Source organism: Comamonas aquatilis (genome assembly GCF_965139575.1).
Classification (GTDB): domain Bacteria; phylum Pseudomonadota; class Gammaproteobacteria; order Burkholderiales; family Burkholderiaceae_C; genus Comamonas; species Comamonas aquatilis.
The window spans coordinates 56,256-111,969 of the sequence record NZ_CBCSIW010000009.1 but is presented as its reverse complement, the minus strand read 5'-3'; the positions used below and the strand labels follow the sequence as shown (position 1 = coordinate 111,969).

The 55,714-nt window shown below is 61.7% G+C and carries 53 protein-coding genes (2 of these 53 only partly in view); 31 read left to right on the top strand and 22 right to left on the bottom strand.

The annotated features are described in order from the left end of the window. The 3 genes in view from ACNAZA_RS12905 to ACNAZA_RS12895 are tightly spaced (at most 59 nt apart) and all read left to right on the top strand, a layout consistent with a single transcriptional unit that may run on beyond the window. Nucleotides 1-235 carry the final stretch of a LysR family transcriptional regulator gene (locus ACNAZA_RS12905; protein ID WP_415796969.1) on the top strand. It extends 749 nt beyond the left edge of the window, so the window shows 235 of its 984 coding nt (coding positions 750-984); its start codon lies beyond the left edge, outside the window; the stop codon is at nucleotides 233-235. Between the two features lie 14 nt (nucleotides 236-249). After that, nucleotides 250-1,098: a metallophosphoesterase gene (locus tag ACNAZA_RS12900; RefSeq protein WP_415797005.1), complete on the top strand. Its 849-nt coding sequence runs from the start codon at nucleotides 250-252 to the stop codon at nucleotides 1,096-1,098. A 59-nt stretch (nucleotides 1,099-1,157) separates the two neighbouring features. After that, a complete protein-coding gene (locus ACNAZA_RS12895; protein ID WP_415796968.1) occupies nucleotides 1,158-1,580 on the top strand; it encodes a universal stress protein in 423 nt (140 codons plus the stop codon). A 161-nt stretch (nucleotides 1,581-1,741) separates the two neighbouring features. Here ACNAZA_RS12895 and ACNAZA_RS12890 read toward each other — a convergent pair whose 3' ends face one another. Then, nucleotides 1,742-2,656: a LysR family transcriptional regulator ArgP gene (locus ACNAZA_RS12890; RefSeq protein WP_415796967.1), complete on the bottom strand. Its 915-nt coding sequence runs from the start codon at nucleotides 2,654-2,656 to the stop codon at nucleotides 1,742-1,744. 84 nt (nucleotides 2,657-2,740) lie between these two features. On the opposite strand from ACNAZA_RS12890, the gene ACNAZA_RS12885 reads away from it, so the two are divergent. The 15 genes from ACNAZA_RS12885 to gorA all read left to right on the top strand — a co-directional run bounded on the left by ACNAZA_RS12885 (nucleotide 2,741) and on the right by gorA (nucleotide 17,506). Beyond that, a complete protein-coding gene (locus ACNAZA_RS12885) occupies nucleotides 2,741-4,075 on the top strand; it encodes a D-amino acid dehydrogenase (RefSeq protein ID WP_415796966.1) in 1,335 nt (444 codons plus the stop codon). An 89-nt stretch (nucleotides 4,076-4,164) separates the two neighbouring features. Beyond that, on the top strand, nucleotides 4,165-4,842 hold the full coding sequence (locus tag ACNAZA_RS12880) for a fumarylacetoacetate hydrolase family protein (protein ID WP_415796965.1): 678 nt from the start codon (nucleotides 4,165-4,167) through the stop codon (nucleotides 4,840-4,842). Then, entirely contained in the window at nucleotides 4,839-5,603 is a 765-nt protein-coding gene (locus ACNAZA_RS12875; RefSeq protein ID WP_415796964.1) for a fumarylacetoacetate hydrolase family protein, read from the top strand. The genes ACNAZA_RS12880 and ACNAZA_RS12875 overlap by 4 nt, the downstream gene beginning before the upstream one ends. 25 nt (nucleotides 5,604-5,628) lie before the next feature. Beyond that, a complete protein-coding gene (hpaE, locus tag ACNAZA_RS12870) occupies nucleotides 5,629-7,086 on the top strand; it encodes a 5-carboxymethyl-2-hydroxymuconate semialdehyde dehydrogenase (protein ID WP_415796963.1) in 1,458 nt (485 codons plus the stop codon). 102 nt (nucleotides 7,087-7,188) lie between these two features. Continuing rightward, nucleotides 7,189-8,163: a tripartite tricarboxylate transporter substrate binding protein gene (locus tag ACNAZA_RS12865; protein WP_415796962.1), complete on the top strand. Its 975-nt coding sequence runs from the start codon at nucleotides 7,189-7,191 to the stop codon at nucleotides 8,161-8,163. A gap of 89 nt (nucleotides 8,164-8,252) precedes the next feature. Beyond that, nucleotides 8,253-9,179, top strand: coding sequence for a 3,4-dihydroxyphenylacetate 2,3-dioxygenase (gene hpaD / locus ACNAZA_RS12860; RefSeq protein WP_415796961.1), 927 nt, complete (start codon nucleotides 8,253-8,255; stop codon nucleotides 9,177-9,179). A 15-nt stretch (nucleotides 9,180-9,194) separates the two neighbouring features. After that, complete coding sequence (locus ACNAZA_RS12855; protein ID WP_415796960.1) at nucleotides 9,195-9,629, top strand: 5-carboxymethyl-2-hydroxymuconate isomerase; 435 nt, start codon at nucleotides 9,195-9,197, stop codon at nucleotides 9,627-9,629. Nucleotides 9,630-9,631: 2 nt separating this feature from the next. After that, nucleotides 9,632-10,465, top strand: coding sequence for a 2-oxo-hept-4-ene-1,7-dioate hydratase (hpaH, locus tag ACNAZA_RS12850; RefSeq protein ID WP_415796959.1), 834 nt, complete (start codon nucleotides 9,632-9,634; stop codon nucleotides 10,463-10,465). A 41-nt stretch (nucleotides 10,466-10,506) separates the two neighbouring features. Then, nucleotides 10,507-11,961, top strand: coding sequence for an NAD-dependent succinate-semialdehyde dehydrogenase (locus ACNAZA_RS12845; RefSeq protein WP_415796958.1), 1,455 nt, complete (start codon nucleotides 10,507-10,509; stop codon nucleotides 11,959-11,961). Nucleotides 11,962-11,968: 7 nt separating this feature from the next. Beyond that, nucleotides 11,969-12,787 carry an aldolase/citrate lyase family protein gene (locus ACNAZA_RS12840; RefSeq protein ID WP_415796957.1) on the top strand — a complete coding sequence of 273 codons (819 nt, stop codon included), beginning with the start codon at nucleotides 11,969-11,971 and terminating at the stop codon, nucleotides 12,785-12,787. Nucleotides 12,788-12,911: 124 nt separating this feature from the next. Continuing rightward, complete coding sequence (gene hpaR / locus ACNAZA_RS12835; RefSeq protein ID WP_415796956.1) at nucleotides 12,912-13,403, top strand: homoprotocatechuate degradation operon regulator HpaR; 492 nt, start codon at nucleotides 12,912-12,914, stop codon at nucleotides 13,401-13,403. A gap of 92 nt (nucleotides 13,404-13,495) precedes the next feature. Beyond that, entirely contained in the window at nucleotides 13,496-14,131 is a 636-nt protein-coding gene (locus ACNAZA_RS12830) for a 3'-5' exonuclease (protein ID WP_415796955.1), read from the top strand. Nucleotides 14,132-14,409: 278 nt separating this feature from the next. Beyond that, nucleotides 14,410-14,934: a flavin reductase family protein gene (locus tag ACNAZA_RS12825; protein ID WP_415796954.1), complete on the top strand. Its 525-nt coding sequence runs from the start codon at nucleotides 14,410-14,412 to the stop codon at nucleotides 14,932-14,934. Between the two features lie 203 nt (nucleotides 14,935-15,137). Further along, nucleotides 15,138-16,049: a TauD/TfdA dioxygenase family protein gene (locus tag ACNAZA_RS12820; protein ID WP_415796953.1), complete on the top strand. Its 912-nt coding sequence runs from the start codon at nucleotides 15,138-15,140 to the stop codon at nucleotides 16,047-16,049. Nucleotides 16,050-16,138: 89 nt separating this feature from the next. Continuing rightward, on the top strand, nucleotides 16,139-17,506 hold the full coding sequence (gene gorA, locus ACNAZA_RS12815) for a glutathione-disulfide reductase (RefSeq protein ID WP_415796952.1): 1,368 nt from the start codon (nucleotides 16,139-16,141) through the stop codon (nucleotides 17,504-17,506). A 76-nt stretch (nucleotides 17,507-17,582) separates the two neighbouring features. On the opposite strand, the gene minE is transcribed toward gorA, so the two are convergent. The 3 genes from minE to minC form a co-directional block, all read right to left on the bottom strand. Beyond that, nucleotides 17,583-17,855, bottom strand: coding sequence for a cell division topological specificity factor MinE (minE, locus tag ACNAZA_RS12810; protein ID WP_120965550.1), 273 nt, complete (start codon nucleotides 17,853-17,855; stop codon nucleotides 17,583-17,585). A gap of 5 nt (nucleotides 17,856-17,860) precedes the next feature. Next, nucleotides 17,861-18,673 carry a septum site-determining protein MinD gene (minD, locus tag ACNAZA_RS12805; protein ID WP_415796951.1) on the bottom strand — a complete coding sequence of 271 codons (813 nt, stop codon included), beginning with the start codon at nucleotides 18,671-18,673 and terminating at the stop codon, nucleotides 17,861-17,863. A 61-nt stretch (nucleotides 18,674-18,734) separates the two neighbouring features. Next, nucleotides 18,735-19,475, bottom strand: a complete 741-nt coding sequence (minC, locus tag ACNAZA_RS12800; protein ID WP_415796950.1) for a septum site-determining protein MinC — start codon at nucleotides 19,473-19,475, stop codon at nucleotides 18,735-18,737. 160 nt (nucleotides 19,476-19,635) lie between these two features. Between minC and ACNAZA_RS12795 the strand changes: the two genes are divergently transcribed. Continuing rightward, nucleotides 19,636-20,385, top strand: coding sequence for an enoyl-CoA hydratase/isomerase family protein (locus ACNAZA_RS12795; RefSeq protein ID WP_415796949.1), 750 nt, complete (start codon nucleotides 19,636-19,638; stop codon nucleotides 20,383-20,385). Between the two features lie 115 nt (nucleotides 20,386-20,500). On the opposite strand, the gene ACNAZA_RS12790 is transcribed toward ACNAZA_RS12795, so the two are convergent. Beyond that, nucleotides 20,501-22,627 (bottom strand): acetoacetate--CoA ligase, encoded by a 2,127-nt coding sequence (locus tag ACNAZA_RS12790; RefSeq protein WP_415796948.1) that lies wholly within the window; start codon nucleotides 22,625-22,627, stop codon nucleotides 20,501-20,503. Nucleotides 22,628-22,769: 142 nt separating this feature from the next. Here ACNAZA_RS12790 and ACNAZA_RS12785 point away from each other — a divergent pair, with 142 nt between their 5' ends. Then, nucleotides 22,770-24,677, top strand: a complete 1,908-nt coding sequence (locus tag ACNAZA_RS12785; RefSeq protein WP_415796947.1) for a B12-binding domain-containing radical SAM protein — start codon at nucleotides 22,770-22,772, stop codon at nucleotides 24,675-24,677. On the opposite strand, the gene ACNAZA_RS12780 is transcribed toward ACNAZA_RS12785, so the two are convergent. Next, the gene (locus ACNAZA_RS12780; protein ID WP_415796946.1) at nucleotides 24,663-24,851 is read right to left on the bottom strand and encodes a hypothetical protein; all 189 of its coding nucleotides are present in this window, start codon (nucleotides 24,849-24,851) and stop codon (nucleotides 24,663-24,665) included. The two genes, ACNAZA_RS12785 and ACNAZA_RS12780, sit on opposite strands and share 15 nt — an antisense overlap. Before the next feature lie 35 nt (nucleotides 24,852-24,886). Here ACNAZA_RS12780 and ACNAZA_RS12775 point away from each other — a divergent pair, with 35 nt between their 5' ends. From ACNAZA_RS12775 to ACNAZA_RS12765, 3 genes are all read left to right on the top strand, one after another. After that, entirely contained in the window at nucleotides 24,887-26,185 is a 1,299-nt protein-coding gene (locus tag ACNAZA_RS12775) for a solute carrier family 23 protein (protein ID WP_415796945.1), read from the top strand. Nucleotides 26,186-26,438: 253 nt separating this feature from the next. Further along, nucleotides 26,439-27,959, top strand: a complete 1,521-nt coding sequence (locus tag ACNAZA_RS12770) for an acetyl-CoA hydrolase/transferase family protein (protein ID WP_415796944.1) — start codon at nucleotides 26,439-26,441, stop codon at nucleotides 27,957-27,959. 95 nt (nucleotides 27,960-28,054) lie between these two features. Next, on the top strand, nucleotides 28,055-28,522 hold the full coding sequence (locus tag ACNAZA_RS12765; protein ID WP_415796943.1) for a PaaI family thioesterase: 468 nt from the start codon (nucleotides 28,055-28,057) through the stop codon (nucleotides 28,520-28,522). Between the two features lie 44 nt (nucleotides 28,523-28,566). Here ACNAZA_RS12765 and ACNAZA_RS12760 read toward each other — a convergent pair whose 3' ends face one another. The 7 genes from ACNAZA_RS12760 to ACNAZA_RS12730 all read right to left on the bottom strand — a co-directional run bounded on the left by ACNAZA_RS12760 (nucleotide 28,567) and on the right by ACNAZA_RS12730 (nucleotide 36,795). Further along, a complete protein-coding gene (locus ACNAZA_RS12760; protein ID WP_415797004.1) occupies nucleotides 28,567-29,268 on the bottom strand; it encodes an ABC transporter ATP-binding protein in 702 nt (233 codons plus the stop codon). A gap of 40 nt (nucleotides 29,269-29,308) precedes the next feature. After that, on the bottom strand, nucleotides 29,309-30,082 hold the full coding sequence (locus tag ACNAZA_RS12755) for an ABC transporter ATP-binding protein (RefSeq protein ID WP_415796942.1): 774 nt from the start codon (nucleotides 30,080-30,082) through the stop codon (nucleotides 29,309-29,311). After that, on the bottom strand, nucleotides 30,075-31,169 hold the full coding sequence (locus ACNAZA_RS12750) for a branched-chain amino acid ABC transporter permease (protein WP_415796941.1): 1,095 nt from the start codon (nucleotides 31,167-31,169) through the stop codon (nucleotides 30,075-30,077). The genes ACNAZA_RS12755 and ACNAZA_RS12750 overlap by 8 nt, the downstream gene beginning before the upstream one ends. A 145-nt stretch (nucleotides 31,170-31,314) precedes the next feature. Then, nucleotides 31,315-32,184, bottom strand: a complete 870-nt coding sequence (locus ACNAZA_RS12745) for a branched-chain amino acid ABC transporter permease (RefSeq protein WP_120965572.1) — start codon at nucleotides 32,182-32,184, stop codon at nucleotides 31,315-31,317. 82 nt (nucleotides 32,185-32,266) lie between these two features. Next, nucleotides 32,267-33,436: an ABC transporter substrate-binding protein gene (locus ACNAZA_RS12740; protein WP_120965574.1), complete on the bottom strand. Its 1,170-nt coding sequence runs from the start codon at nucleotides 33,434-33,436 to the stop codon at nucleotides 32,267-32,269. Between the two features lie 211 nt (nucleotides 33,437-33,647). Then, nucleotides 33,648-35,210, bottom strand: coding sequence for a benzoate-CoA ligase family protein (locus ACNAZA_RS12735; protein WP_415796940.1), 1,563 nt, complete (start codon nucleotides 35,208-35,210; stop codon nucleotides 33,648-33,650). Nucleotides 35,211-35,244: 34 nt separating this feature from the next. After that, a complete protein-coding gene (locus ACNAZA_RS12730) occupies nucleotides 35,245-36,795 on the bottom strand; it encodes a 3,4-dehydroadipyl-CoA semialdehyde dehydrogenase (protein WP_415796939.1) in 1,551 nt (516 codons plus the stop codon). Nucleotides 36,796-37,103: 308 nt separating this feature from the next. On the opposite strand from ACNAZA_RS12730, the gene ACNAZA_RS12725 reads away from it, so the two are divergent. Continuing rightward, nucleotides 37,104-38,006, top strand: a complete 903-nt coding sequence (locus ACNAZA_RS12725) for a helix-turn-helix transcriptional regulator (protein ID WP_120965580.1) — start codon at nucleotides 37,104-37,106, stop codon at nucleotides 38,004-38,006. A 25-nt stretch (nucleotides 38,007-38,031) separates the two neighbouring features. Here ACNAZA_RS12725 and ACNAZA_RS12720 read toward each other — a convergent pair whose 3' ends face one another. From ACNAZA_RS12720 to ACNAZA_RS12705, 4 genes are all read right to left on the bottom strand, one after another. Next, a complete protein-coding gene (locus ACNAZA_RS12720; RefSeq protein ID WP_415796938.1) occupies nucleotides 38,032-39,708 on the bottom strand; it encodes an acyl-CoA dehydrogenase family protein in 1,677 nt (558 codons plus the stop codon). 78 nt (nucleotides 39,709-39,786) lie between these two features. Further along, the gene (locus tag ACNAZA_RS12715; protein ID WP_415796937.1) at nucleotides 39,787-40,638 is read right to left on the bottom strand and encodes a M48 family metallopeptidase; all 852 of its coding nucleotides are present in this window, start codon (nucleotides 40,636-40,638) and stop codon (nucleotides 39,787-39,789) included. 43 nt (nucleotides 40,639-40,681) lie between these two features. After that, entirely contained in the window at nucleotides 40,682-41,599 is a 918-nt protein-coding gene (locus tag ACNAZA_RS12710) for a DMT family transporter (protein WP_415796936.1), read from the bottom strand. A 73-nt stretch (nucleotides 41,600-41,672) separates the two neighbouring features. Beyond that, entirely contained in the window at nucleotides 41,673-42,368 is a 696-nt protein-coding gene (locus tag ACNAZA_RS12705; RefSeq protein WP_415796935.1) for a helix-turn-helix domain-containing protein, read from the bottom strand. 103 nt (nucleotides 42,369-42,471) lie between these two features. Between ACNAZA_RS12705 and ACNAZA_RS12700 the strand changes: the two genes are divergently transcribed. The 3 genes from ACNAZA_RS12700 (at nucleotide 42,472) to ACNAZA_RS12690 (ending at nucleotide 45,932) form a co-directional block, all read left to right on the top strand. After that, a complete protein-coding gene (locus ACNAZA_RS12700) occupies nucleotides 42,472-43,833 on the top strand; it encodes an AmpG family muropeptide MFS transporter (protein WP_415796934.1) in 1,362 nt (453 codons plus the stop codon). A 126-nt stretch (nucleotides 43,834-43,959) separates the two neighbouring features. Beyond that, entirely contained in the window at nucleotides 43,960-44,706 is a 747-nt protein-coding gene (locus ACNAZA_RS12695) for a response regulator (RefSeq protein WP_415796933.1), read from the top strand. Then, complete coding sequence (locus ACNAZA_RS12690) at nucleotides 44,706-45,932, top strand: ATP-binding protein (RefSeq protein ID WP_415796932.1); 1,227 nt, start codon at nucleotides 44,706-44,708, stop codon at nucleotides 45,930-45,932. The genes ACNAZA_RS12695 and ACNAZA_RS12690 overlap by 1 nt, the downstream gene beginning before the upstream one ends. A 46-nt stretch (nucleotides 45,933-45,978) precedes the next feature. On the opposite strand, the gene ACNAZA_RS12685 is transcribed toward ACNAZA_RS12690, so the two are convergent. From ACNAZA_RS12685 to ACNAZA_RS12675, 3 genes are read right to left on the bottom strand one after another with little or no spacing between them, the layout of a single operon-like run. Next, on the bottom strand, nucleotides 45,979-47,316 hold the full coding sequence (locus ACNAZA_RS12685; protein ID WP_415796931.1) for a UDP-glucose dehydrogenase family protein: 1,338 nt from the start codon (nucleotides 47,314-47,316) through the stop codon (nucleotides 45,979-45,981). Beyond that, nucleotides 47,313-48,323 carry an NAD-dependent epimerase gene (locus ACNAZA_RS12680; RefSeq protein WP_415796930.1) on the bottom strand — a complete coding sequence of 337 codons (1,011 nt, stop codon included), beginning with the start codon at nucleotides 48,321-48,323 and terminating at the stop codon, nucleotides 47,313-47,315. The genes ACNAZA_RS12685 and ACNAZA_RS12680 overlap by 4 nt, the downstream gene beginning before the upstream one ends. After that, nucleotides 48,320-49,849 carry an ArnT family glycosyltransferase gene (locus tag ACNAZA_RS12675; RefSeq protein ID WP_415796929.1) on the bottom strand — a complete coding sequence of 510 codons (1,530 nt, stop codon included), beginning with the start codon at nucleotides 49,847-49,849 and terminating at the stop codon, nucleotides 48,320-48,322. The genes ACNAZA_RS12680 and ACNAZA_RS12675 overlap by 4 nt, the downstream gene beginning before the upstream one ends. Before the next feature lie 138 nt (nucleotides 49,850-49,987). Between ACNAZA_RS12675 and ACNAZA_RS12670 the strand changes: the two genes are divergently transcribed. Continuing rightward, a complete protein-coding gene (locus ACNAZA_RS12670; RefSeq protein WP_415797003.1) occupies nucleotides 49,988-50,986 on the top strand; it encodes a glycosyltransferase family 2 protein in 999 nt (332 codons plus the stop codon). A gap of 37 nt (nucleotides 50,987-51,023) precedes the next feature. Then, the gene (locus ACNAZA_RS12665; protein ID WP_415796928.1) at nucleotides 51,024-51,962 is read left to right on the top strand and encodes a lysylphosphatidylglycerol synthase transmembrane domain-containing protein; all 939 of its coding nucleotides are present in this window, start codon (nucleotides 51,024-51,026) and stop codon (nucleotides 51,960-51,962) included. Here the strand turns inward: ACNAZA_RS12665 and ACNAZA_RS12660 are convergent. Further along, a complete protein-coding gene (locus ACNAZA_RS12660; RefSeq protein ID WP_415796927.1) occupies nucleotides 51,953-53,074 on the bottom strand; it encodes an O-antigen ligase family protein in 1,122 nt (373 codons plus the stop codon). The genes ACNAZA_RS12665 and ACNAZA_RS12660 overlap by 10 nt on opposite strands. Before the next feature lie 273 nt (nucleotides 53,075-53,347). Between ACNAZA_RS12660 and ACNAZA_RS12655 the strand changes: the two genes are divergently transcribed. Next, a complete protein-coding gene (locus tag ACNAZA_RS12655; RefSeq protein ID WP_415796926.1) occupies nucleotides 53,348-54,118 on the top strand; it encodes a glycosyltransferase family 25 protein in 771 nt (256 codons plus the stop codon). On the opposite strand, the gene ACNAZA_RS12650 is transcribed toward ACNAZA_RS12655, so the two are convergent. Then, nucleotides 54,108-55,235 carry a glycosyltransferase gene (locus ACNAZA_RS12650; RefSeq protein WP_415796925.1) on the bottom strand — a complete coding sequence of 376 codons (1,128 nt, stop codon included), beginning with the start codon at nucleotides 55,233-55,235 and terminating at the stop codon, nucleotides 54,108-54,110. The two genes, ACNAZA_RS12655 and ACNAZA_RS12650, sit on opposite strands and share 11 nt — an antisense overlap. Before the next feature lie 73 nt (nucleotides 55,236-55,308). On the opposite strand from ACNAZA_RS12650, the gene ACNAZA_RS12645 reads away from it, so the two are divergent. Beyond that, nucleotides 55,309-55,714 carry the 5' portion of a glycosyltransferase family 32 protein gene (locus ACNAZA_RS12645; RefSeq protein ID WP_415796924.1) on the top strand. The gene runs 551 nt beyond the window's last position, so 406 of the gene's 957 nt are visible here — the first part of the coding sequence; its start codon is at nucleotides 55,309-55,311; its stop codon lies off the right edge, out of view.

Genomic DNA, 55,714 nt, shown 5'->3' with positions numbered 1-55,714 from the left:
CATGCATTCGGACCTGCTCACCATCTTGCCGCGCCACTTTGTGCCGGTGACGGGCATGGAGGAGCAACTGGTGCTGCGCGAGCTGCCTTTTGACGTGACGCCCGTGCATGTGGATGCGCTGTGGCGCCGTCGCGGCCCCCATCCCCAGGCCTATGACTGGTTGCTCAGGACGCTGGCACGCGCGGCGGCAGTCACTTTTTCCAACCACCATGTGCCGGTGCCGCCGCACGCTTGAATACACTGACAGCCATGAAGATCCAGCTGTTGTCCGACCTGCACCTTGAAGTCCATCCCCAATTCGAAGCCCAGCCGGCTGCTGGCGCCGATGTGCTGGTGCTGGCGGGCGATATCGGCTCCTACCAAAGCTCCACCCAGGTGAATGGAGAGAATTTCGGGCTGGAGCGCTTTTCGCCGCTGCCGCAGTACGCGGGCTGGCCCGCCCCCGTGCTGTTTGTGCCCGGCAACCACGAATACGATTCCCAGGACTTTGACGAGGCGCGTCTGCGTCTGCGCCAAACCTGCGATCGCCTGGGCCTGATCTGGCTGGATCGCGAAACCGTGGTCATGGACGGCGTGCGCTTCATAGGCACCACACTGTGGAGCGACTTTGACGCCATCGCCATGAACGAGGGCGTGAGCGACACCACCCGCCTGCACCGGCTGCGCGACAAGGCGTTTCGCGCCGCCAACTTCTATCTGCGCAAAACCGGCGGCAGCCGCCATGGGGAGCCGTTTCTGGCCGAACCCATGCGCGAGGAGTGTCTGGTCTGTCAGGACTGGTTGCGGGCTGCCCTGCGTCAGCCGTTCGACGGGCCGACGGTGGCCGTCACCCACTTTGCGCCCAGCCTCAAAAGTGCCGATCCGCGCTACGGCCTGGTGCCAGGCACGGCCGGTTTTTGCAATGTGATGGATGACTGTCTGCCCTATGCCGATCTGTGGCTGCACGGCCATCTGCATTGCCCTAGCGATTATGTGGTCAGCGGCCAGCATGACGACGGCCGGGCCTGGCGTTGCCGGGTGGTGGCCAATCCCCTGGGCTATGCGCGCAAAGGCGAGCAGATCGGATTTTTGCCGACAGCAACAATTGACTTGAGTTAAGTCAAGACTGTCATACTGCCAACAGCTTAGGCTTGAATCATCAACATGGAGGACCCGGTATGAAGATCTTGCTCGCAGTCGACGGTAGCAACTACACGCAGAAAATTCTGGCCTATCTGAGCTCCCATCAGGAGATGCTGAGCGCCAGCCGTGAATACACCGTCATCACCGTCCAACCTCTGCTGCCCCCGCGTGCACGTGCGGCCTTGGGCAAGGAGGTGGTGGAGCAGTACTACGACGAAGAAGGCCAGAAGATTCTGGAGCCCGTGCTCGCGACTTTGCAGACCCATGGCGTGAACGCGAAAAGCGTGAGCAAGGTCGGTCCGATTGCGGAAACCATCGTCAAGTACGCGCAAGAAGGTCAGTACGACCTGATCGTCATGGGCACCCACGGCCACAGCGCGCTGGGCCGTCTGGTCATGGGTTCGGTCAGCTCGCAAGTGCTGGCGGGCTGCACCATTCCTGTGCTGCTGATCCGCTGATGGCCTGACGATCTTCAGATTTCATAGCTGCTGGCGCTTATGCTCAATGTATCTCAAGCATATAGCGCGATGAAATCAAGCAAGAGCAGACGGCAATAGCTACAAAAACCAAAGCACCTCTGTTGAAATCTGAAAAGCCGCGCCGTTAGGCACGGCTTTTTTCATGGCTGAACCAGCAGCGTGCGGGCGCTGTCCAGCAGCGCGTCGCTGACACGGGAGAGCACGCGCGACTCCAGATTCCAGCAGTGCCAGAACAGCGCAATCGCCAGCGCATGGCCGGGTGCCACTTCCACCAGAGCGCCGCTGTCGAGATCGGCCCGCACCAGCAGCTGCGGTAGTACGGCCATGCCCCAGCCGGCGCGCACGGCACGTACCTGGGCCTCGCAGCTGGGCAGCAGAATCTGATGGCGCAGCGAGACGTTTTTCAGACCCAGGCTACGTGCCACGAACTCGGTCTGCATATCGTCCTTGCGGTTGAAGGAGAGAAACGGCAACGTGTTGAAGTTCTTGCGCGTCAGTCCCTGCGGCAGCTTGTCCTGCGCAAAGGCCGAGGCTGCCACGGCCACATAGCGCATGGCGCCCAGCGGCCGCACCGTGCAGCCGCGCAAGGCCTGCTTGAGGGTGGTCACGCAGCCCATGACCTGGCCGGAGCGCAGCAGCTCCTGGGTGAAGTCCTGGTCATCCACCAGCACCTCCAGCGGCAGCCCGTCCTTGACCAGGGCGTCCAGCGCCGTCATGGCCCAGGTGGCAATGCTGTCGGCGTTGATGGCAATAGAGATGGTCTCGCCCGCCAGACTTTGTCCGGTCTGTGGTGCCAGCTCCTGCAGTTCGCGCGCCACATCGGCCCGCAACAGGCGCAGCTGCTTGGCATGCTTGAGCAGCAGCCGCCCGGCACTGGTGGCCTTGGCGGGGCGGGTGCGTTGCACCAGCACCGAGCCCACCTGCATCTCCAGTGCACGCAGGCGCTGCGACACGGCCGATTGCGTGATGTGCAGCTTTTGCGCAGCGCGCTCAAAGCCGCCTTCTTCCACGATGGCGGCCAGGCATTCGAGTGCCGCCGGGTCCCAGGAGGTCATGGCAATCCCATAAGTGAAACTGATGAATCTGCTGAAAATTTAATAGTGCTTTTGATTGACGGCAAGAGTGCTGACACTGGCCGCATGAACATCATTGTCTTGGGCGCCGGCATCATCGGCATCAGTACCGCCTGGCATCTGCGCGAGCGCGGACATGAAGTCACCGTGGTGGACCGCCAAAGCGGCCCGGCGCTGGAGACCAGTTTTGCCAATGCGGGGCAAATCTCCGTCAGCTACTGCGAGCCCTGGGCCAACCGCCAGGCGCCGTGGAAGGCGCTCAAATGGATGTTCGACAAACAGGCGCCGCTGCTGTTCAGGCCCCAGCTGGACATGGCCCAGTGGCGCTGGTGCCTGCAGTTTCTAGCCCATTGCAATGACGGCGCGTTTGCGCGCAATGTGCAGCAGATCGTGGCCCTGGGTGCCTACAGCCATGTGGCGCTTAAGGACGTGGTGCAAAAGACCGGCATTGAATTCAACCGCCTGGAACGCGGCATTGCCCATTTCTACAGCAGCCAGCAGGCTTTTGACGAGGCCGCGGAAGCGGTGGAGCTGATGCGCCGCCACGGCGTGCAGCGCCGCCTGGTCAGCCGCGATGAGCTGCTGAAGATCGAGCCGGCCTTCAGTGCTTATGGCGAGCAGATTGCCGGCGGCACGTTCACCGACAGCGACGAGAGCGGCGACGCGCGCGGGTTCACCGAAAAGCTGGCTCAGCTGTGCGCTGCGCGCGGCGTGAATTTTCTCTACGACACCCAGATCGAGCAGTTGCAAGCCGCACAGCCGGGCAAGCCGGCCAGCGTGCGCATTCGGGCTCATCACAGTGCGGCCAGCCGTTTGTTGACGGCGGATGCCATCGTCGTGGCCTGCGGCAGCTACACGCCGCAGTTGCTCAGGCCGCTGGGCGTCAAGGCTCCCATCTACCCTGGCAAAGGCTATAGCGCCACGCTGAACATTCTGCAGCCCGAAAAAGCGCCCTGGGTCTCCACCATCGACGACAGCCGCAAGATCGCCATGAGCCGCCTAGGCAATCAGCTGCGCGTTGCGGGAACGATAGAAATTGGCGGTTACGACCTCGCGCTGGACAGCGCCACGGCCCGCGCGCGCTGCCATATGCTGGTGCAGCGCATCGAGGAAATCCTGCCCGGCGTATGCGACACCCGCTTGCCCGAGCAAGGTGGCGACCCGCAGTTCTGGTGCGGTCTGCGACCTGCCACGCCGACAAATATTCCCTGCATCGGTGCTACCGCGGCCCCAGGCATCTGGATCAACGCCGGCCACGGCACGCTGGGCTGGACGCATGGTGCAGGCTCGGGCAAGGCCTTGGCGGCGCTGATCAGCGGCGAGCGGCCCGCATTGGACTTTGGCTTCTGGGGCCAGGCCGACAGACCTCAGCGTCAGCAGCAGGCGGTGCTGACGGCCTGAGGCTTCAAGTCGCGGGAAAACCCCGATCTGCATTGGTTGACGTGTGATTTATTCGCGAGAATAATTACCGTGTTAACTAAATATCAACCATGCAGACTCAGCCCATTCTTCTGAACGACGGATTGCCGCTGGCCACCGTGTACGGTGTGCTGCTCAATGACCGTGCCACCGTGGAGCGCCTGACGCCCGAGTTCGACAGCGCGCCCTACAAGGCTGCGCCGCAGGCACCCGTGCTCTACATCAAGCCGCGCAACACCTTCGCGCTGGACGGTGCTGCCGTGGCCGTGCCCGCCGATCCAGGTGTGGTGCGCATCGATGCCACGATAGGCCTGGTGATAGGCAAAACCGCTACGCGCGTGTCGGTAGATCAGGCACTTGGCCATGTCGCCGGTTTCGTGCTGGTCAGCGATGTGACGCTGCCCCACGAAAACTACTACCGCCCCGCCATACGCCAGCGCGACCGTGATGGTTTTTGTCCTCTAAGCCCCATGTTTCATGACGAAGCCGGTTTCGATCTCGATGCAGCCACGCTCAGCATTGTCATCAACGGCGAGCGCGCTTACGAGCGCAGCTTTGCCACGCTGGTGCGCCCGGCCGCGCAGCTGATTGCCGATGTGACGGAATTCATGACGCTGGCCGCAGGCGATGTGCTGCTGCTGGGGCCTGGCGAAGGCTCGCCGCTGGCGCATCCAGGCGATGTCGTGCAGATCAAAGTGCCCGGTCTGGGCGAGTTGACGCATACGGTGATTCAGGAGGTGCAGGCATGAGGTACGGACGCATTGTGTTGGATGGCAAAGTGCTTCAGGTCATCGAATCTTCTGACGGCCAGGTGCTGTTGCCCGACGGCCGCTCCGTGGCTGAAACCGAGCTGCAATGGCTGCCGCCCATGGAGTTCGGCACCATTTTTGCGCTGGGTCTGAACTACGCCGATCACGCCAAGGAAATTGCCTTCAACAAGGCGCCCGAAGAGCCGCTGGTCTTTCTCAAAGGCCCGAATGCCCTGAACGGCCACCGCGGCCATACACGCCGGCCGGCGGACGTGACATACATGCACTTCGAGTGCGAGCTGGGCGTGGTGATTGGCAAGACTTGCCGCCATGTCAAAAAAGAAGACGCTTACAGCGTGGTGGCCGGTTACGTGACCGCCAATGACTACGCAATACGCGACTATCTGGAGAACTTTTACCGCCCCAATCTGCGCGTCAAAAACCGCGATGGCGCAACGCCCGTGGGCCCGTGGTTTGTGGATGCGGCCGACATTGCCGACCCCATGAATCTGCGCCTCAGAAGCTGGGTTAATGGCGAGCTGAAACAGGACGGAAACACCGCCGACATGGTGCACAGCATTCCCGCGCTGATTGCCCATTTGTCCAGCTTCATGACGCTCAATCCCGGCGATCTGATTCTGACCGGCACCCCCGATGGCGTGGCTGATTCCAGAGTCGGTGACGAGATCGTGACCGAGATCGAGGGCGTGGGCCGGCTGGTGAATTTCATTGGCGGCGACGAGCTGCTGGCTCAGGCTTAACTAGCAAGAATTCAGGAGAAAACCCATGCGCATCGATCATCTGATCAACGGCCAATCCGTGGCGGGCAAAGACTATTTCGAAACCGTGAACCCCGCCACGCAGGAGGTGCTGGCCGAGGTGGCTTCGGGTGGCGAAGCGGAAGTGAACGCCGCGGTGGCGGCGGCCAAGGAGGCGTTTCCCAAATGGGCCAATACGCCGGCCACCGAGCGCGCCAAGCTGGTGCGCAAACTGGGCGACTTGATCGCCCAGCATGTGCCCGAAATCGCCCAGACCGAGACCAATGATTGCGGCCAGGTGATTGCGCAAACCGGCAAGCAATTGATTCCGCGCGCCGCCGACAACTTCTACTACTTTGCCGAGATGTGCACGCGGGTGGACGGCCATACTTATCCCACGCCTACGCACCTGAACTACACGCTGTTCCACCCCGTGGGCGTGTGCGCGCTGATCTCGCCGTGGAATGTGCCCTTCATGACAGCGACCTGGAAAGTTGCGCCCTGTCTGGCTTTCGGCAACACCGCCGTGCTCAAGATGAGCGAGCTGTCGCCCATGACGGCGGCCCGCCTCGGCGAGCTGGCACTGGAGGCCGGCATCCCCCCGGGCGTGCTGAATCTGGTGCACGGCTATGGTAAGGAGGCCGGCGAGCCGCTGGTGGCGCATCGTGATGTGCGCGCCGTGTCATTCACCGGCTCCACGGCCACGGGCAATCGCATCGTGCAATCTGCCGGACTCAAGAAGTTCAGCATGGAGCTGGGCGGCAAAAGTCCGTTCGTGATTTTTGACGATGCCGACTTCGAGCGAGCGCTGGATGCGGCCGTGTTCATGATATTTTCCAACAATGGCGAACGCTGCACGGCAGGCAGCCGCATCCTGGTGCAAAAAGGCATTTACGCGAAGTTCGTCGAGCGCTTTGTGGAGCGTGCCAAACGCATCACCGTGGGCGACCCTCTGGATGAAAAAACCATAGTCGGCCCCATGATCAGCCAGGGCCATCTGGCCAAGGTACGCCACTACATAGAACTCGGTCAGAAGGAAGGTGCCAACATGCTGTGCGGCGGCCTGGAGGCACCCGTGGTGGCCGACCGCGTGAAGAAGGGCAACTATGTGCTGCCCACGGTGTTTGCCGATGTGGACAACCGCATGCGGATTGCGCAGGAAGAAATCTTCGGCCCCGTGGCTTGCATCATCCCGTTCAGCGACGAGGCCGAGGCCATCCGTTTGGCCAACGATATTCAGTACGGGCTGTCCAGCTATGTATGGACCGAGAACATCGGCAAGGCCCACCGCGTGGCTGCGGCCGTGGAAGCCGGTATGTGCTTTGTGAACAGCCAGAACGTACGTGATCTGCGTCAGCCTTTTGGCGGCACCAAGGCATCGGGCACGGGTCGCGAAGGCGGCAGCTGGAGCTATGAAGTGTTCTGCGAACCCAAGAACATTGCCGTGTCCATGGGCAGCCATCACATCCCACACTGGGGCGTGTAAGCGCAGCAGCAAAATTTGATGCATGGTGCACTGTTTTGATAGCGGTTCGCGCTTATTCATCAAGCGGTTGAGGCATAGAAAATCCAAAACTAGGAGACAAGAATGCAACGTCGTGATTTTCTGCACGCAGGTACTGCGGCCGCGCTGGCATCGGCAGCAGGCCTGTCGCTGGCCCAGACCGGTGCTTGGCCCGGCAAGCCTGTGCGCATCGTCGTCCCCTTCACGCCCGGCGGCACCACGGATATGGTGGCGCGTCTGGTCGGTACCGAGCTGAGCAAGCAACTGGGGCAGTCCGTGATTGTGGAAAACAAGCCCGGTGCCGGCACGGTGATCGGCGTGGACTATGTGGCCAAGCAGCCTGCCGACGGTTACACCCTGGTGTGCGTGGCCAACAGCTTTACGGCCAACAAGACACTGGTCAAAAGCCTGCCCTATGACACGACGCGGGATCTGAAACCGGTGGCGCTGATGGGCCTGTCGGAACATGTGCTGGCCACCCATCCTTCGAGCGGCATCAAGACCCTGGCGGACCTGAAGCAAGCCGCGCTGGCCAAGCCCGATGCTCTGACCTATGCCTCGTTCGGCAACGGCACCTCGGCCCACTTGTCGGGGGCCTTGCTATGCCAGATGCTGGGTGTGGACATGGTGCATGTGCCTTACAAGGGTCAGGGGCCGGCGCTCACGGATTTGCTGGGCGGGCAGGTCATGGTGATGTTCGGCAACTGGTCTGAATTCCGGGGGCACATCGAAAGCGGCAAGCTCACGGCCATAGGCATGGCAACGGCCAAGCGTTCGCGCTTTGCGCCCCAGGTGCCCACGCTGGCCGAGCAGGGCGTGGCGCTGGAATCCAACTCCTGGCAGGGGCTGCTGGCACCGACCGCCACGCCGGATGCGATTGTGCAGCGCCTGAATGCCGAGGTGAACAAGGCGCTGGCCAGCCCCAATGTGGTGGAAGTTTTTGCCAAGAGCGGCGTGGTGGCGCAGCCGGGAAGCGCGGCGCAGTTCAGTGGTTTTGTGAACAGCGAAATCGGCAAATATGCCGAAATCATTCGCCGCGCCAACATCACCATGGGTTGAAGCAGCTTGCGTGAGGCGCTGGCATTGAAATTCAATGCCAGCCTTCACGCAATAAGCGCTGACAGCTATTGTTTTGATAAGGAGACATCATGGGGACGCTTGCATTGGCCGCCAAGATCACGCATGTGCCGTCGATCTACCTCAGTGAGATTGACGGTCCGCGCAAAGGCACGCGCCAGGATGCGATTGACGGCCTGAAGGAAATCGGCCGCCGCTGCCGCGCGCTGGGGGTGGACACGCTGGTGGTGTTCGATACGCACTGGCTGGTCAACGCCGGCTATCACGTGCTTTGCGGCCCGCACTTTCAGGGCTCATACACCAGCAACGAGTTGCCGCATTTCATCAGCCATATGCCGTTCGAGTTTCCCGGCAACCCGGAACTGGGCAAGCTGCTGGCAGCCGAGGCGAATGCCCTGGGCGTGGAAACACTGGCCCACGATGCCACCACGCTGGAGCCCGAATACGGCACGCTGGTGCCCATGCGTTACATGAATGCGGATCAGCAGTTCAAGGTGGTGTCGGTCTCGGCCATGTGCATGGCCCATTACCTCAACGACAGCGCGCGTCTGGGCTGGGCGATTCGCCGTGCCATCGAAGAAAAATACGATGGCACGGTGGCTATTCTGGCCAGCGGTTCCATGTCGCACCGCTTTGCGCAAAACGGCCTGGCGCCCGAGTTCGCCTTCAAGATCTGGAGCCCTTTTCTGGAGCAGCTGGACAGGGAGGTGGTGCGCATGTGGCAGGCGGGCGAATGGCAGGCTTTTTGCGGCATGTTGCCCGAGTACGCAGCCAAGGGCCATGGCGAAGGTTTCATGCACGACACGGCCATGCTGATGGGCGCTCTGGGGTGGTCGGATTACGACGCTGCGGCCGAGATCATCACTCCGTATTTCGGTGCCTCCGGTACGGGCCAGCTCAATGCCGTTTTTCCCATCACGCCGCAAAGCGGCGACGCCATTCCTGCGGCCCAGGCCAGCCATGCCAGCATGGCAGCCGCCATGGGCGGCAGACTCTGACAAGGATTTGATTTCATGCCCCATGTCGTCATTCTCTATACCGCCAATCTGGACGCGCACACCGATATGGGCGCTCTGTGTCGCAAGTTGGCCGACACCATGCAGACCGTGCGTGCCGAAGACGGCAGCCAGGTCTTTCCCTTCGGCGGTATACGCGTGTTTGCCTACCCGGCGCCGCACTCGGCCGTGGCCGATGGCGGAGCGGCGGGCCAAGCTGCGGGCGGTGACGGCGACTACGGCTTTGTCTACCTCAATCTGCGCATGGGCAGAGGGCGTTCCGAGCCTGTGAAAAAAAGCGCCGGAGATGCACTTCTGGATTGCGCAAAAGCGCATCTGAAGCCCTTGTTTGAGCAGCGTCATCTGGGTCTGACCGTGCAGGTGGATGAATCGCCAGGCCAGGTCTACGACGGCAAGCACAGCACGCTGCATCCCTTGTTTGCAAAGCTTTGAATATGTTTAGCGCTGAACTGATTTCACAACTGGCCCAGGAGCTCGATGCAAGCGAGAAATCGCGCGTGCAGATCGAGCATTTTTCCAAACGTTTTCCCGGCATGAGCATAGAGGACGGCTACCGCGTCTCGCGCGAATGGGTGGGTATGCAGCTGGCTGCCGGACGCAAGGTGATAGGTCACAAGATCGGCCTGACCTCGCGGGCCATGCAGATCTCCAGCCAGATCGACGAACCCGATTTCGGTACGCTGCTCGACTCCATGCTCTACATGGCGACGCCGGGTCAGGTGCTGGAGATTCCGCTGCACAACTTCATCGCCCCGCGCGTGGAGGTGGAGCTGGCCTTTGTGCTCAAAGCGCCGCTGCTGGGCCCGGGCTTGCCCGGTGGCAAGGAAATCACGCTGCAGGATGTTTTGGCCGCCACCGAGTACGTGACGCCGGCCATAGAGATCATTGACTCGCGCATTGAGCAGCTGGACCGCCACACCCAGAAGATGCGCAAGGTGTTCGACACCATCAGCGACAACGCCGCCAACGCCGGCATTGTGCTGGGCGCCAAGCGCGTAGCTCCGGCGGCGGTGGACCTGCCCTGGTGCGGAGCCATCCTACGTCAGAACGGCGTGGTGGAAGAGACGGGGCTGGCCGCTGGAGTGCAGGGGCATCCGGCGATCGGCGTGGCCTGGCTGGCCAATAAATTGGCCCCCTGGGGCGAGTCGCTGCAAGCCGGGCAGATCGTGCTGGCGGGGTCCTTCACCCGCCCGGTTGCCGCACGCCAGGGTGATGCATTCGAGGCCGACTATGGCGCACTGGGCAAGCTGCAGTTTTGCTTTGTCTGACTTGGAAATTAGCTGCGGCCAGCGGTCGTGAGGAGAGAGAAATGTTGTTGAAATTGCGTGATCCCAGCCTGCTCAAAAACCTGTGCCTGATCGACGGTCAGTGGCAGACCGCCGATGCGGGCGCCACTCTGGATGTGCACAACCCCGCCACGGGCGAGTTGCTGGCCCAGGTGCCCAAAATGGGCGAGGTTGAAACCCGGCGCGCCATTGATGCGGCGCAGCAGGCCTTTGTGCTGTGGAAAGCGAAAACCGCCGACCAGCGTTCCGCCGTCTTGCAGCAGTGGTTTGCGTTGCTGATGCAGCACCAGGAAGACCTGGCCCAGATCATGACGGCCGAGCAGGGCAAGCCGCTGGCCGAGTCGCGTGGCGAGATCGCCTACGCAGCGTCCTATGTGCAATGGTTTGCCGAAGAGGCGCGCCGTGTTTACGGCTCCACCGTGCCTTCGCCCTGGGGCAATAAAAAGATTGTGGTGACCAAGGAAGCGGTGGGCGTGTGTGCTGCCATCACGCCCTGGAATTTTCCGGCCGCCATGATCACGCGCAAGGTGGCACCGGCCCTGGCCGCCGGCTGCACCATCATCGTCAAGCCTGCGCAGCAAACACCGCTGTCGGCACTGGCCCTGGCCGAGCTGGCCCAGCGCGCCGGCGTGCCTGCCGGTGTCTTCAGCGTGCTTACCGGCTCGGCGCGGGCCATTGGCGGCGTGCTGACGGCCAGCCCGGTGGTGCGCAAGCTCACGTTTACCGGCTCTACCGAAGTCGGGCGTGTGCTGGCCGCGCAATGCGCGCCCACGCTCAAGAAAATGTCGCTGGAGCTGGGCGGCAACGCTCCGTTCATCGTGTTCGACGATGCCGATCTGGACGCCGCCGTGGAAGGTGCCATGGCTTCCAAATACCGCAATACCGGACAGACCTGTGTGTGCGCCAACCGCCTGCTGGTGCAGGACGGCGTGTACGAGGCCTTCATGCAAAAGCTCAAGACTGCGGTGCAGGCGCTGAAGGTCGGCAATGGTGCCGAAGACGGCATCACCCAAGGCCCGCTGATCGACGATGCGGCGGTGGAAAAAGTCGAAGAGCTGGTGGGAGAGGCGCTGGCCAAGGGCGCGCAAGTCATCACCGGCGGCAAGCGCAGCGCGCTGGGCCGCAGCTTCTATGAACCCACCATTTTGGGCAATGTCCAGAGCGGCATGCGCATCGCCAAAGAGGAGGTGTTTGGCCCCGTGGCACCGGTGTTTCGCTTCACGAGCGAGCAAGAGGCGATTCGCATGGCCAACGACACGGAGTTCGGTCTGGCAGCTTACTTCTATGCCCGCGATGTGGGCCGCGTGTGGCGTGTGAGTGAGGCGCTGGAATACGGCATGGTGGGCATCAACAGCGGCATCATCAGCACGGCTGTGGCGCCGTTTGGCGGCGTCAAGCAATCGGGCCTGGGGCGCGAAGGTGGTGCCGCCGGGATCGAGGAGTACGTCAGCACCAAGTATCTGTGCATGGGGTATTGAAATGACAATGCAAACACCGATCAACGCCTTCAAGCGCGCGATTGCACAAGGCCAGCCGCAGATCGGCCTTTGGCTGGGGCTGGGCAGCCCGTACACGGCGGAAATCTGTGCCGGTGCGGGTTTTGACTGGCTGCTGATCGACGGCGAACACGGCCCCAATGACACGCTGACCTTGCTGAGCCAGTTGCAGGCGGTTGCGGCTCATCCGGCCAGCCATCCGATTGCGCGCATTCCCATGGGCCATGGAGAAATCGGCGAGATGCTGATCAAGCAGTATCTGGATCTGGGCGTGCAGACGCTGCTGGTGCCCATGGTCGATAACGGCGAGCAGGCCGCGCGCATTGTGCGGGCTTCGCACTATCCGCAAGACGATGGCAAGGGCGGCATACGCGGCATGGCCGGCGCGCGCGCATCGGCCTGGGGACGCCGCGCCGACTACTACCACGAGGCCAATGCGCAGGTGTGCATGCTGCTGCAGGTGGAGTCGGTGCAGGGGCTGAAGAATCTGGATGCGATTGCCGCCACCGAGGGCGTGGATGGCGTGTTCATAGGCCCGGCCGATCTGTCGGCCGCCATGGGCCATGTGGGCGATCCCGGACATCCCGAGGTGCAGGCCGCCATTGCCGATGCGATTGCGCGCATACGCCGCGCAGGCAAGGCCGCCGGCATTCTGACGCCTAACGAGGCACTGGCGCGCAAGTACCTGCAACTGGGCTGCAGCTTTGTGGCCGTGGGCCTGGATACCGGCCTGCTGGTGCGGGCCACTACGGCTTTGGCGGCCCAGTTCAAGGATGTGAAGCCCCTGGCGGCCAGCAGCACCTATTGAGCGCAGCACACGAGGCTCCGGATGGAGCACCTGGGTCGCTTTGCGCCGGAACGCAATAGTGACCTTGAGTTGCGGAGTACGTCAAACTACTTACATACAATCGGGTGAGTTTTCTATCCCTGTCATGACCCAGCACAACACCATCCACGCCGTTGAACCCATGCGCTCTTTTGCGCGCTCCCTGCCCATGGCCTTGCTCAAGGCCCGTGAGTCGGTCATGGTGCGCTTTCGCCCCTCGCTGCGCGCCCATGGACTGACCGAGCAGCAGTGGCGCGTGATCCGGGCCATGTCGGCGTCCGATCGCCGCTTGCGCCCCATGGATCTGTCGCAGATGACCTTCATCAGCATGCCCAGCCTCTCGCGCCTGCTCAAGACGCTGGAAGGCCGTCAGCTGATCAAGCGCGGCCGCCATGTGGGTGATCTGCGCGGTTCGGAGTTTGGTTTGACGCCTGCGGGCCATGCCATGGTGGCCGAGATTGCACCGCACTCCGAAGAGATCTATGCCGAGATCGAGCGTCTGGTCGGCAGCGAGGAAGTGGCGCAGCTCTATCAGCTGCTGGAGCTGGTGGTGCAGCGCCTGGGCGTGCCCACCGAGGAAGAGTTGGGCGCGGACTAAGAACTCATCCCGATTGCGTCTCAACGCGGCTGCGTAGAGATCGTCAACACGTTCTAAGGGCGTTGGGCTTCGCGCCACGGCACAATGCCGCCATGAGTTCTGCGATTGCCGTCATCGACTTTGAAACCACGGGCATGAGCCCGGCCCAGGGCGCGCGGGCCACGGAAGTGGCCATCGTGCTGCTGGCGCAGGGCCGCGTGGTGGACCGCTTTCAAAGCCTGATGCAGACCGAGGCCTGGATATCGCCCTTCATCACCGATCTGACCGGCATCACCAACGCCATGGTGCGCAGTGCACCGCCTGCGGCCCAGGTCATGCGCGAGGCCGCGCGGTTTGTCGGCAGGGCGCCCATGGTGGCGCACAACGCTTCGTTTGACAGCAAGTTCTGGCAGGCCGAACTGGCGCTGGCCGGGGTGGCCGCCGTCCAGCCTTTTGCCTGCACGGTTTTGCTCTCGCGCCGCATCTACCCTGAGGCGCCCAGCCACAGCCTGGGCAATCTGGCCCGCCATCTGCACCTGCCGTCAACCGGGCGTGCCCACCGGGCCCTGGCCGACGCCGAAATGGCTGCTGCCCTGCTGGCCCGCATGCAAGAGGATTTGAGCCAGCGCTATGCCTTGCCCCGGGCAGAGCACGAGTTGCTGATGCAGCTGCAGCGCTGCACCCGCGCCAAGATGGGCGGCTGGCTGCAGCAATATGCGGCGGCGCTGGCCCAGACCCGCTTGGGCTAACGATGGCGTGGTGCTCACTTTATGAGAGCTTGTTACGCTTTCATAAATTGATTTTCAGATGAATTTTCTTCTGAAATTAACTGTTAGTAAGCGGTATCAGCTATCAAATCCACTAGCTTTGAGAGTTGGCTGCGCGCATGCGCTGCCGGCTAAGCCCTTTTCATCAGCGCCATGCCGGCATCGCACCGATAATCGAGGTGTTTGACGGAGCTCAAGCTCCGTTGTCTTTTTGGATTCGCCGCACCTTTGCCGGGTTGCGGTTCTTGCATCAGGCTCTTGTGAATTCCGCTCTGACCACTTCTGGCCTGCGTTCGGCCCCTGCTTTCTCGCAGCGCGAGTTTCGCGATGCGCTAGGCCAGTTTGCCACCGGCGTGACCATCATCACGGCGCGTGGGCCCGAGGGCCAACCGGTGGGCACCACCGTCAGCTCGTTCAACGCGCTCTCGCTCCACCCCTCGCTGGTGCTGTGGAGCCTGGGCCTGGGGGCCAAGTCCCTGCCCATCTTCAAGAACTGCTCGCACTACGCCATCCATGTGCTGGCCGCATCGCAAAAGCCGCTGGCCGAGCTGTTTGCGCTCAAGGGCGCGGATCGTTTCAGCCACACGGCACACCATGACTCCGTGCATGGCGTGCCCTTGCTGGACGAGTGCACCGCGGTCTTTGAATGCCGCAACCGCAACCATCATGAAGAGGGCGATCACCTCATCTTCATCGGCGAGGTCGAGCACTGCGAGCACCACCGCGAACGTCCGCCGTTGCTCTACCACGCAGGGCATATGCATACCGGCGGCCTGATGGGCTGAGAACTTTCAAAGGCTTCGCAAGAAGCCTTTTTGCTATGCTAAATCCTGGCCAGCCTGGGAACTGCACCTAGTCACATTGAACGATACGGTCCGTCCTGCAGCACCATAGATTGCCCGAGATCGGAAACAAGTTCTGGTGGCTGCGGTTTGTCGGCATGAACCAAAGCCTTGTTTGAATCTCTGCAATGCTTTGGAGGTAAGCCATGATCGAGTGTGAAGACCGCATCGTCCGTACCCAGGCCCAGGTGGCCACCACTGGCCAGAGCGGCATACGGCTCAAACGCATCTCGCCAGCAATTGGCGTGGAGGTGTCTGGCATCGATCTGCGCCAGCCCTTGAGTGAAGCACAGGTCGGCGAGCTACGCCAGGCGCTGGTGGCGCACAAGGTGCTGGTATTTCGCGCGCAGAACATCACCGCTGGCCAGCATGTGGCGTTTGCACGGTGTTTCGGCGAGCTGGAGCGGCACCCCGTCTTGCCCCCGCATCCCGATCATCCCGAGCTGGTCCTGCTGGGCGGCAACCACAAAATGCCAGGCACCGAGAACGTCTATCACACCGATGTTTCCTGGCGCGAAACCCCTTCGATGGCTTCCATTTTGCGCTGTGTGGAATGCCCGGAAGTGGGCGGCGATACGGTCTGGATCAATATGGAGCTGGCCTACGAAAAGCTGCCTGAGGCGCGCAAGCAGCAGATTGCCAAGCTGTTTGCCGTGCACGACATCCTGCCCTCCTTCGGCGCCCGCATGACACCCGAGGAGCAGGCCCAGGCCCGTGCCAAATACCCGCCCGTGGTGCATCCCGTGGTGCGTACCCACCCGGAAAGCGGCAAGAAAATCCTGTATGTGAACGAGACCTTCGTTACCCACTTTGCCAACTTCACGGCGCACTTAGACAGCTTTCGCTCGGCCAATGAAATCCATGCCCAGCAGCAGGATCTGATGGCCTATCTGCTGCGCCAGCCAGCGATTCTGGAGTACCAGATGCGCCTGCGCTGGGAGCCCGACACCATCGTCATGTGGGATAACCGCGCCACCCAGCACTATGCGGTTCAGGACTATTTTCCGGCCGTGCGCCGCATGCACCGCGCCACTGTCATCGGGGACAAGCCGTTCTGAATCCGGCGAGTGGCTCGCGATAACCGCGGTGGCGGCCGGTTCTGTCTGTCTTGGTTAGAGTCGGTACTCCAACCAAGAGCGAGACAGATATGCAGCACAGCGATTTCGACTATGACTTTCTGGTGATTGGCGCGGGCTCCGGCGGCGTGCGTGCCAGCCGTGTGGCCGCCAGTCTGGGGGCGCGCGTGGCGGTGGTGGAGTCGGGCCGACTGGGCGGTACCTGCGTCAACGTGGGCTGCATTCCCAAAAAACTGCTCAGCCATGCCGCGCATTTCAGCCAGGTGGCCGAGGAAGCCAAGGGCTTCGGCTGGCAGCTTGCTGCGCCGCAGTTCGACTGGAGCACGCTGATTGCCAACAAGGACCGCGAAATCGAGCGGCTCAACAGCGTCTACGACAAGATGCTGCAGGGCTCGGGCATCACCATCATTCGCGGCCGTGCGGCGCTGTCGGGCCCCCATAGCGTGCTGGTGGACGGACGACAGACTCTGACCGCCCGCCATATCCTGATCGCCACGGGCGGCAAGCCCAGCCTGCCCGACATTGCGGGCGTGGAGCACGCCATAAGCTCCGACCATGCCTTTTACCTGCCCCAACTGCCCCAGAGCGTGGTGGTGGTCGGCGGCGGCTATATCGCCGTGGAGTTCGCTTCCATTTTTAATGGACTGGGCGCAAAGACCACCTTGCTGCACCGCAGCCAGCAACTGTTGCGCCACTTTGATGCTGACTTGGGCCGGGTGCTGGCCGAAGAGATGCAGGGCCAGGGCGTGGGGTTTCAGTGGAACGACGCCATTGTCGCCATAGACAAGCAAGCCGACGGCCTGCATCTGCAGCTGAAAAGCGGCCAGAGCCTGGTGGCGGACTGCGTGATGTTTGCCACCGGCCGCAGCCCTAACACTGAAGGGCTTGGCCTAGCAGAAGTGGGCGTGCAATGCAATGACAAAGGCGCCATCGCGGTCGATGAACACTTCACCACCCAGGTGCCCTCCATTCATGCCGTGGGCGATGTGGTGGACCGCATGGCGCTGACGCCCGTGGCGCTGGCCGAGGGCACGGTGCTTGCCCATAGATTGTTTGGCCAGGGCGGAAAAAGCGCGCCCGATTACGCCCTGGTGCCCACGGCGGTGTTCTCCCACCCCCATGTGGGGACTGTGGGACTATCCGAAACCCAGGCCCGCGAGCGCGTGGGGGAGGTACAGATTTTCCAGTCCACGTTTCGCCCGCTGAGCAACCGCATGGGGGCCGAGCCGGAGCATGTGTTCCTCAAGCTGGTGGTGGGATCGGCCGATCAGCGCGTGCTGGGCCTGCACATGGTGGGCGAGGGCGCTGGAGAGCTGATACAGGGCTTTGCCGTGGCCTTGCAGTGCGGCGTGACCAAGCAGCAGCTGGACGCCACGCTGGGCGTGCATCCCACGGTGGCCGAAGAGTTCGTGACCATGCGCGAACCGCTGAAGCCATAAGTCTGAAATGAAAATGGGCCGTCGAGGCCCATTTCCTTATCCATTCAGCGCCAAGCGCTACCGATTGCGTAGCGATTTACGAAACGCGCGGCGCGTCCGGCAACTCGATCTTGACTTCCAGCACTTCCAGGTTTTCCTGGCGTTCCAGCTGGACCTTGATGTCGCTGGGATTGATATCCACGTATTTGGAAATCACGGCCATCAGCTCTTTTTGCAGGGCCGGCAGGTAATCGGGCTTGCCGGAATTCTCGCCACCCACGCGCTCACGCGCCAGGATGATCTGCAGGCGCTCCTTGGCCACCGACGCTGACTTCTTCTTCTCTCCGAGCAGAAACGACAACATGGACATAGGGCTTACCTCCCGCCAAAGATACGCTTGAAGAAGCCGGGCTTGATGGCTTCGGTAAAGCGCATGGGCTTGTCTTCGCCCAGGAAACGGGACACCACATCCTGATAGGCCTCGGCCACATCAGAACCTTGCATGTGCACGGCAGGGATGCCCTGGTTGGAGGCCTGAAGCACGGTTTCCGACTCGGGCACCACACCGATCAGCTCGATGCGCAGAATGTCCTGAATGTCTTCCAGCGACAGCATCTGCCCATCCTGCACGCGGTTGGGGTTGTAGCGGGTGATGAGCAAATGCTCCTTGAGCGGCTCGCCGGCAATGGCCTTGGCGGTCTTGGAGCTGAGCATGCCCAGAATACGGTCCGAATCGCGCACGGACGAGACTTCGGGGTTGGTCACCACCAGCGCCTCATCGGCGTAATGCATGGCGAACAGCGCACCGCTTTCAATGCCGGCGGGGGAGTCGCAGATGATGTAGTCGAAGTCCATGCCGGACAGATCGTCCAGCACCTTCTTCACGCCTTCTTGCGTGAGAGCTTCCTTGTCGCGGGTTTGCGATGCAGCCAGCACGAACAGGTTGTCGCACTGCTTGTCCTTGATCAGGGCCTGGTTGAGGTTGGCCTCACCCTGGATGACGTTGATCAGGTCATAGACCACGCGGCGTTCGCAGCCCATGATCAGATCCAGATTGCGCAAACCCACATCGAAATCAATCACTGCGGTCTTGTGGCCACGCAATGCGAGGCCTGAAGCGAAGCTGGCGCTGGTGGTTGTCTTGCCGACCCCACCTTTGCCAGAGGTCACGACGACGATTTTGGCCATGTTTGCACGATTCCTTAAAGACAGATGAATGCGAGTTGATGGGGCGCCCGGTGTGTCTTGTTCACACCGGTTCGATGATGATTTTTTCACCCTCCAGATGCACCTTGGCAGCTTTGCCGGCCAGTTCTGGGGGTAAGTCGGTTTCAATTGTGCGGTAGATACCTGCGATGGAGAGCAATTGCGCCTCCATGCAAGTGCTAAAAATTCTGGCCTGGGTATTGCCGCTGGCCCCGGCCACGGCCCGGCCGCGCAGCGGCGCGTAGACATGGACGTTGCCGTCGGCAATCACCTCTGCACCATAGCTGACCATGGCCAGCACCACAATGTCGGTTCCCTTGGCATAGACGCGCTGACCCGAGCGCAGCGGCTTGTCCACGATCAGAGCATCGGCCAGCGGCGCCGGCACTTCCACGGGCACTTCGACTTCGCGGATGATTTCGCGGATCTCAGGCTCGACCCGGCGGACGGGAACGATATCGGGCGCGGCCGTCAGGCCCAGGGCATGGGCGTCGGCCATCTGCTTTTCATTGCCGCCGCGCACGGCCACGGGCACGGTGCGGTGGGCGCGCAAGGCGGCAACCAGGGCGGAAAAGTCGATTTCCTCGGCGGCATCGGCCACATGGGACAGATCGATCAACACCGGGTCGTTGTCAAAGAAATCCGGATCGTCGACCAGCCGTTTGGCCAGATCATCGATCAGCGCGCGCACATCAGTCTCGCGCAGCACCATGGACAGCACGGGCAATTGCGCACTCTTGAGGTCAAAGCTGGGGCGCAATGCGCCGTTGAGTTCAACTGCCATGGATGAAGAGGGCGCCACAGGGACGCGCTATGAGGACGCCAAAGTGTACCTGTGTCCCGCGCGCGAGGCGGTAGCCAGGGTGCTTTGATTGGCGCTCTCCACAACACTTACATCAACTCAACGCGGATTCGGACTTTGTCACATGGATGAAAATACAGGTATGACCCCTGAGCTTTTGATCCAAGGCGCATGTGCCAGCATCACTTTGCGCCGTCCCGAAGTTGCCAACAAGCTGCTGCCCGAGGACCTGACGGTACTGCGCGCGCAGATCGAGCAGGTCAACGCCAGCCCCGGCGTGCTGGTGTTGACGTTGCAGTCCGTGGGCAAGCATTTTTGCAGCGGCTATGACATTGCCGAGATCGCCAACAGCCAGAACGCGGGCAGCTCGTTTGGCGAAATGGTGGATGCGCTGGAGAACTGCCGCGCCGTGACGATTGCGGCGATTCAGGGCGGCGTGTTTGGTGGTGCCACCGACATGGGCCTGGCCTGCGACTTTCGTGTGGGAGGGGCGGCCAGCCAGATGTTCATGCCTGCCGCGCGCCTGGGCCTGCATTTCTACCTGTCGGGGCTGGAGCGCTATGTCACCCGTCTGGGCGTGGATACGGCCAAACGCTTGTTTCTCACGGCCGAGAAGCTGGATGCCAGGGCCATGAAGGACTGCGGCTTTCTCACCCATCTGGCAGATGGTACCGATATCGCCGCCGAGCTGCAGCGCCTGCAGACCACGCTGGCCGGCATGGCCCCGCTGGCACTGTTGGGCATGAAAAAGCACCTCAACGCCATCGCGCGCGGCGTGCATGACAAGGCCGGCATTGATGCGGCGGTGCAGGCCACGATTGCTTCCGCCGATCTGCAGGAAGGCGGCGCGGCCTGGCGCGAGAAGCGCCAGCCGCAATTCAATGGACGGTAACTCCCCCTGAGCGGCTACGCCGCTTCCCCCTCTATCGATACGTTGCATCGGGAGGGGAACGACACCATTGCTGCGGGGCGGCGGTGCCGCCTAGGCCCTTGCTGGGTGTCTCTGATTAAGGCGCGGTTGCGGCTGTAGTTCTGGCCAGATGTTCTCTGGCAAAGGCCTCGTACCAGTCTAGGCAGCCGGGGTTGGCCATGGCGTCCTTGTTGACTACCTTGGCCAGCGGCTGGCCCAGCAGCAGCTTCTTGATGGGCAGCTCCTGCTTCTTGCCGCTGAGCGTGCGCGGAATCTCGGCCACGGCATAGATGGCGTCGGGCACAAAACGTGGCGAGAGCGCGGTGCGAATGGCGGCGTTGATGCGTGCGCGCAGACCCTCATCGAGCACCACGCCGGGGCGCAGCGCCACAAACAGCGGCATATGGCTTTCGCGCCCCAGGTACTCGAGATCGACCACCATGCTGTCCAGCACCTCGGGCAGGGCTTCCACGGCGCTGTAGATCTCGCTGGTGCCCATGCGTAGGCCGTGGCGGTTGATGGTGGCATCGCTGCGCCCGTAGATGATGCAGCCGCCGCCCGCCAGCAGGCGAATCCAGTCGCCATGGCGCCAGACCGGGCCCATGGCTGGCGAAGCGTCGCCGCCGCCGGGCTGGCGGCCGTGGCCGGCCGGATACATGTCGAAATAGCTGCTCAGATAGCGTTTGCCGTCGGTATCGCCCCAGAGGTACAGGGGCATGGAGGGAATGGGCTGGGTGCAGACCAGCTCGCCCACTTCGTCCATGACCGGCTGGCCCTGTTCGTTCCAGGCTTCGACGGCCGCGCCCAGCTGGCGGCACTGCATGATGCCGGGCGTGAGCGGCAGATCGCGGTTGCCGCCGATAAAGGCGCCCGCAAAGTCGGTGCCGCCCGAGAGGTTGTTCCACCAGATGTCGCCCCCACGCTCTCCGGTCTGCCGGATCTTGCGAAACTGCTCCGTGCCCCATTGCTGCACTTCGGCAGACAAAGGCGAGCCGGTGCTGCCCAGGCCGCGTATGCGCGAGAGGTCGCCGCAGCCAGACAGATCCACTCCGGCCTTCATGCAGTTAGCGTAGAAGGCTGCGCCCGAGCCAAAGCTGGTCACGCCGGTTTCGGCCGCAAAGCGCCACAGCGTGCTCCAGTCGGGCTTTTCCTTGCTGCCGCCGGGGCTGCCGTCAAAGATCACGCAGGTCGTGCCGCCCAACAGGCCGCTGACCTGGGCATTCCACATTACCCAGCCGGTGGAGCTGTACCAGTGGTAGCGCTCGCCCCAGCTATTGGGGTCGTAGCTGCAGCCTATGTCGTTGTGCAAGGCTTTGAGTTGCAAGGCCACCAGCACCATGCCGCCATGGCCGTGGACTATGGGCTTGGGAAGGCCGGTGGTGCCGCTGGAGTAGACGATCCACAGCGGATGGTCAAACGGCAGCCATTCGGGCTCGAAGGCCGCAGTTTCAGCATCATTTCGGCTGGTAACGCTGATGTAGTCTGCGGTATCAGCTATCTTTATAGAAGTATTGAGGTTCGGCACCAGCACCACATGCTGCACGCTGGGCAGGCCGGCGCGCAGCTCCTGCAGTACTTCGCGGCGGTCGATATCCTTGCCCGCGTAATGCACGCCGTCCACGGCAATCAGCACCTTGGGTTCAATCTGCTTGAAACGGTCGAGCACGGCATGGGTGCCCATGTCCGGTGCGCAGATGCTCCATACCGCGCCCAGGCTGGCGCAGGCCAAAAAGGCGACGATGGCCTCGGGAATATTGGGCAGATAGGCGGCGACCCGGTCTCCCTTGCCCACGCCTTGCGCGCGCAGGTGCAGGGCCAGCGCAGCCACCTGGCGGCGCAGCTCGGGCCAGCTCAGCTCGCGCTGCAGGCCTTGCTCGTTGCGGCTGACGACGGCCGGCATGCCCGCCGCATGGGCGGCATCCACATGGCGCAAGACCTGCCGGACGTAATTGAGCTGCGCGCCCGGAAACCACTGCGCTCCGGGCATGGTGTTGCGCGCCAGCACGGCGCTGTGGGGCGTTGGGGACTGCAGCTCGAAGTAATCCCAGATGCTTTGCCAAAAGGCATCCAGATCCGTCACCGACCAGCGCCACAGCGCGTCATAGTCGGCAAAGCTCAGACCGTGCTGCTCTTGCAACCATTGCTGGTACAGCCGGATCTGCGGCACATAAGCGGGAGTCGATGAGGCGGAAGGGGCGGAAAAGGTTTGGGGGGCGAAGTCCATGGCATCAGCCTAGCGCCGGGGGCGTCTGACGTCATCCGGACTCGCCCCCTGACTTGTCACCTGTGCAGCACGGCTGATCGTGCAAACGGATAATCGGGGTCTGTCTTCACCGTCAACGGCGCTTGCCTGCGACCTGCACCCCATGTCCGCCTTGCCTACCCGTGTGCTGGCCGTCATCCCGCCGATGACGCAGCTCAACACTCCCTATCCTTCCACCGCTTATCTGACGGGCTTTTTGCGCTCGCGTGGCATCACGGCCGTGCAGGAGGATCTGGCGCTGGCTCTGGTGCTGGAGCTGCTTTCGCCCCAAGGCCTGCGCGCCGTGGCCGAGCGCATCCAGACTCTGCCCGCCAAAAAGCACACGCCGGCCGTGCAGTCCTTTGTGGAGCAGCAGGAGCGCTATCTGGCCACCATAGGCCCGGCCATTGCCTTTTTGCAGGGCCGCGACAGCACGCTGGCCCACCGCATCGCCGGGCGCCACTATCTGCCCGAAGGCCCGCGTTTTGCCACGCTGGACGTGTATGAGGACGAGGAGGGCGGTGATCCGCTGGGTTGGGCTTTTGGCGCTTTAGGCCTGCAGGACAAGGCCAAGCACCTGGCCACTCTGTATCTCAACGATCTGGCCGATGTGCTGCGCGACGCGGTGGATGAGCGCTTTGAATTCGTGCGCTATGCCGAATCGCTGGCCGGCAGCCAGCCCACCTTCGATCCGCTGGCCGATGCACTGGCTGCGCCGCCCAACTTGGTGGACGATATGCTGAGCGCGCTGACGCTGGCGGCGATTGAGCGCCACCAGCCCACGGTGGTGCTGCTGTCCGTGCCGTTTCCGGGCTCGGCCTATGCGGCTTTCCGCATTGCCCAGACCATCAAAAAGCACCACCCGCAGATCACCACGGTGCTGGGCGGCGGTTTCGTCAACACCGAGCTGCGCGAGCTGGCCGAGCCGCGTGTGTTTGATTTCTTCGATTTTGTGACGCTGGATGCCGGCGAGCGCCCGCTGCTGGCGCTGCTGGCGCATCTGCGCGGCGAGCGTGGCAGATCGCGTCTGGTGCGCACTTTTGTGCGCGGCGACGATGGCGCTGTGCAGTACGTGAACATGATGGAGGCCGACATTGCCTTTGCCGAGGTCGGCACGCCCACCTGGGACGGTCTGCCGCTGGAAAAATACCTGTCGCTGCTGGACATGCTCAACCCCATGCACCGCCTCTGGAGCGACGGGCGCTGGAACAAGCTCACCGTGGCCCATGGCTGCTACTGGAAGAAATGCAGCTTCTGCGACGTGAGCCTGGACTACATCGGCCGCTACGAAGGCGCCAGTGCCGAAGTGCTGGCCGACCGCATTGAAGCCATAGTTGCCGAGACCGGCCAGACCGGCTTTCACTTTGTGGACGAAGCCGCGCCGCCCAAGGCGCTCAAGGCCTTGTCGCAGGAGCTGATTGCGCGCAATGCCGGCATCAGTTGGTGGGGCAATGTGCGTTTCGAGAAAACCTTCACCCCCGAGCTGGCCGAGCTGATGGCCGACAGCGGCTGCATCGCCATCTCGGGCGGGCTGGAAGTGGCTTCCGACCGCCTGCTCACGCTGATGAAAAAAGGCGTGTCGGTGGACCAGGTGGCACGCGTGACCAAGGCCTTTTCCGAGGCCGGCATTCTGGTCCATGCCTATCTGATGTACGGCTTTCCCACGCAGACCGTGCAGGACACGGTGGACGCGCTGGAATATGTGCGCCAACTGTTCCTCAACGGCTGCATACAGAGCGGCTTCTTTCACCGCTTCAGCTGCACCGTGCACTCGCCGGTGGGGCTGAACCCCGAGGAATACGGCATCGAGCTGCCGCCGCTGCCGCCCGGCGACTTTGCCAAGAACGACAGGCCTTTCATCGACCCCACGGGCGTGGATCACGACGCTTTGGGCGGGGCGCTGAAGAAGGCCATCTACAACTTCATGCACGGCATCGGTCTGGAAGAAGACGTGCGTATGTGGTTCCCGTTCAAGGTGCCCAAGCCCACGGTCAAGCGCGACCGCATTGCACGGGCGTTACAGCAGAAATAACTGCTTTTGATAGCTATCAACGACTGTCTTTTGCTGGGCTGAGGCCTTTTTGAAGTTGAAGTCAAAGCCGAATAAGCGCTGATAGCTGCTGTTTTGATAGCCATACCGCCAGCCGCGTGGTGTTCGCACCAGCGGTAGTGCTTGTGCTGCGCCAAAAATCGGCGCGGCTTGCATAATCGGCACCGTTTTAAACCTCCAGGAGAGATGGGATGGGAATTTTTCAATGGAAAGAGCGGCCCTCGGCGGCGTTGGAATCAGGGGGCGTGATCGGGCCGGATGAGCGTCTGCCCTGGCCCCAGACCGGGCTGATGGGCGTGCAGCACGTGATCGCCATGTTCGGCTCCACGGTGCTGGCTCCCATCCTCATGGGCTTCGACCCCAACCTCGCCGTGCTGATGAGCGGCATAGGCACGCTGATCTTCTTTCTGATCACCGGCGGCAAGGTGCCCAGCTATCTGGGCTCGTCCTTTGCCTTCATCGGCGTGGTCAACGTGGCCACCGGCTATGCGGCCAGCCAGGGTGCCAACGCCAATATCGGCGTGGCGCTGGGCGGCATCATTGCCTGCGGTGCCGTCTACACGCTGATTGGCGTGCTGGTGCAGGTCGTGGGCACGGGCTGGATAGAGCGCTTCATGCCGCCCGTGGTGACGGGTGCCGTGGTGGCCATCATCGGCCTGAATCTGGCCTCCATTCCCATCAAGAACATGGCGGCCAACAACTTTGAAGCCTGGATGCAGGCTCTGACCTTTGTGTCCGTGGCCCTGGTGGCGGTGTTCACGCGCGGCATGCTGCAGCGCCTGCTGATTCTGATCGGTCTGCTGGTGGCCAGCGTGCTCTATGCCGTGTTCACCAATATGCTGGGCTGGGGCAAGCCGGTGGATCTGAGCGGCGTGGTCAACGCCGCCTGGTTTGGCCTGCCCACGCTGCATACGCCGGTATTCAGCAGCAATGCCATGCTGCTCATCGTGCCCGTGGTCATCATCCTGGTGGCCGAGAACCTGGGCCACATCAAGGCCGTGACGGCCATGACCGGCAAGAACCTGGACCAGTACATGGGCCGTGCCTTCATCGGTGACGGCGTGGCCACCATGGTCTCGGGCGCCGCCGGCGGCACGGGCGTGACCACCTATGCCGAAAACATCGGCGTGATGGCTGCAACCCGCATCTACTCCACCGCCGTGTTCCTGGTCGCCGCCCTGCTGGCCGTGCTGCTGGGCTTTTCGCCCAAGTTCGGCGCGCTGATCCAGGCGATTCCGCTGCCCGTGATGGGCGGCGTGTCCATCGTGGTGTTCGGCCTGATTGCCGTGGCCGGTGCCAAGATCTGGGTGGACAACAAGGTGGACTTTTCGGACACCAAGAACCTGATCGTGGCCGCCATCACCCTGATTCTGGGCACGGGCGAATTCACGCTCAAGTTCGGCGAATTCGCGCTGGGCGGCATCGGTTGCGCCACCTTTGGCGCCATCATCCTGTACGCCTTGCTCAACAAGGGCGGCAAGCCGGCCTGAAACTCAGGGCAACTCCGGAGGAGTGCCGATCTGTAATCGGGGATCATTCCCCTGACAGCAGCGCGGGGCCTTTCAGGGATAACCCGGAAATCGTGTTCCACGCTGTTACTATTTCCCGCTGGAGACGCCGCCCCTGACCGGGGCGGTTTTTTTTGAGGCGTCAGTTGAGCGCTGTGAGTACAGGCCTGCAAAACCACCGCGAGCGATGGAGGAGGCCGGGCGTGCAGCTGGAACCTCGTAGTTGGAGCATGCAATGTCCATCGCAGATCGCGTACGTTATCCAGAATTCCTCTCGCGTGTCATGACCGCACAAGAGGCCGCCGGCTTGATTCCCCACGGTGTCAATGTCGGCATGAGCGGCTTTACCGGAGCCGGTTACCCCAAGGCCTTGCCGCAAGCCATTGCGCAGCGCGCCAAAGCCGAGCACGCGCAAGGCAAGCCTTACAAGATCAACGTCTGGACCGGGGCCTCCACGGCCGCCGAATGCGACGGTGTGATGGCCGAGGCCCATGCCCTGGGCCAGCGCCTGCCCTTCAACACCGACCCCATCGCCCGCAAGGAAATCAATGCCGGCGAGATCGATTTCATCGACATGCACCTGTCCCATGTGGCCCAGCACGCATGGTTCGGCTTTCTGGGGAAGATGAATATCGCCGTGATCGAGGTGCTGGGCGTGACTGCCGACGGCCTGCTGATCCCTTCGACGGCTGTGGGCAACAACAAGACCTGGCTGGAGATTGCCGACAAGGTGATCCTCGAAGTCAACACCCAGCTGCCGGCCAAGATGGAAGGCATGCACGACATTTATTACGGCACGGCCATTCCGCCGCGTCGTGTGCCCATCAACATCACCCATGCCGACGACCGCATCGGCGAGCGCTACCTGCGCGTGGACCCGGCCAAGGTGGTGGCCGTGGTGGAGACCCACAAGGGCGACCGCGACAATGTATTTGCCACGCCCGATGAGAACTCCAACAAGATTGCCGGCTACATCATCGATTTTCTTGCCCACGAGATGAAGATGGGCCGCCTGCCCAAGGAAATGCTGCCGATTCAGTCGGGCGTGGGCAATGTGGCCAACGCCGTGCTGGCCGGCCTTTTGACCGGTCCGTTCGACAATCTGCTGGGCTTTACCGAAGTGCTGCAGGACGGCATGCTCGATCTGCTGCGCGCCGGCAAGATGAGCAAGGCATCGGCAACGGCGATTTCGCTGTCTGCCGGGGCCTACAAGGACTTCGAGGACAACATCGACTTCTACCGCGAGCGCATCATCCTGCGCCCTCAGGAAATCTCCAATCACCCCGAGCTGGTGCGCCGCCTGGGCATCATCGCCATGAACTCGATGATCGAAGCCGACATCTACGGCAACATCAACTCCACCCATGTAATGGGTACGGGCATGATGAACGGCATCGGCGGTTCGGGCGACTTTGCCCGCAACGGCTATCTGTCCTTCTTCGTCACGCCTTCCGTGGCCAAGGACGGCAAGATCAGCTGTATCGTGCCCATGTGCTCGCATGTGGACCACACCGAGCACGACACGCAGATCATCGTCACCGAACAAGGTCTGGCCGATCTGCGTGGCCTCTCGCCCAAGCAGCGCGCGCAAGTCATCATCGACAAATGCGTCCATCCCGACTATCGAGATCAGTTGCAGGACTACTTTGACCGTGCCCGCAGCAAAGGCCCGCAGCACACACCGCATATTCTGCGCGAGGCGCTGAGCTGGCATGAGCGCTTCATGGAAACCGGCGACATGCGTAGCAAGGCCTAGTCCTGTTGGTGCTAGCGCTGCTGCACCAATTCCGTAGCATGCAAGGACGCCCTGGAAACAGGCGTCCTTTTTTCATGCACCACCACAGGAGCGGTATGGCGATCTGGACAAAAGAGTTGGACTTGAAGGCGCTGAACGCAGGCAGTGCCAACACTGCAATTTCCCATCTGGGCATTGAGTTCACGGAGTATGGCGACGACTATGTCTGTGCCCGCATTCATGTGGACGAACGCACTTGCCAGCCCTACGGCATCTTGCATGGCGGCGTGAGCGTGGTGCTGGCGGAAACGCTGGGCTCGCTGGCTGCGGCCTGCTCGATTCCCGAGGGCTATCGCTGCGTGGGCCTGAATGTCTCGGCCAACCATGTGCGCGCCGGGCGCAAAGGCAGCTGGATCACCGCCACTGCCCGTCCCACCCATCTGGGCCGCACCACCCATGTCTGGGGCATAGAGCTGCGCGACGAAGACGGCAAACTCACTTGCAGCTGCAGCCTGACCATGGCAATCCTGCCGCCCGAGCAGGCCAGCCGCGTGAGGTTGGATGCGGAATCGCTCTCAAAATAATAGCTGTTTGCGTAAATAAATAAAGTGCCAGAAGGCCCTTTCCTTTAAACGCCCAGCAGGGCGGAGAGTTGTTCGGGCTGGGCTTGCAGCTGAGCCGATTCCGCCTGCAAGGCCAGCCGGCCTTTCTCCATCACCACCACATGATCGGTATGGGCCAGCACTTTCTTGTAGTCGCGGTCCACGATCAAGGTGGAGATGCCGGTCTGGCGGATCTGGGCGATCACGCGCCAGATTTCGGCCACCACCAGCGGGGCCAGACCCTCGGTGGCTTCGTCAAGAATCAGCAGGCGCGGGTTGGTCATCAGCGCGCGGCCAATCGAGACCATTTGCTGCTCGCCCCCCGAGAGCTGATTGCCGCCGTTGGCTAGGCGCTCCTTGAGGCGCGGAAAGGTCTCCAGCACGCGCTCATAGGACCAGTTTTTCTGGCCGTCGAGGCCGGCGCGGGCGCTCATCAACAGGTTCTCCTTGACCGAGAGATTGGGGAACACGCCGCGTCCTTCGGGCACATAACCAATGCCCAGGCGCGCCATTTTTTCGGGCGCTGCGCCGGTGATGTTCTTGCCGTCGGCAAACACCTGGCCTTCACGTGCGGGCACATAGCCCATCAAGGTGCGGATCAGCGTGGTCTTGCCCATGCCGTTGCGCCCCAGCAGGCCCACGGCCTGGCCTTGCGGCAAAGCCAGCGAGACGCCGTGCAGGATATGGCTGTCGCCGTAATAGGTATGGATTTGCTGCAGGCTGAACATGGCTTGCGCGGCCGCTGTCCCGGGTTTTTCTGCGAGGGTTTCAAGCATGTTCTTCCTCTCCCAGATAAGCGGTGCGCACCACGGGATCGACGCGTATCTGTGCGGGCGTTCCGGTGGCAACCACCGCGCCGTTGACCATGACGGTGATGCGATCGGCAATGCGGAAAACCGCATCCATATCGTGTTCCACCAGCAGCACGGCATGACCTTGTTTAAGCTGCTGCAACAGCGTCAGCATGCGCTCGGTTTCCTCGGCCCCCATGCCGGCCAGCGGCTCATCAAGCAGCAGCACCTGGGGCTCGGTGGCCAGGCACATGGCGACTTCCAGCTGGCGCTTGGCACCATGGCTCAGGCTGCCGGCAATAGTCTGTGCCTGATGCTGCAGCCCCGCACTGGCCAGCGCGGCATGGGCGCGCTGCAGACTGGCGTCGCAGTGCTGCGCGCTTTCCCAGATACGCCAGGGCCGGGGTCTGGCCTGGGCTTGCGCGGTGAGGCGGCAGTTTTCCAGCACCGTGAATTCGGGGAAGATGGTGGTGCGCTGGTAGCTGCGGCCCACGCCGGCCCTGGCACGCTGGGGCTGGGGCATCTGGGTTACGTCCCGGCCTTCGAGGTGAATGCTGCCGCTGCTGGCGGCCAGCTCGCCCGAGAGCATATTGATCAAGGTGGATTTGCCGGCGCCATTGGTGCCTATGACGGCATGGACCTCGCCTTCATGCAGATCGATATCCACATGGCTCACGGCCACTAGCCCGCCAAAGCGGCGGGTCAGCGCACGTACGGAAAGTTTGGCGGCTGGGTTGTGGGCATCAGCCATGGTGCTCTCCTTTTTCAGTCGCTGCGGGCGCTTTTTCGCTCTGGGCTTGCGCCTTTTTCTGCCATTTGTCGTTGATGCCGACCAAGCCCTTGGGCAGCAAGGCCACCAGCACGATGATGGCCACGCCCAGGCTCAGCTGCCAGTGGTCGGCCGCATTGCCCACGATGGCGTGGGTGCTCAGCACCTCCTTGAGCAGCACAAAGGTGATGGTGCCCAGCACCGCACCGCGCAGCGAGCCCACGCCGCCCAGAATCAGCATCAGCAAGACCTCGCCCGAGTGGTGCCAGGCCAGCAGTTCGGGGTTGACCACGGCATCGCGCGAGGCGAGCAAAAAGCCGGCGACACCGGCCAGCGCACCGGCGATCACAAAGCCGGCAAGCTTGTAGCCGTAAGTGGCAAAACCGGCGGCACGCATGCGCTGCTCGTTGACGCGGATGCCGGACAGCGCGTGGCCGAAGCGCGAGTGCCGCAGCATGGCGATGAAGGCGTAGACCAGCACCAGGGCAGCCAGCACCACGTAGTACTGGGTGCTGCTGCTTTCCATGTCCAGGGCCCCTAGCGCAGGGCGCTGCATGAGGTAGATGCCGTCGCTGCCGCCAAAGTAGCCCACGTCATGCACCACAAAGAAAGCCAGCTGGGCAAAAGCCAGCGTGACCATGATGAAGTACACACCCTTGGTGCGCAGGCTGAGTGCTCCGACGATCAACGCATACAGGCCGGAAGCGCCCACCGCCGCACCCAGCATGACGAGAAAATTGCTGCCGTCTGGCCCTGCCGCCTTCACGGCCGCATAGGCGCCCAGGCCGAAGTAGGCCGCATGACCCAGGCTGACCAGACCCGCGCCGCCGACCAGAATATGCAGGCTCAGCGCAAAGATGGACAAGATCATGATCTTGACGATCAGATCGGATAGATAGCTGGACCAGAAGGGCTGGGCCACGGCCAGCAGCGCTGCGCAGGCCAGCGGCAGCACCACACCGACCCACACGCTTTTGGAGCGGATAGGCCGGCTCTGCTGGGTCACCGCAGGTGCTTGCGCATAGGCCTGGTTGGTGTTGGGCAATGGCGTGGAAGAAGAGTTGCTCATATCGGTGATCCGTAGCACTTCTCGTGAAACTGGCGCAATCTGGACAAGGGACGCCGAGCAAGGGCCGCCCCGCAGCAAGGGCGTCGTCCCCCTCCAGCGTGTAACGCTAGAGAGGGGGAAGGAGCGAAGCGACACAGGGGGTGCTTCATCTCTTACCCATGAGGCCCTCAGGCCGCCAGACCAAAATGATGGCCATCAGCAGATAGATGCTCATGCCGCTCAGCTCCTGAAAGAACACCTTGCCGAAGGTATCGACAAAGCCCACCAGCAGCGAGGCAATCAGGGCCCCGGTGATGGAGCCTATGCCGCCGATCACGACCACCACAAAACAAATGATGAGCACGCTGGAGCCCATGTTCGGGTAGACCGAACTCATGGGGGCGGCAATCATGCCGGCCAGTGCCGCCAGGGCCACACCTACGGCGAAGACGATGCGGTACAGGCGTTTGATGTTGATGCCCAGGCCGCGCACCATGTCGCGGTTGCTGGCGCCGGCGCGGATCATCATCCCTAAGCGCGTGCGGTTGACGGTGTAGTACATCAGCAAGGCCACCACCAGGCAGGCCACGGCGGCAAACACGTTGTACCAGGGGTATTGCATCATGCCCATCAGCGGGAAGCTGCCAGCCAGCCAGGCCGGCTTTTCCACGCCATGTACATCGTTGCCGACCAGAATGGCGCGCAGACCTTCGAACACCAGGATCAGGCCGTAAGTCATCAGCACCTGCTGCAGGTGATCGCGCTCGTAGAGAAAGCTGAAGAAGGCCCATTCCAGCAGATAACCCAGGGCCACGGCCAGCAGCACGCCGACCAGCAGCATGGTGATGAAGTGCTGGCCCAGATAGGGCGCCAGAGAGAAGGCCACATAGGCGCCAATCATGTAGAAGCTGCCATGGGCGAGATTGATCACGCCCATGATGCCGAAGATCAGCGTCAGCCCCGAGGCCAGCAGAAACAGCAGCAGCCCGTACTGAACCGAGTTCAGGCACTGCACGAGGAAGGTGGCTAGATCCACGGCAATCCTTTGGGTCGATAAAAAGGCTTATGCGGTGAGCACGGCCCGCCCGGCAGGGGGCAGACCGCGCTCATGACCGTGACTACATGCGGCAGCCGCGTGCGGGATCGGCCAGCGCCTTGGAGGCGATGCCGATCTTCTTGTTTTCCTTGCCGCTGACCTTGCGCAGATAGATGTCCTGCACGGGGTTGTGGGCCTTGCTCAGCGTGAAGTCGCCGCGCGGGCTGGGGATGGTGGCTTTTTCCAGTGCCGTGCGGAACACATCCTTCTTGGCGATATCGCCGCCCGCAGCCTTCAGGCCAACGGCCAGCATCTGGGCTGCGTCATAGCCCTGGACGGCATAGACATCGGGCTGCAGCTTGAAGCTTTTGGCGTAGTTGGTGCGAAAGGCCGTGTCGCGCGGCGTGCCCAGCTCGTCGGCATAGTGCAGCGTGGTCAGCATGTTCTGCGCGGCTTCGCCTTGCGCTTCCAGCGTGCCGTCGGTCAGAAAGCCCGGGCCGTAGAGCGGAATGGTCTTGGACAGGCCGGAGGCATGGTAATCCTTGACGAATTTGACGGCTCCTGCGCCGGCAAAGAAGGAGAACACGGCATCGGGTTTGGCAGCCGCAATTTCCGTCAGCAAGGCCTGAAATTCGACATTGGGGAAGGGCAGGGTGAGCTGTTTGCTGACCTTGCCGCCGTTCTTTTCGAAACCTTCCTTGAAGCCATTCACCGCTTCCTCGCCGGCTGCGTACTTCCAGGTGATGGTCATGGCGTTCTTCTTGCCTTCCTGCTTGGCTGCCACCACGCCCATGGGGTAGGCGGTTTGCCAGTTGCTGAAGGAGCTGCGGAAGATATTGGGCGCGCACATGGGGCCGGTGACGGCATCGGCTCCGGCATTGGGCACGATGAGCACGGTGCCGCTTTCCTTGGCGGCCTTGGCCATGGCCATGGCCACGCCAGAGTGCACCGTGCCTATGATCACGTCGACCTTGTCGCGCTTGATCAGGCGGTTGACGTTGTCGGTAGCCTTGGCAGGATCGGATTCATCATCGACCTTGAAGAACTCGATCTCGCGTCCGCCCAGCTTGCCGCCCTGCTCGGTCACATGCATGCGAAAGCCGTTCTCGATGGCATTGCCCAGGGCCGCATAAGTGCCGCTGAAAGGCAGCATGAAGCCGACCTTGATCTTGTCCTGCGCGAATGCGTTGCCGCCGGTTGCGGCACAAGCGGCCAGTGCGATGGCGCTCCAGCTTACCCATTGCTTGCTCATGTTGGTCTCCAGGTGGTTGGAATGAATGCTTAGAAACTCACTGACAACGAAGCCGACGGTCTGCTGCGCAGACGATACCGTGGCACTCTAACAACTTTAGGTTTAAAGCAATACGAGCAATTGCCCTTAGTGATTCGTGACCGAAAACTGGAGCAGGCTTCAGTTTGAATCTTTCAAAATTCATAGCTTGAAGCGCAATCTGCATCAGCAATCATTCGGTTTTTGATTCCATATCCCGCAAGCGAAAGCGCTGGATTTTTCCCGTGGCTGTCTTGGGCAGTTCGGTCACAAATTCGATGAAGCGCGGGTATTTGTACGCTGCCAGCCGCTCTTTGACAAAAGCCTTGAGCTCCTGCTCGGTGGTGCTCTGCCCTGGCTTGCAGACCACAAAGGATTTGGTCTTGGTCAGGCCGTCGGCGTCGATCTTGCCGATGACGGCCGCTTCGAGTACGGCCGGGTGCTGCATCAGCGTGGCTTCCACCTCGAAGGGCGAGACATAGATGCCGCTGACCTTGAGCATGTCGTCGCTGCGCCCGGCATAGGTGTAGTAGCCGTCGGCATCGCGAACGTATTTGTCTCCGCTTTTGAGCCATGCGCCCTGAAAGGTGTCGCGCGTCTTGTCGCGGTTGCTCCAGTACATCAGTGCGGCACTAGGGCCATTGATGTAGAGGTCGCCAATCTCGCCATCGGCCACGGGCTTTCCATCTTCTGCACGCAGTTCCACCTCGTAGCCCGGCACCGGTTTGCCGGTGCTGCCGTAGCGTATGTCGTCCGGCCGGTTGGACAGAAAGATATGCAGCATTTCGGTGGAGCCAATGCCGTCGAGGATGTCGGCGCCGAAGTGGGCCTTGAAGCGTTGTGCAATCTCGCCAGGCAGGGCTTCGCCGGCAGACGAGCACATGCGCAGGCTGACCTGTTCGCGGCCGGGCAGATGGGGCGAGGCCAGCATGCCGGCAAAGCCCGTGGGTGCGCCGAAGAACACGGTGGGCTGGTGCTGGGTCCAGCGCGCAAAAGTCGCGTCTGGAGTGGGGCGCTCGGCCATCAGCACCACGCTGGCGCCAACGCTCAAGGGAAAGGTGAGGGCATTGCCCAGGCCATAGGCAAAGTAGAGCTTGGCGGCGGAAAAACAGACATCGCTTTCCTGCAAGCCCAGCACGGGCGTGCCGTAGAGCTGTGCCGTCCAGTAGGGGTTGGCATGGGTGTGCACCGTGCCCTTGGGCTTGCCCGTGGAGCCCGAGGAATAGAGCCAAAAGCCTGGGTCGTCCCCCTGGGTGGGGGCGGGATGGAGCATGGGCGAGTGGCTGGCCAGCCAGGGCTGCATGGACTCGAAGGTGGGTGGCAGCTCGGGCCCGGCTTCCTGGGGCTGGGCCACCCAGATGTGGTTGACCTCATGTCTTGCCTTGGCCAGGGCCTGCTGCAGCATGGGCACCATGGCGCCATTGGTCAAGATGGCTTGCGCCCGACAGTGCTCCAGCATGTAGGCATAGTCCTCTGCCGTGAGCAAGGTGTTGACTGCCACCGGCACCACGCCTGCGTACATGGCGCCCAGAAACGAGATCACCCATTCGCGCATATCGTGCATGACCAGCAGCACGCGCTCCTCGCGGTGCACGCCCGATGCCACCAGGGCCTGGGCCAGGCGCCGGGCCTGTTCTTCCAGCTGGCCGTAGCTGAGCGTGCCGTGATCGTCGGTATAGGCAATCTTGTCGGCGCGCCGGGTGTTGAGCGCCAGCAGATGCTGGGCGAAATTGAATGGCTGGCTGAAGTCGATCATGGTCTTGCTCCTGGCGCTGGCTGCGGTTGCGGCTTCAGTTGTCTAGGGCTTGCTGTACGGAAGGCTGGGCCTGAATGGCGGCTTTGCGGTGATAGAAATCCAGCACCCGCAAACCGCCGAGTTCGGCACCGCCGCCGGCACGCCCCGGTCCGCCATGCAGGGATTGGGGCATGACATTGCCGTGCCCGGTGTGCAGCTTGGCCACTTCGGAGCTGACCACATGCACGCGGCCGTGGGTTGCTGCCAGTTCGATAGCAGCTTGTGCAAGCGCATCAGGCGCTTCACCGTAAATCGAGGCCGCAAGCGAGCCCTGACCGCGATGGGCCAGAGCCAGTGCGTGTTCCAGGTTGCGATAGGGCATCAGCGCGGCCACGGGACCGAAGACTTCGATGTCATGCACGCTGGCGGTGGCGTCCGGGTCCTGGCAGCCCAGCAGCACGGGCTGGGCGCAGGCGGCAATAGCAGGGTCTGCATCCAGCAGGGCCTTGCCGCGTCCGTCATGCAAGGCCGTGGTGTGCTGCAGCAGCTGGGCCAGGCCTTGCTGCACCACCGCATATTGCTCGCGGCTGACCAAAGAGCCCATGCGCACGGCCTCGTTGCGCGGGTTGCCCACGACCACCTTGGCCAGTTGCGCGCCAATGGCCTGGGCCACGCTGTCATACAAGGCCTGTGGCACCAGCACCCGGCGTATGGCCGTGCATTTTTGTCCAGATTTGACCGTCATCTCGCGCGCCACCTCGCGGGCCAGCAGCTGCACCACCTCGCTGTCGGCCGCATGGCCGGGCAGCAGCAGGGCGCAGTTCACGCTGTCGGCTTCGATATTGCTGCGCACCGAATGGCGGGTGATGGCGCTGTGGGCGCGAATCGTGGCGGCGGTTTCTGCCGAGCCGGTAAACGACATCACGTCCATGGGCTGGAGCTGATCCAGCAGGCCGGCCGAGCTGCCGCAGATGATGGACAGAGCGCCAGGCGGCAGGACGCCAGCGTCCACCACATCCTTGACCATGCGTTGAGTAAGCCAGGCCGTGGCCGTGGCCGGTTTGATGATGACGGGCACGCCTGAGAGCAGGGCGGGAGCGGCTTTTTCCCACAGGCCCCAACCCGGAAAGTTGAAGGCATTGATGAACAGCGCCACGCCCTGGGTGGGTACCTGGATGTGCTGCGACTGAAACGCGCCTTCCTTGGCGAGAGCCACCGCTGCGCCATCGCTCAGATGCCGGGCCGAGCCCAGCGCGGTCCCCCATTTGGCGTACTGGCTCAGAGTGTAGATGCCGCCGTCCACATCCACGGCCGTGTCGTTTTTCACGGTGCCGCTGTTGGCCGTGGAGATGTCGTAGTAGGCATCGCGGTTGGATTGCAGCACGGCCGCCACCTTGGCCAGCAACTGGGCCCGCTGTGCATAACTCAGCGCACGCAAGGCCTTGCCGCCGGTTTCACGGGCAAAGGCAAAGGCGGCGGCCAGGTCCAGTCCGCCGGCATCGACCCGTACCAGGGCGGTCCCCAGTACGGGGTCTTTCAAGACACTGCCCGCGCCGCTGCCGGTTTGCCAGCGGCCGGCGACGTGATTGGCAAGAAGTTCTGTCATGGGGTCTGCCTGTGGTTGTTGCTCAGGGCTTGGTGCAGCTGCACCATAGTGCTTGTGGGGGTGGTTCCAGAGGATGGCTGAGGCCTTGAGAGCGGCTTCAGACTGTGCTGGGAATGTGGAGGCGGGTCTTGATCTGCATTTTTTGTCTCCAGCAGCTCGGCTCTGAGCTGCATCAAACTTCATTGAGAAATATGCAATATTGTGCGTGCATGCAAAAGATAAATAGGAGAGAATGCAGTGTCAAGCAATATATTGCATGATTCGCGTTAACCCCGACTGTTTATCATTCACGCCCTCTGGGGAGCTTTATGGATCAGTTTGTTATGGCGTCTGCATTGGCTGCGGATGGGGATGAGGCGGGCAAAAGCCCGCTGTTGCAGGCATTGGGCGAGCGGGTGCGTAATCTGCGCGCGCGCCGTGGGTTGACCCGCCGCAATCTGGCGTCTACAGCCCAGGTTTCCGAGCGCCATCTGGCCAATCTGGAATACGGGACGGGCAATGTCTCCATCCTGGTGTTGCACCAGATTGCGCAGGCGTTGCAGTGCTCGATGGCGGAGTTGCTGGGCGATATCACCACGGCCAGCCCTGAATGGCTGCTGCTGCGCGAGCTGCTGGAAGGCCGGCCCGAAAGCGAGCTGCAGCGCGTGCGGCTGGCGGCTAGCGAGGTGCTGGGCATGGCGCCCGGCAAGGACACGCACCGCAGCACCCGCATTGCGCTGATCGGCTTGCGCGGTGCGGGCAAGTCCACTCTGGGTCGCATGCTGGCTTTGCACCGGGGTGTGCCGTTTCTGGAGCTGAATCAGGAGATCGAGCGCGTGGCCGGCTGCAGCGTGCGCGAGATCTACGACCTCTACGGTGCCAGTGCCTATCGCCGCTACGAGCGCCGTGCGCTGGAAGAAACCGTGCAGATCTACAGCGATGTGGTGATTGCCACGCCCGGTGGCGTGGTCTCGGACGCCGCCACCTTCAACGAGCTGCTGTCGCATTGCACCACCGTGTGGCTGCAAGCCGATCCCGAGGAACATATGAGCCGCGTGGTGGCGCAGGGTGATACCCGCCCCATGGCGGCCAATCCCGAGGCCATGGATGATTTGCGCCGCATTCTGGACGGCCGATCGGCCTTTTATTCCAAGGCCGATTTCACGCTCAATACCAGCGGCCGTACGCTGCAGCAAAGTCTGGACGGACTGAAAACCCTGCTCAAGCGCTGAGCGTCCTGCCCGGGCGCTGGCTTGGTCAGGCCGGCAGCGCGCGCTGCAGGATGGCGTCCACGTCCAGCATGGCTGTGTTGAAGGCGCCGACCACCATGGCGCCGCGCTGCTCGCCCAGGCGCGTGCTCACAAAGCCATCGGCCATGAAGTCGGGTGCGTGTTGGCGCAGCAAACAGCCTTGGGCCAGCAAGACCAGATCCTGCACCAGACGACGGGCCTGGGGCTCCAGTTCCAAGGCTGGCGCCGACAGGAACCGAGCCAGCGAGTGCGCCAGTTGAGTCAGCTCGGCATCGTCCGCCGCCATGGTGATCAGGTCCTGGAGCAGCAGGCGTGCAGCCTCAGGTTCGCGGCCCATGGCGCGCAGCACATCCAGGCACATCACATTGCCCGAACCTTCCCAGATGGAGTTCACCGGGGCTTCGCGGAACAGGCGCGAGACTATGCTTTCCTGCACATAGCCGTTGCCGCCAAAGACTTCCATGGCTTCGCCCGTCAGCTCTACCGATCGCTTGCAGACCCAGAACTTGGCGGCCGGCGTCATGATGCGCTTCCAGGCGCGGGCCAAGGGGTCGTTGCTGGCCTCGGTCTCATAGGCCTGGGCCAGATACATGGCCAGCTGCAGCGCGGCTTCGCTCTCCAGTGCCAGATCGGCCAGCACGCCGCGCATCAGGGGCTGATCGGCCAGCAACTTGCCGAAGGCCATGCGCTGGCGTGCATAGGCAATGGTCTGCACGGTGGCCGTGCGCAGTATGGCCGCGCTGCCCAGCACGCAGTTGAGGCGCGTGTAGTTGGCCATCTCGATGATGGTGGGTATGCCGCGTCCTTCTTCGCCCATCAGGATGCCATAGGCATCTTGCAGCTCCACTTCGGCGCTGGAGTTGCTGCGGTTGCCCACCTTGTCCTTGAGGCGCTGTATGCGCACCGGGTTCTTGCTGCCATCCGGGCGCCAGCGCGGTACGAAAAAGCAGGCATGGCCGCCGATTTCTCCGCCGGGCGTGGCCATGCGCGCCACCACCAGATGTGCGTCGCACATGGGGGCCGAGAAAAACCATTTGTGCCCGCGCAGCAGATACTCGCCGCCCCGCCCGCCGGCTGCGATGGGCGTGGCCAGCGTGGTGTTGGCGCGCACGTCGGAGCCACCCTGTTTTTCCGTCATGCCCATGCCGATCCAGATGGAATTTTTCTGGGCCAGCGGCAGGTCGCGCGCATCGTAGTCGTGGCTGAACAGCTGGCTTTGCAGCTGCTGCCAAAGTTGAGTCTCTTTTTGCAGCACGGGAATGGCTGCCGTGGTCATGGTGGCCGGGCATAGCGTGCCTTGCTCCACCTGGCCATGCAGGTAAAAGCCGGCCGCCCAGGCGGTCCAGCGGCCCGGGCTTTCGCTTTCGAATGGCAGGGAGATCAGGCCTTGCTCGCGGTACAGCGTCATCAGGCTGTGCCAGCTGGGGTGAAATTCCAGCGCATCCAGTGCGCGGCCGCGGGCATCGAAGCGGTGCAACTCGGGTGCATGGCGATTGGCCTGCTCCGCCTGCTGCCAGGTGGTCTTGTTTCCCAGTTGGGTGGCAAAGTGCAGCAGCGGGGCGGTGAAGTCTTGCGCCTGCTGGCGCTGCAGGATTTCCTGCAAGGCCGCATCGGCCTGTACCAGGTTGTAGCCTGTCAGCTCGTCGAACTGATTGAAGACGTCATGGGTATCCAGGGCGTGCATGAGAGTGCTCCAGAAGCCGATTCACACAGCAAACTTCCAATATAGAGACAGTGCCTGTGCGCCATGAAGCGGGTTTTCCTAGCGACGACGTGCCTGCTCGTACAGACGCTGGACCAGGGGCACATTGCTTTCCAGCTGGCGTATGCGATTGGGGCCTGTCGGGTGGGTGGAGAGAAAGCCCACGCCGTTATTGCCCGTGGCCTGGCCCATTTTTTGCCATAGTGTGACGGCGGCCTGGGGATTGAAGCCCGCGCGGGCCGCCAGCTCCAGCCCGACAAGATCGGCTTCGCTTTCGTCGTTGCGGCTGAATTTCAGACTCAGCAGCTGTGTGCCCACCCTGGCGGCAGCATTGCCCAGATCGCCCAGGCCCAGCAACTGCGCACCCAGAGACAGCCCCAGACCTGTGGCCTGGTTCTTGGCCAGTTGCTCGCGCGAATGCTCACGCAGTGCATGGGCCATTTCATGGCCCATGACCATGGCGATTTCATCGTCACTCAAGCGCAGCTGGTCGATGATGCCGGTGTAGAAGGCAATCTTGCCGCCGGGCATGCAAAACGCATTGATCTGCTTGCTGTTGATCAGATTGACTTCCCAGCGCCAGGCTTTGGCGCGCTCGTTCCACTGCGCTGTGTAGGGGATGATGCGCTGGGCAATGGCGCGCAGGCGTTGCAGCTGGGCATTGTTGCCGTCTACCAGCTCGCCCTTGGCTTTGGCCTGGCCCAGCAACTGCTGGTATTGCTGGGTGGCGGATTCCTCCAGGGCTTCTGCCGGCACCACATTTCGCAGCAGTGAGGGGGCTCCCACGTCGACCTGGGCCATGGCGGCCGGGGAGGCGATGGCCAGCGAGGCCGCAGTCAGCAAAAAGCCGCGTCGGCCCTGGTGCTGGGAGCAAAAGCAGTGCATGGTCTGTGAGGTAGATGGGCTGTGCATGGATAAAGTCTATGCCAGCCGCAGCTCATAGTGGGCCAAGACATCAAGCTGCGGCTTCGCGCTCCGCTTTCACCACAATCCACAGCCCGCCAATCACGGCCAGCAGGCCCAGAGCGGCCCACCAGGCCGGGCGCTCACCCACCACCAGCAAGGACAGCGCAAACGCGGTGATGGGCTCGGCCTTGCTCAAGGCCACGCCGGTGGCGGCCGACATGCCGCGCAAGCCCATGGAGAACAGCAGATAGGCTACGCCGGTGGCCACCACGCCCAGATAGACCACGACGGCCCAGCCGCTGGCGCTGATGTGCAGTGGTCCGCCTAGCCATGCAGCCAGCGGCAGCGACATCAGGGCCGCACAGCCAAACACCCAGGCATTGACGCGGGCCACCTGGCCTTCAAGCACCAGGGCCTGATTGACCAGCGCATATGCGGCATAGGACATGCCCGCCAGCAGGCACAGTGCCATGCCCAGCCATGGCAGCTGCTGCGCGTCTGCCGAGGCCAGGGCCATCACCACGCCACCGCTCACGCCCGTGCAGGTGCCCAGCCACCACAGCGGGCTGGGCATGCGCTTTTGCACCACGGCCTGCATCAGCCCGGCCCAGATGGGGCCGCTGCCAATGGCCAGTGCCGTGCCCAGGGCCACGCCACAGGCGCGCACGCCGGCAAAGAAGCTGAGGTTGTAGACGGCCATGCACAGCCCGCAAAACAGCAGACGGCTCCAGCGGGTGGGAGCTGAGGGCCTGCGGTTTTGCCCGTCTGTCACGGCGGCCAGGGCGATGAAGAACAGCGCCGCCATGGCCATGCGCAAACCGCCAACCCAGTAGGGCGACAGATTGGCCGGTGCAAAGTGCTGGGCCGTGCCTGTGGTGCCCCAGAGCAGGGCGGCAAGCAGAACCAGACCCACTGGGCCGAAGGAAGAAGAGAAGGGGGCGGGAGGCGCCGTGGTGCTGGCAGACATGATGCGTCAATCATGCAGTGAGCCGCTGCTGAAACTGTAGAGAAACGCTGGAAGTGAGGCGCTGGTGCGGGCGTCAGCGCGCGCTGCGCAGCTGGCGCGATGTCACCCCGCGTTCGCGCCTCAAGGCGTAGGCCAGTGCGCTGGCCGAGGCGTAGCCGCAGCGCAGAGCCGTGGCCTCCAGCGCTGTGCCTTGCGTGAGCTGACGCACCGCAGCATCCAGGCGCAGATTGCGCAGCCAGGCCTGTGGCGTGCAGCCTGCCAGCTCCACAAACCGGGCATGGAACTGGGCCACGCTCAGGTGGGACAGGGCTGCAAGGCGGGCGGTAGGCCAGTCCTCATGCAAGGCGGCCTGAACCTGATACTGCAAAGACTGCAACTGAATGCCGCGGCGCGGCAGCAGGCTGGGCGCTTCAAGCACCAAGGCCATTTGCGCTGCAGCCGACAGGGCAGAAGTCGGGTAGCGCAGCGGTGGCGGAACGGCAAAGCGGCGCAGCCTGTCCAGCCCGGCGGCATCGGGTGCGTCAATCACGAACACCTGGGTCTGCGGCTGGGCCAGATAGCCGTGATCCACGCCGGCAGGAATGACCATGCCGCAGGCGTTGTCCACATAGCTGGCCCGGCCGCCCACCTCCAGCTCCAGACGGCCCTGCAAGGCAAACAGCATTTGGGCGTGACCGTGGGCATGGGCCTGATGCTCTGCACTGTAATGGCGCACCGAACTCTGCGCTTCAAGCAGCGCAGGTGCAGCGATCGGGGGGCGGAATGTCATGGCGCAAACAAAGCTTTACAGGCACAGAGGCAGTGCCTGGATGGTAGCGCCGGGCGGGCAGAGCCGGCAACCGATAATGCCCACTGCCTCAAAGAGCCAGACCATGACCGAGCCGTCCCCCAAAACACAAGCCAGCCTCCATTGCACCGATGCTCCTACGCCCGCCAAGCGCAGCTGGGCTCAGGCCCTCAAGGTCTATGCCGAACCCACCAGTCTGCGCATGCTGGCCCTGGGCTTTTCTGCCGGCCTGCCTTTGCTGCTGGTGCTGGGGACTTTGAGTTTCTGGCTGCGCGAAGCAGATATTGACCGCACGACTATCGGTTTTCTGAGCTGGGTGGGCCTGGCCTATGCCTTCAAGTGGGTGTGGTCGCCGTTGGTGGATCGCCTGCCTTTGCCTTTCTTCACCAGGATGCTGGGCCGCCGCCGCAGCTGGTTGCTGTTTTCGCAGCTGCTGATTGTGGCGGGCTTGCTGGGCATGTCTTTCATGGACCCCAAGCAGGCCTTGCAGCCTCTGGTGATCTGCGCGGTGCTGGTGGCCTTCGGTTCGGCCACGCAGGACATTGCGCTGGATGCCTACCGCATCGAATCGGCCACGGTGGAAGATCAGGCTGCCTTGGCCGCCACCTACCAGACCGGCTACCGCCTGGCCATGATCTGGGCCGGTGCGGGCGTGCTCTGGGTGGCTTCCCAGGTGCAGGGTGACACCAAAGGTTATGTGGTGCAGGCCTGGCATGTGGCTTATAGCGCCATGGCGGCCAGCATGCTGGTGGGTATGTTGACGGTGTTGTTCTCGCCCGAACCTCAGGCCAGGCCGATTGCCCCGGCTCGCAATGCGGTGGAGTGGCTGCGCGGTGCGCTGGTTGAGCCGTTTGCCGACTTCATTCGCCGCTACCGCTGGCAGGCCTTGTTGCTCCTGGCGCTGATCGGTCTGTACCGGGTCAGCGATGTGGTGATGGGCATCATGGCCAACCCTTTTTATGTGGACATGGGCTACAAGAAAGAAGAGGTGGCGGCCGTCACCAAGGTGTTTGGCGTGATCATGACGCTGGCGGGCGGCTTTGTGGGCGGCACCATGGCGGTGCGCTGGGGCGTGATGCGGGTGCTGATGCTGGGAGCGATTCTCTCGGCCGCCACCAATGTGCTGTTCGCCTGGCTGGCCACGCGCGGCCATGACCTGACGGCCCTGGTCTGGGTGGTCAGTGCCGACAACCTGGCCGGCGGCATTGCCTCTGCGGCCTTTATCGCCTATCTCTCGGGCCTGACCAATGTGCAGTACTCGGCCACGCAATATGCCTTGTTCAGTTCCATGATGCTGCTGGCCCCGAAGTGGCTGGCCGGCTTCTCTGGCGTGTTTGTGGATGCCTATGGTTACGAAGCGTTTTTCCACACAACGGCCTTGATGGGTTTACCGGTGCTGCTGCTGCTGTTTCTGGTGTCCAGAGTGAAAACAGGCTCTAGCGCTTGATCAGAAAGCGCAATTAGCTATTGTTTTTGATGTCTCGCCTGCGTTTACCCAACTTTACTTGCGAGACAACTGCAGCTGACGCACGGATGGAAACATTCAACCTTGGACCCAATACAAGGCGCGAGCATGACTACACTGCCCCCTATGAGCACGCACCAACTGCTGATGATTGAAGATGACACCCGCCTGGCGCAGATGGTAGGGGACTATCTGGGTAACAACGGGCTGGAAGTCAGGCACATGGCCGACGGCAAAAGCGGACTGGATTGCTTGCAGCCTGCCGATGGCAACGGGGCCGAATTGCCGGATCTGGTGATACTGGATCTCATGCTGCCCGATATGGATGGGCTGGAGGTCTGCCGCCGCATCCGTGCCATGCCTGGCGCTGCAGCCCAGGTGCCGGTACTGATGCTGACGGCCAAGGGCGACCCCATGGACCGCATCATCGGCCTGGAAATCGGCGCGGATGACTACCTGCCCAAGCCGTTCGAGCCGCGCGAGTTGCTGGCCCGCATTCGCGCCATCCTGCGTCGCAAGGGCAGCGATGGCCCCGCGCCCAGCACGGCCGTCATGCGCTTCGGCAGCCTGGAAATTGACCGCGATGCGCGCACCGTGAATGTGGGCAGCCAGGCCACGGATCTGACCTCCTACCAATTCGATCTGCTGGTGGCGCTGGCCGAGCGCGCCGGCCGTGTGCTCACACGCGACCAGATCATGGAAGCGGTACGTGGCCGTGAACTGGAGGCGTTCGACCGCTCCATTGACGTGCACATGGGCCGCATCCGGGCGGCCATCGAGGCCGACCCCAAGAACCCCAAACGCATCTTGACGGTGCGTGGCGTGGGTTATGTATTTGCCAAGCAGCAAGACTGATGAAGCTGCTGCGCATTTTTTCCCAGCGCCTGTATTTGCGCATCTGGCTGGCCGTGGTGCTGGGCATGGCCGTGCTGACGCTGGCCGTGGCATGGGCCTGGAAGATTGCCGAAGAGCAAAGAGCGCAGCAAACCAGCGCTACACCCCCATCGCGCGAGATGGTGATGCGGGGCCCCGATGGCGAAGTCATGGCCGAAGGCCGCGCCATCCGTATACCCGGCCCACCTGGCGATGGCGTGCGCTTTGAAATTGCCGGCAGTGACGGCAGGCCTTACGAATTGTGGCTGGCTCCCCGTGAATGGCGTGGCGAAGGCCGACCGCCGCCGCGCGACAGTGCCGTGGCCTTCTGGCTGCGCCCGCCTTTCGGTTTTTTATGGATGCTGGGCCTTGTCGGTGTGGCCGTGGCGGTGGGTGTGTTCCCCATCATCCGTCGCTTGCTCAAGCGACTGGAGCATCTGCAAAGCGGCGTGAAGCGTTTTGGTGAAGGCGATCTGTCGGTGCGCGTGCCTGAGCGCGGCCACGATGAAGTCGCCGATCTGGCTCACCAGTTCAACGCGGCAGCGGCGCGGATTGAGACGCTGATGACCTCGCACAAATCGCTGCTGGCCAATGCCTCGCATGAGCTGCGCTCGCCGCTGACGCGCATACGCATGGGCCTTGAGTTCATGGGCGACGACCCGACCAGCGCACGCGCCAAGGCCGAGATCCAGCGCAATATCAGCGAACTCGATCAGCTGGTCGATGAGATTTTGCTGGCCAGCCGCCTGGATACGCGTGAGGTGGATGTAGGCACCACGGAGTCCATCGATCTGATCGGTCTGGCCGCCGAAGAATGCGCACGCATCGATGCCGAGCTGGATGTGCAGGCCGATGGCTCGTTGGAGGTGCAAGGCATCTCCAAGCTGCTGCGCCGTGCCCTGCGTAATCTGCTGGAAAACGCACGTCGCTATAGCCAGGGCGAGATCACGCTGATACTGGCCCGACAGCACCGCACGGCCGTGATTCGCGTCGAAGACCTAGGCCCGGGTGTGCCCGAGGGGCAGCGTGAGCGCATCTTTGAAAAGTTCTATCGCCTGCCCGGTGCCAGCGAGCGTTCGGGCGGCGTAGGTCTGGGCCTGTCGCTGGTGCGCTCGATTGCCGAGCGACATGGCGGCAGCGTGCGCTGCGAAGACCGGTTGGACGGCAAGTCGGGTGCCAGCTTTGTGATCACCTTGCCCTTGGTCTGAAAAAGCACCCCGCAAGCGCAGGCTTGGCGGGGCGTGCCGTATGAGGTCAACGGGGCTCTATGGCTGGCCTGCCGATGGAGACGTAGCCCAGGCCGTGGCTGGCGGGCAGCGCGGGGTCGAAGAGATTGCGACCATCGAAAATCACCCTGTCGCTCAGGGTCTGGGCCAGTAGCTCGAAATCGGGGGCGCGAAAAATTTGCCACTCGGTCACAATCGCCAGGCACTCTGCGCCTTGTACTGCGGCCAGCGGGCTCTCCACCAGTTTCAAGTCCGGGCGTTCGCCATAAATGCGTTGCGCCTCCTGCATGGCCACCGGGTCATAGGCCTGCACTGTGGCCCCGGCCGCCCATAGCGCCTCCATCAGGTTGCGGCTGGGTGCTTCGCGCATATCGTCGGTGTTGGGCTTGAAGGCCAAGCCCCAGACGGCCACGGTTTTTCCCCGCAGCTTGCCTTGATAGAAGGCACTGATACGTTCAAACAACACATTGCGCTGTGCTTGGTTGCGCTCTTCCACGGCATTGAGCAGCAGTGGCTCGAAATCCACTTGCTTGGCCGTGTGAATCAGGGCTTTCACATCTTTGGGAAAGCAGCTGCCACCATAGCCGGCACCGGGGTAGATGAAGTGATAGCCAATGCGCGGATCGCTGCCGATGCCACGGCGAACGGCTTCCACATCGGCGCCCAGGCGCTCGGCCAGGTTGGCAATCTCGTTCATGAAGCTGATCTTGGTCGCCAGCATGGCATTGGCGGCGTACTTGGTCAGTTCGGCACTTTTCACATCCATGACCACGATTTTGTCGTGGTTGCGGTTGAAAGGGGCATAGAGCTCGCGCAGCTTGGCTTCAGACGCCGGGTTGTCGGTGCCGATGATGATGCGATCGGGGCGCTGGCAATCAGCCACGGCAGCCCCTTCCTTGAGAAATTCCGGGTTGGAGACCACATCAAACCGGTGCTGCACGCCGCGCTCTGCCAAGCCTTGTGCCATCACGGCCGCCACTGTGTCTGCCGTGCCCACGGGGACCGTGGATTTGTTGATCACGATACGCGGGCCGTTCATGTGTTGCGCAATGGTTTTGGCCACCGCCAACACATATTGCAGATCGGCGCTGCCATCCTCATCGGGTGGTGTGCCTACGGCCAGAAAAATCAGTTCGCTGTGGGCCACACCGTCTGCTGCATTGGTGGTGAACTGCAGGCGACCCAGCCGCTGATTGTGGATGACGAGAGTGTCCAGGCCTGGTTCGTGAATCGGGATTCGGCCGGCCTGAAGGGCCGCGACCTTGCTCTCATCCACATCCACGCACAGCACCTGATGACCGATGTCGGCCAACACGGCGCCTTGAACCAGACCGACATAGCCGGTACCAAAGACAGTGACTTTCATACGCGATAAAAAGAGCGATACCAATCGACGAACCGTTGCACACCGGTAGCGACCGGCATGGCAGGAGCAAAGTCGACCCAGGCTTGCAAGGCACGGGTGTCGGCCGAGGTGCTGTGCATATCGCCAGGCTGAATGGGCAGCATGCGCTTTTGGGCGGTGGTTCCCAAGGCTGATTCCAGCGCGACGATGTAATCCATCAACACCGTGGGAGCGTTGTTGCCTATATTGAAAATCCGATATGGCGCCATACTGGTGCCCGGATTGGGCTGGTGGCTGTTGTAGCTGGCATCGGGCGTGGCAGGCTTGTCCAGCACGCGCATGATGCCTTCCACGATGTCGTCAATATAGGTGAAGTCGCGCACCAGTTGACCATCGCCGTACACATCGATGGTCTCGCCCGCCAAAATGGCTTGGGTGAATTTGAACAAAGCCATATCCGGCCGGCCCCAGGGCCCGTACACCGTGAAAAAGCGCAAGCCCGTGGTGGGTATGCCATACAGATGTGAATAGCTGTGGGCCATCAGCTCATTGGCCTTCTTGGTGGCCGCGTAGTAGCTGATGGGGTGATCGACGGCATCGCTCTCGGCAAACGGCATCCTGGTGTTGCCGCCGTAGACGCTGGAGCTGCTGGCGTAGACCAGATGCTCGACCTGATGCAAGCGACAGCCCTGCAAGATATTGCCAAAGCCCAGCAGATTGGAATCCGTGTAATCGTCAGGCTGGTCGATGGAGTAGCGCACACCGGCCTGGGCTGCCAGATGCAAGACCCTGGAGGGCTTAACCTCGGCAAACAGCGTTGCCATCGCTTTGCGGTCGGCGATATCGAGCTCAACAAAGCGGAAGTCGCTGTTGGGCCGCAGTTGATCCAGCCGTGCCTGCTTGAGAGCGATATCGTAGTAGTTGTTGAGGTTGTCGATGCCGACGACGGGAATGCTTTGTGCCAGCAGATGCTGGGCGCAATGCATGCCGATAAATCCGGCGCAGCCGGTGATCAAAACAGGATTCATGGTTGTGCTTTGGATGCAATCCAGACGTATTGGTACTGTGCAGACCTGCCTGGAACTGGCATTTTTTCATAGGGAAGGCTCAGAGCCTGTACCGGCGTGGCCGGCAGCGCGGTGAACACGCCGCTCCACCAGTCGGGCGCTGGTTTGTCCAGGCGGGTGATCAGCAAGATGCCGCTTCCCGGATGCGCTGGATGTGTCTTGGCTTGAGCCAGGCATTGCTGCACTTGTTTGCCATCCTGGCATCCCATGGCGTATGTGCCTGGAAAGCGGGAGTGCAGCATGGCAGCCAGCATGTGGTCCGATCCGACAATCAGCCCCTGGCCGGTATAACCTGAGGCGCTGAGCTGTCTGGCCAGCTCCTTGATGGGATGGTTGAGTTCATCCGGGGCATTCTTCCAGCCTGCATACCAGGGGCGCAGCGTGGCCATGGTCAGGAAAATGAGAGCGAAAGTCAGTGCAATCGTGGTGAAAGTCTTGCCTGCTCCAGGCTCAAGCAGGGCTGGGCGCCATACATAGAGGGCGATAGGCATGCAGGCTGTGAGGGGTAGGATCCAGCGCTGCTTGAAGTCAGTCACATCGGCTGCCAGCACCATGCCGAGCAGACACAGCACAATGATGAGCAGATAGCGCTGAAAAAGCGGCAATGCCCAGGAACGGGATGACAGAGATGCCGTTGCTTCAGGTGTGCTTTTCCCGAGCTGAGAGCGGTAGCCGACTGCAACGGCCAACAGCCACAAGCCCAGCGTGGAGAGCAAGGCCTTGGTCAGATTGCCCAGGCCTTTGAGGTGGGACGTTTCGGTTGCGATGGACATTTTCTGAACCGTCTCTGCGGTGGCCATACCCCAATGCGATGCTAGCCAGAAAGCGTGAGGTGCAAGCAGCAACAAACCGGTCAGCGGGGCCAGCCACCAGCCCCGGGAGAGCAGCGCGGAACGCACGCGTGGCACCGACATGGCTGCCACGAACAAAGCACCAATCAACATGGCATAGCTGTATTTGGACAGCATACCCAGGCTGCAAAAAATGCCGATCAGCACCAAGTTCACGGCCTGCGGCCGCTGCACCTGTCTTAGCACCGCCCACCACAGACCCATGGTCATGGCGGTCACCATCACGGTATGGGTTTGATCACGCAGGGAGTCCCAGCCAAACGGAGGCATGAGCAGCAAGCTGGCGGCGGTCCACCAGGCCCCTTTTTCATTGAACAACTGCCGGCCGGCCAGCCAGGCGAAGCAGTAGGTCAGTGCAATCAAGGTGTGCTTGAGCACTGCCAGCGCCAACACCGAAGGGCCAAGCAGTTGACAGACTGCCCACTGAATCCATGAGTACAGCGGTGGCTGAGGGCCGTAGCCCAGAGAAAGACTTTGGGCCCAGAGAATCTGCTCGGACTCATCCCATTTCATTCCCGATGAAATCAATGCACGGGAGGCAATATGTGCCAAGGTGAGCAACAGCAGTCCAACCCAGGGTCTGGAGTAAAGCGTTTGTTGCCATTCGGGGTGGTGAATGGAATTGGTGGATGCCATATTCATTGGCAAGAAGCCCAATATTTTGGGTGCTCGCACTTGCTTTTTGCAGTGCGCTGCAAAACAAGGCGTGCCCAGTGAGAGGTGGCTAGCGAGGGTGATAAGTTAGTATAGGTGACTGTTACCCAAACGCTGAGCCTGACCTCCGTGCACGATTTAATTCCTGAAGTTTCCATCGTTGTCCCGATTTATAACGAGTTCGATAATCTGCCCGATCTGGTGGCACGCATTGATGCCGCCATGCGCGCACAGCCCCTGAGCTACGAACTGATCGCTGTGGATGACGGCTCCAACGATGGAAGCGCCAAGCGTTTGCGCGAAATTTCCGAGACGCACCCCTGGGTGCGTGCAGTATGTCTGGTACGCAACTATGGCCAGTCCAGCGCCTTGCAGGCAGGTTTTGACCGTGTGCGCGGCCGCTATGTGGTGACTCTGGATGCGGATCTGCAAAACGAGCCCGGCGATATTCCCTTGCTGCTGGAGCGTCTGGAAAATGAGCCCGACTTGGACATGATCTCGGGCTGGCGCAAGAACCGCCAGGACAAGGCCTTGTCGCGCCGCTTGCCGTCGGTACTGGCCAACCGTCTCATTTCCAAGCTCACCAATGTGCAACTGCATGACTATGGTTGCGCATTGAAGGCATATCGCCGCGAAATCATTGACCGTATCCGCCTGTATGGCGAAATGCACCGTTTTATTCCGTCACTTGCCCGTGATGCGGGGGCGCGGATTGCTGAAGTTCCGGTTCGGCACCATGCACGCACTCACGGCGTGTCCAAGTACGGTATCGATCGCACATTCAGGGTGATTCTGGATCTGATTTTCATCGTCTTTTTCATGCGCTTTCGCCAGCGCCCCTTGCATGCCTTCGGTGGTTTTGGCCTATGGCTTACCACACCAGGCGTGTTGATTCTGATGTGGCTGCTTGTGGAAAAACTGATGGGTGCAGACATTGGCGGACGGCCTTTGCTCATGGCGGGCGTCATGCTGATGCTGATGGGCATGCAGTTCATTGCCGCAGGTCTGATTGGCGAGCTGCTGACGCGTATTTATTACGAATCGGGTAGCGGTCTGCAGTATTACGCCAAGGAACACGGCGCAGCGACGGTTGAAGAACGTCGCAAAGTTGCTACATAAGCATGTCTTGGGTGGTGATCGCAGCCAGGGCCAAGACGTGAAAAAGAGTCTCAAATCGGGCCTTCGTCTGTTGGTCGGACTGCTGCTGCTGGCGGGCATTGTCTATGTGGCAGATCCTTTGTCGTTGCTGCAGCGACTGCGTCATGCCGACAAGCTGTGGCTGTGCGCAGGGCTGCTGGCTGGCATTGCCTCCAACCTGGTTTCTGCCTGGCGCTGGCGCGAGTTGGCCCAGTGGTTTGGTGCCCGGATGCCCGTCCCCCATGCCTTGCAGTGGTATTTTCAGGCCATGGGTCTCAATGTGCTGTTGCCGGGTGCTGTGGTGGGGGGGGATGTTTACCGCGCCGTCATGCTTCAGCGCAGTGCTGTTGCCAACAAGGGAGCCGGAATTTCTGTATTCCTGGATCGCATCAGCGGCTTGTGGATGCTGTGCGCCATCGGTGCTGCTGGCGCGGCACTGAATGCGTCGGTACTGGCTCCTGTGCTGCATCTTCCTGCCGAGTACTTTGCCGCAGCCTGTGTGGCCATCGTCGTGATCTGGCTGGCCATGCCGATGGCGTTATTGCACTGGCTCAAGAAAAGCTCTGCACTATCCAGGCTCCCGCCTTGGGCCAAGCCGCTACAGGTAGCGGTGGCGCAAGAACATAGCGCAAAGCTTTTGTGGGTACAGGCACTTTTGTCTGCCTTGGTTCAGGTTCTCTCTGCTACGGCATTGGCATGCGGAGGAGCGGCCTTGGGCCTCAATCTGCCCTGGAGTGTCTGGGCTTTTGCCATCGCGCCCATTTTTCTGATGGCTGCCCTACCCGTCAGCGTGGGTGGCTGGGGTACGCGTGAAGCGGCCTGTGTCGCTGCTCTGGCGCCGTTTGGCGTGACTGCAGCCTCTGCAATAGGTGTTGGGCTGCTCTATGGACTTTTTGCCCTGGCCCAAGGCGCGCTTGGCGCCTTGGTGCTGGGTTTGCCAGCAAAAACTCAGAAGTGATTTTTCTCTGGCTGCGCAGCAACCGGGTTCTGCGCAACCAGACGGCAGATCGCTCCCCAGAGAGCAACCAGACTGAAGATGTAGAACATGTTTCCGCTGTTGTGGGCGAAGAAGACCTGAGTCCAGCCGAAGCCGAAATACGCGAGCGGCAGCAGGGATGCTGCTGCACGCAAGGCAAACAGCTTGGGCTTTACCTCTTCACTGACCAGGGCCAGACGACGCGAGCTGGGCCAGAAAACGCACAGAGGTACTGCATAGAACAGGAGCAGCAGCAGCAGTCCCAGCATTCCGCGTTTGACCCACATGTCCAGAATTTCATTGTGTGCATGGCCATATTCCATGACTGATGGATGGGCCAGGTGCTTGCCAACCATCTCTTGCTTGGCTTGAGCATATCCGGACAGGCCCCAGCCTGCGAGCGGACGTTGTTCAATCAGATGCAGTGCCAGGCGCCATTGTTCCAGCCGCTGACCCACCGAGGTCTCTGCATATTTCTGAGGTTCCTTGAGGTACAGGGACACTTCTGACACCGCTTCGGAGCCGCGCTGCTCCAGCTTTTGATATGCCGGCATTGCCAAGGCTAGGCCAATGACAACCATTAAAACTGCGGACACCGAGGCCAGTCGCTTGAAGCCATTGAGCCAGGCCATGCACCACACGGCCACGATCAGCATGGGCACTACGACCCAGGATCCGCGAGAATCCGACAGAAAAGAGGCGTAAATGGCGCATGCTCCGAGGATGCCAAGAGCCGTCGTTTGAGATTTACTCCAGCGGCCAAACAAGGCCAGCACCCATGTAGCGAAGCCCAGATACATGGCAATGCCGCCAAACTGTATGGCATTGGTAAAGCCACTGACTCGAGGCATCTTGAGCACGCCGGCCTGATAGGCCGCAATCGCGAGTGCTCCGGCCGCTCCGTAGGCAAGACCCCACACCACAGCGCTCATGCGAATGCCGGTTTTGCTGAGATACCAAAGGCTTAGCGCTGCAAGCGCATATTTGGCTCCATAGCCCCAGCCTGCAAACGAGAACCAATGGTCAAGCGATATGCTCCATAGCAGACCCATGAACAGAAGAATGCCCAGCAGATAGGCTGTGCCCTGTGGCATCCGAGTTGCCGGGCGCGTAAGCAAGCAACCCGCCAGGGCCAAGATGGCTATCGCGGTTGAGCCATATGAGTATCCGGAGGGAAGGCAGAGGCTAAGTGCAAAAAGCACAAAGCAGGCGACGTCCAGGGCGTATGAGAGCCAGTGGGCCAACGGCGTGTGCGGTTGTAATGAATGGCTTTGCGGTTTCATGTTTATATGGGTCTTTTGACGGCTCCCAAAGGGTGCCGGGCTCACGGCACTACACTTCAGCCGTCTTTATTGGGTGCGAAGTGTATGCCGTCATTGCCTATCGTCTATATCAATCTGGCCAAGGATGTGGAGCGCCGCGAGCGTATGGAATCCCAGCTGGCAAACATGGGCTTAAGCGCTTCACGTTTGCCTGCTGTTTGGTGGAATGATTTGCCGGCTCAAATTCAGTCGCAGTATTTTTGCGAACAGCTGAATCAAGACCAGTACTTTAAGCCCATGGGCAATGGCGAAAAAGGCTGCTATTGCAGCCACTTGACGGCGTGTGAGAAATTGCTGGGCAGCGATGCCCCCGCCCTGGTCGTGTTTGAGGACGATGTGCGTTTATTGCCAACACTTCCGCAGGCATTGAATGCGATTGCAGCGCTGCCGCAGGATGCCAGCTGGGACATGATCAAACTGTTTGGACGTGAGAAAGAGAAGATCGCATCCAGAGCGCCTTTGGGCGAAAGCGCTTTGGAGCTTATTTCTTACCAGCGGATTCCCAGTTTTGCCGCCGGTTACGTGATCAGCAGGGCTGGAGCTCAAAAAATGCTGGCCACGCGCAGGCCTTTTGGCAGGCCTGTGGATGTGGATATCCGCTTCTGGCTTGAAAACGGATTGCGGGTCTTTGGGGTCTATCCGTCGGTGATTGCGCTTGACGACACCAGTGAAGTCAGCAGCATTTGGGCGCAGCGTGAGGCTCCTGCCGATCTGGCTCAGCGCTTGCGCAAGTTCAAGATGAAATTGCAACTCACATGGGCCAATTCACGGGCTACGCCACCCCATGTCTCCGAGGTTTTGAAGACTAAGTCCTGAGCAGCTTGCGATATCCCTGCCACATGTGATCACGTCCGTAATGCTGGGTTGCCTGCAGCCTGGCGGCTTGGCCTAATTGCTGGGCATGGTCCGGGTTCTGAAGCAATTTCTGCAATGCATCGGCCATGGCATGAGCGTCGGACTCGGGCACCCGCAAGCCCGTGACTCCGGGTTCAACCACTTCGCGTGCACCGATCACATCGGAGACAACGCAGGCGCAGCCCGCAGCCATGCCTTCGACCAGCGCCAGAGGCATGCCCTCCCAGTGAGTGGACAGCACAAAGATTTGAATCTGCGTCAGACGCTGAGGCAGATCAGGCACATTGCCCAGGAATTGAACCTGCTGCTCCAGATGGAGTTGTTTGACCAGGTGTTCCGCCTTGGTTCGCAGATACTTTTTACCTGCGCCGGCCAGGTACAGCTGTGGCTTGATGCCGCGCTTCCTGAGTACCGTCAGGGCTTGAATGAGCGTGGCTTGATCCTTTTGCCGCGCAAAGCGTGAAGCCATAATGATTGCGGCTTCTCGCTGCTCCCAGTGAAGAGGGATGGCACTTTCGGGGAAGCGGGCAAGGTCTATGCCATTGCACAAGGCAATGCATTTTTCGGGTGGAAAGCCTCTATCTACCAGGCTGGTGCGCACGCCTTCGGATACACCGATGTGAGCCTGTGTGAATGGCTCGAGTTCCAAGGCCTGGCGCAGACGACGATCGGTGTAGCGCTCCCGCGAGTTATGTTCGACATGGAAGATATGGGGCACGCCTTCCAGGGCTGCCGCCTTGCGGCCCCAAATATGATCACTGAAACCATGGGCGAAGACGACATCCGGCTTCCATGAGCGAATGATTTTGCGCAGCTCCCATACAGTCAAGGCATGCAGCCAGTTGGACACCACAATCACTTGCAGGCCCTGGTCTCGCAAGGCCTGTATCTTCTCGTCGGATGTGCTGCGCTTGCGTCTGAGTACCAGCAGAACCTGGAAGTCGGAGCTTCGCTGTGCGGCAAGGCACAGATCAACAGCGACTTGAGTCGCTCCAGAAAAGCCTCCTGTCACAAAATGCAGGATTCGTTGGGGGGTGTGACTTGCAGGTTTTCGCGTATCCGAGAAATCGTGGTTCATGGGTTCTGACGGACAATCCGTGTGCGACAAATTTTGTGTTTTCAATCCAAGTATCCAGCGACGCTTTTCCATCATGACCCGGATTCCAGCCTGCCTGTTCAAGGGCGTATTGCAACTGGTTCAGCCCAAAGTGCTGAACTCCTCTGCAGAGTACAGATTGCCCCGCTCAGTAGTGCTGGAAGGCCGCCTTGATCAACGGGAGGAAGAGGTAAAAATTCCCAAGCTGCTGTGGACTTATTGGAATCACCCGCAGCCGGATGCGTTTGTGAACGAATGCATTCAGAGCTGGCGTTTGCAATGCCCGGATTATGAAGTCCGTCTGGTGCATCCCGGCAATCTGGATCAGTACGTGCGCCAGGGAGAGTTGCCTGCGCAATTTGCTCAGTTGCATCCCACCAAGCAGTCCGACTGGCTGCGTTTGTATCTTGTTGCTTGTTATGGTGGTTTCTGGCTTGATGCCAGTACCTTGCTGACCAGCT

Bases quoted from the DNA above. Each gene is read 5' to 3' on its own strand.
- ACNAZA_RS12780 (WP_415796946.1), bottom strand. From the start codon at position 24,851: ATGCAAGCCGCGCCGATTTTTGGCGCAGCACAAGCACTACCGCTGGTG.
- ACNAZA_RS12655 (WP_415796926.1), top strand. From the start codon at position 53,348: ATGCCGTCATTGCCTATCGTCTATATCAATCTGGCCAAGGATGTGGAG.
- ACNAZA_RS12775 (WP_415796945.1), top strand. From the start codon at position 24,887: ATGGGAATTTTTCAATGGAAAGAGCGGCCCTCGGCGGCGTTGGAATCA.
- ACNAZA_RS12885 (WP_415796966.1), top strand. From the start codon at position 2,741: ATGAACATCATTGTCTTGGGCGCCGGCATCATCGGCATCAGTACCGCC.
- ACNAZA_RS12725 (WP_120965580.1), top strand. From the start codon at position 37,104: ATGGATCAGTTTGTTATGGCGTCTGCATTGGCTGCGGATGGGGATGAG.
- ACNAZA_RS12740 (WP_120965574.1), bottom strand. From the start codon at position 33,436: ATGAGCAAGCAATGGGTAAGCTGGAGCGCCATCGCACTGGCCGCTTGT.
- ACNAZA_RS12675 (WP_415796929.1), bottom strand. From the start codon at position 49,849: ATGGCATCCACCAATTCCATTCACCACCCCGAATGGCAACAAACGCTT.
- ACNAZA_RS12865 (WP_415796962.1), top strand. From the start codon at position 7,189: ATGCAACGTCGTGATTTTCTGCACGCAGGTACTGCGGCCGCGCTGGCA.
- ACNAZA_RS12690 (WP_415796932.1), top strand. From the start codon at position 44,706: ATGAAGCTGCTGCGCATTTTTTCCCAGCGCCTGTATTTGCGCATCTGG.
- ACNAZA_RS12840 (WP_415796957.1), top strand. From the start codon at position 11,969: ATGCAAACACCGATCAACGCCTTCAAGCGCGCGATTGCACAAGGCCAG.
- minC (WP_415796950.1), bottom strand. From the start codon at position 19,475: ATGGCAGTTGAACTCAACGGCGCATTGCGCCCCAGCTTTGACCTCAAG.
- ACNAZA_RS12770 (WP_415796944.1), top strand. From the start codon at position 26,439: ATGTCCATCGCAGATCGCGTACGTTATCCAGAATTCCTCTCGCGTGTC.
- ACNAZA_RS12880 (WP_415796965.1), top strand. From the start codon at position 4,165: ATGCAGACTCAGCCCATTCTTCTGAACGACGGATTGCCGCTGGCCACC.
- ACNAZA_RS12760 (WP_415797004.1), bottom strand. From the start codon at position 29,268: ATGTTCAGCCTGCAGCAAATCCATACCTATTACGGCGACAGCCATATC.
- ACNAZA_RS12895 (WP_415796968.1), top strand. From the start codon at position 1,158: ATGAAGATCTTGCTCGCAGTCGACGGTAGCAACTACACGCAGAAAATT.
- ACNAZA_RS12695 (WP_415796933.1), top strand. From the start codon at position 43,960: ATGACTACACTGCCCCCTATGAGCACGCACCAACTGCTGATGATTGAA.
- ACNAZA_RS12765 (WP_415796943.1), top strand. From the start codon at position 28,055: ATGGCGATCTGGACAAAAGAGTTGGACTTGAAGGCGCTGAACGCAGGC.
- ACNAZA_RS12700 (WP_415796934.1), top strand. From the start codon at position 42,472: ATGACCGAGCCGTCCCCCAAAACACAAGCCAGCCTCCATTGCACCGAT.
- ACNAZA_RS12750 (WP_415796941.1), bottom strand. From the start codon at position 31,169: ATGAGCAACTCTTCTTCCACGCCATTGCCCAACACCAACCAGGCCTAT.
- ACNAZA_RS12890 (WP_415796967.1), bottom strand. From the start codon at position 2,656: ATGACCTCCTGGGACCCGGCGGCACTCGAATGCCTGGCCGCCATCGTG.
- hpaR (WP_415796956.1), top strand. From the start codon at position 12,912: ATGACCCAGCACAACACCATCCACGCCGTTGAACCCATGCGCTCTTTT.
- hpaH (WP_415796959.1), top strand. From the start codon at position 9,632: ATGTTTAGCGCTGAACTGATTTCACAACTGGCCCAGGAGCTCGATGCA.
- ACNAZA_RS12650 (WP_415796925.1), bottom strand. From the start codon at position 55,235: ATGAACCACGATTTCTCGGATACGCGAAAACCTGCAAGTCACACCCCC.
- ACNAZA_RS12855 (WP_415796960.1), top strand. From the start codon at position 9,195: ATGCCCCATGTCGTCATTCTCTATACCGCCAATCTGGACGCGCACACC.
- ACNAZA_RS12900 (WP_415797005.1), top strand. From the start codon at position 250: ATGAAGATCCAGCTGTTGTCCGACCTGCACCTTGAAGTCCATCCCCAA.
- ACNAZA_RS12715 (WP_415796937.1), bottom strand. From the start codon at position 40,638: ATGCACAGCCCATCTACCTCACAGACCATGCACTGCTTTTGCTCCCAG.
- ACNAZA_RS12660 (WP_415796927.1), bottom strand. From the start codon at position 53,074: ATGCCACAGGGCACAGCCTATCTGCTGGGCATTCTTCTGTTCATGGGT.
- ACNAZA_RS12705 (WP_415796935.1), bottom strand. From the start codon at position 42,368: ATGACATTCCGCCCCCCGATCGCTGCACCTGCGCTGCTTGAAGCGCAG.
- ACNAZA_RS12710 (WP_415796936.1), bottom strand. From the start codon at position 41,599: ATGTCTGCCAGCACCACGGCGCCTCCCGCCCCCTTCTCTTCTTCCTTC.
- ACNAZA_RS12755 (WP_415796942.1), bottom strand. From the start codon at position 30,082: ATGGCTGATGCCCACAACCCAGCCGCCAAACTTTCCGTACGTGCGCTG.
- ACNAZA_RS12820 (WP_415796953.1), top strand. From the start codon at position 15,138: ATGATCGAGTGTGAAGACCGCATCGTCCGTACCCAGGCCCAGGTGGCC.
- ACNAZA_RS12680 (WP_415796930.1), bottom strand. From the start codon at position 48,323: ATGAATCCTGTTTTGATCACCGGCTGCGCCGGATTTATCGGCATGCAT.
- hpaD (WP_415796961.1), top strand. From the start codon at position 8,253: ATGGGGACGCTTGCATTGGCCGCCAAGATCACGCATGTGCCGTCGATC.
- ACNAZA_RS12845 (WP_415796958.1), top strand. From the start codon at position 10,507: ATGTTGTTGAAATTGCGTGATCCCAGCCTGCTCAAAAACCTGTGCCTG.
- ACNAZA_RS12875 (WP_415796964.1), top strand. From the start codon at position 4,839: ATGAGGTACGGACGCATTGTGTTGGATGGCAAAGTGCTTCAGGTCATC.
- ACNAZA_RS12790 (WP_415796948.1), bottom strand. From the start codon at position 22,627: ATGGACTTCGCCCCCCAAACCTTTTCCGCCCCTTCCGCCTCATCGACT.
- ACNAZA_RS12720 (WP_415796938.1), bottom strand. From the start codon at position 39,708: ATGCACGCCCTGGATACCCATGACGTCTTCAATCAGTTCGACGAGCTG.
- ACNAZA_RS12785 (WP_415796947.1), top strand. From the start codon at position 22,770: ATGTCCGCCTTGCCTACCCGTGTGCTGGCCGTCATCCCGCCGATGACG.
- ACNAZA_RS12735 (WP_415796940.1), bottom strand. From the start codon at position 35,210: ATGATCGACTTCAGCCAGCCATTCAATTTCGCCCAGCATCTGCTGGCG.
- minD (WP_415796951.1), bottom strand. From the start codon at position 18,673: ATGGCCAAAATCGTCGTCGTGACCTCTGGCAAAGGTGGGGTCGGCAAG.
- ACNAZA_RS12730 (WP_415796939.1), bottom strand. From the start codon at position 36,795: ATGACAGAACTTCTTGCCAATCACGTCGCCGGCCGCTGGCAAACCGGC.
- ACNAZA_RS12685 (WP_415796931.1), bottom strand. From the start codon at position 47,316: ATGAAAGTCACTGTCTTTGGTACCGGCTATGTCGGTCTGGTTCAAGGC.
- ACNAZA_RS12795 (WP_415796949.1), top strand. From the start codon at position 19,636: ATGACCCCTGAGCTTTTGATCCAAGGCGCATGTGCCAGCATCACTTTG.
- minE (WP_120965550.1), bottom strand. From the start codon at position 17,855: ATGTCCATGTTGTCGTTTCTGCTCGGAGAGAAGAAGAAGTCAGCGTCG.
- gorA (WP_415796952.1), top strand. From the start codon at position 16,139: ATGCAGCACAGCGATTTCGACTATGACTTTCTGGTGATTGGCGCGGGC.
- ACNAZA_RS12830 (WP_415796955.1), top strand. From the start codon at position 13,496: ATGAGTTCTGCGATTGCCGTCATCGACTTTGAAACCACGGGCATGAGC.
- hpaE (WP_415796963.1), top strand. From the start codon at position 5,629: ATGCGCATCGATCATCTGATCAACGGCCAATCCGTGGCGGGCAAAGAC.